The organism is Streptomyces sp. NPDC002276, assembly GCF_053891435.1.
On sequence record NZ_JBSFCQ010000012.1, the window covers coordinates 115,344 to 171,909 of the forward strand.

The 56,566-nt window shown below is 71.0% G+C and carries 49 protein-coding genes and 1 pseudogene (1 of these 50 running past the window's edge); 18 read left to right on the top strand and 32 right to left on the bottom strand.

From position 1 onward, the window contains the following. Together ACWIHT_RS28480 and ACWIHT_RS28485 are read left to right on the top strand one after the other, a co-directional pair. On the top strand, positions 1-363 hold the 3' portion of the coding sequence (locus ACWIHT_RS28480) for a nuclear transport factor 2 family protein (protein WP_456171140.1). Its footprint begins 36 nt before the window's first position; 363 of the gene's 399 nt are visible here — the last part of the coding sequence; the start codon falls outside the window, past its left edge; it ends in the stop codon at positions 361-363. Between the two features lie 15 nt (positions 364-378). Beyond that, entirely contained in the window at positions 379-1,803 is a 1,425-nt protein-coding gene (locus ACWIHT_RS28485) for a gamma-aminobutyraldehyde dehydrogenase (RefSeq protein WP_456171141.1), read from the top strand. Here ACWIHT_RS28485 and ACWIHT_RS28490 read toward each other — a convergent pair. The 3 genes from ACWIHT_RS28490 to ACWIHT_RS28500 form a co-directional block, all read right to left on the bottom strand. Beyond that, positions 1,795-2,790, bottom strand: a complete 996-nt coding sequence (locus tag ACWIHT_RS28490) for an SMI1/KNR4 family protein (protein ID WP_456171142.1) — start codon at positions 2,788-2,790, stop codon at positions 1,795-1,797. The genes ACWIHT_RS28485 and ACWIHT_RS28490 overlap by 9 nt on opposite strands. Before the next feature lie 50 nt (positions 2,791-2,840). After that, positions 2,841-4,103 (bottom strand): cation:proton antiporter, encoded by a 1,263-nt coding sequence (locus tag ACWIHT_RS28495; protein WP_456171143.1) that lies wholly within the window; start codon positions 4,101-4,103, stop codon positions 2,841-2,843. A gap of 312 nt (positions 4,104-4,415) precedes the next feature. Then, positions 4,416-5,723: an MFS transporter gene (locus tag ACWIHT_RS28500; protein ID WP_456171144.1), complete on the bottom strand. Its 1,308-nt coding sequence runs from the start codon at positions 5,721-5,723 to the stop codon at positions 4,416-4,418. A 445-nt stretch (positions 5,724-6,168) separates the two neighbouring features. On the opposite strand from ACWIHT_RS28500, the gene ACWIHT_RS28505 reads away from it, so the two are divergent. After that, positions 6,169-6,453, top strand: a complete 285-nt coding sequence (locus ACWIHT_RS28505) for a hypothetical protein (RefSeq protein ID WP_456171145.1) — start codon at positions 6,169-6,171, stop codon at positions 6,451-6,453. On the opposite strand, the gene ACWIHT_RS28510 is transcribed toward ACWIHT_RS28505, so the two are convergent. Together ACWIHT_RS28510 and ACWIHT_RS28515 are read right to left on the bottom strand one after the other, a co-directional pair. Further along, the gene (locus ACWIHT_RS28510; RefSeq protein ID WP_456171146.1) at positions 6,450-8,051 is read right to left on the bottom strand and encodes a purple acid phosphatase family protein; all 1,602 of its coding nucleotides are present in this window, start codon (positions 8,049-8,051) and stop codon (positions 6,450-6,452) included. The genes ACWIHT_RS28505 and ACWIHT_RS28510 overlap by 4 nt on opposite strands. An 87-nt stretch (positions 8,052-8,138) precedes the next feature. Further along, positions 8,139-9,329, bottom strand: coding sequence for an MFS transporter (locus tag ACWIHT_RS28515; RefSeq protein WP_456171147.1), 1,191 nt, complete (start codon positions 9,327-9,329; stop codon positions 8,139-8,141). 132 nt (positions 9,330-9,461) lie between these two features. Between ACWIHT_RS28515 and ACWIHT_RS28520 the strand changes: the two genes are divergently transcribed. After that, positions 9,462-10,541, top strand: coding sequence for an AraC family transcriptional regulator (locus ACWIHT_RS28520; protein ID WP_456171148.1), 1,080 nt, complete (start codon positions 9,462-9,464; stop codon positions 10,539-10,541). 4 nt (positions 10,542-10,545) lie between these two features. Here ACWIHT_RS28520 and ACWIHT_RS28525 read toward each other — a convergent pair whose 3' ends face one another. From ACWIHT_RS28525 to ACWIHT_RS28535, 3 genes are read right to left on the bottom strand one after another with little or no spacing between them, the layout of a single operon-like run. Further along, the gene (locus ACWIHT_RS28525) at positions 10,546-11,958 is read right to left on the bottom strand and encodes an aldehyde dehydrogenase family protein (RefSeq protein WP_456171149.1); all 1,413 of its coding nucleotides are present in this window, start codon (positions 11,956-11,958) and stop codon (positions 10,546-10,548) included. Next, positions 11,955-12,833, bottom strand: a complete 879-nt coding sequence (locus tag ACWIHT_RS28530; protein WP_456171150.1) for an SDR family NAD(P)-dependent oxidoreductase — start codon at positions 12,831-12,833, stop codon at positions 11,955-11,957. The genes ACWIHT_RS28525 and ACWIHT_RS28530 overlap by 4 nt, the downstream gene beginning before the upstream one ends. Next, entirely contained in the window at positions 12,830-14,176 is a 1,347-nt protein-coding gene (locus ACWIHT_RS28535; protein WP_456171151.1) for a flavin-containing monooxygenase, read from the bottom strand. The genes ACWIHT_RS28530 and ACWIHT_RS28535 overlap by 4 nt, the downstream gene beginning before the upstream one ends. A gap of 291 nt (positions 14,177-14,467) precedes the next feature. On the opposite strand from ACWIHT_RS28535, the gene ACWIHT_RS28540 reads away from it, so the two are divergent. Continuing rightward, positions 14,468-15,427, top strand: coding sequence for an SMP-30/gluconolactonase/LRE family protein (locus tag ACWIHT_RS28540; protein WP_456171152.1), 960 nt, complete (start codon positions 14,468-14,470; stop codon positions 15,425-15,427). Between the two features lie 70 nt (positions 15,428-15,497). Here ACWIHT_RS28540 and ACWIHT_RS28545 read toward each other — a convergent pair whose 3' ends face one another. Then, positions 15,498-17,120: an MFS transporter gene (locus ACWIHT_RS28545; protein WP_456171153.1), complete on the bottom strand. Its 1,623-nt coding sequence runs from the start codon at positions 17,118-17,120 to the stop codon at positions 15,498-15,500. Between the two features lie 141 nt (positions 17,121-17,261). Between ACWIHT_RS28545 and ACWIHT_RS28550 the strand changes: the two genes are divergently transcribed. Then, positions 17,262-18,257 (top strand): Lrp/AsnC family transcriptional regulator, encoded by a 996-nt coding sequence (locus tag ACWIHT_RS28550; RefSeq protein ID WP_456171154.1) that lies wholly within the window; start codon positions 17,262-17,264, stop codon positions 18,255-18,257. 77 nt (positions 18,258-18,334) lie between these two features. Here the strand turns inward: ACWIHT_RS28550 and ACWIHT_RS28555 are convergent, their stop codons facing one another. The 3 genes from ACWIHT_RS28555 to ACWIHT_RS28565 form a co-directional block, all read right to left on the bottom strand. Further along, positions 18,335-19,675 carry a jacalin-like lectin gene (locus ACWIHT_RS28555; protein WP_399115838.1) on the bottom strand — a complete coding sequence of 447 codons (1,341 nt, stop codon included), beginning with the start codon at positions 19,673-19,675 and terminating at the stop codon, positions 18,335-18,337. Positions 19,676-19,901: 226 nt separating this feature from the next. Next, a complete protein-coding gene (locus ACWIHT_RS28560) occupies positions 19,902-20,999 on the bottom strand; it encodes a helix-turn-helix domain-containing protein (protein ID WP_456171155.1) in 1,098 nt (365 codons plus the stop codon). Positions 21,000-21,102: 103 nt separating this feature from the next. After that, on the bottom strand, positions 21,103-22,083 hold the full coding sequence (locus ACWIHT_RS28565; RefSeq protein ID WP_456171156.1) for an alpha/beta hydrolase: 981 nt from the start codon (positions 22,081-22,083) through the stop codon (positions 21,103-21,105). A 214-nt stretch (positions 22,084-22,297) separates the two neighbouring features. Between ACWIHT_RS28565 and ACWIHT_RS28570 the strand changes: the two genes are divergently transcribed. Together ACWIHT_RS28570 and ACWIHT_RS28575 are read left to right on the top strand one after the other, a co-directional pair. After that, entirely contained in the window at positions 22,298-23,245 is a 948-nt protein-coding gene (locus tag ACWIHT_RS28570) for a TerC family protein (RefSeq protein WP_456171157.1), read from the top strand. A 74-nt stretch (positions 23,246-23,319) separates the two neighbouring features. Beyond that, on the top strand, positions 23,320-24,201 hold the full coding sequence (locus ACWIHT_RS28575) for an LLM class F420-dependent oxidoreductase (RefSeq protein ID WP_456171158.1): 882 nt from the start codon (positions 23,320-23,322) through the stop codon (positions 24,199-24,201). Positions 24,202-24,274: 73 nt separating this feature from the next. On the opposite strand, the gene ACWIHT_RS28580 is transcribed toward ACWIHT_RS28575, so the two are convergent. Beyond that, positions 24,275-24,838 (bottom strand): NAD(P)H-dependent oxidoreductase, encoded by a 564-nt coding sequence (locus ACWIHT_RS28580; protein WP_456171159.1) that lies wholly within the window; start codon positions 24,836-24,838, stop codon positions 24,275-24,277. A 102-nt stretch (positions 24,839-24,940) separates the two neighbouring features. Here ACWIHT_RS28580 and ACWIHT_RS28585 point away from each other — a divergent pair, with 102 nt between their 5' ends. Further along, positions 24,941-25,621, top strand: a complete 681-nt coding sequence (locus tag ACWIHT_RS28585; RefSeq protein ID WP_456171160.1) for a TetR/AcrR family transcriptional regulator — start codon at positions 24,941-24,943, stop codon at positions 25,619-25,621. A 7-nt stretch (positions 25,622-25,628) separates the two neighbouring features. On the opposite strand, the gene ACWIHT_RS28590 is transcribed toward ACWIHT_RS28585, so the two are convergent. Together ACWIHT_RS28590 and ACWIHT_RS28595 are read right to left on the bottom strand one after the other, a co-directional pair. Further along, the gene (locus ACWIHT_RS28590) at positions 25,629-26,765 is read right to left on the bottom strand and encodes an FAD-dependent oxidoreductase (RefSeq protein ID WP_456171161.1); all 1,137 of its coding nucleotides are present in this window, start codon (positions 26,763-26,765) and stop codon (positions 25,629-25,631) included. 33 nt (positions 26,766-26,798) lie between these two features. Next, entirely contained in the window at positions 26,799-27,473 is a 675-nt protein-coding gene (locus ACWIHT_RS28595; RefSeq protein WP_456171162.1) for a TetR/AcrR family transcriptional regulator, read from the bottom strand. A 140-nt stretch (positions 27,474-27,613) separates the two neighbouring features. Between ACWIHT_RS28595 and ACWIHT_RS28600 the strand changes: the two genes are divergently transcribed. Both ACWIHT_RS28600 and ACWIHT_RS28605 read left to right on the top strand, forming a co-directional pair. Next, positions 27,614-28,648, top strand: a complete 1,035-nt coding sequence (locus ACWIHT_RS28600; protein ID WP_456171163.1) for a LacI family DNA-binding transcriptional regulator — start codon at positions 27,614-27,616, stop codon at positions 28,646-28,648. A 198-nt stretch (positions 28,649-28,846) separates the two neighbouring features. Next, positions 28,847-30,283 (top strand): aldehyde dehydrogenase family protein, encoded by a 1,437-nt coding sequence (locus ACWIHT_RS28605; protein ID WP_456171164.1) that lies wholly within the window; start codon positions 28,847-28,849, stop codon positions 30,281-30,283. Positions 30,284-30,292: 9 nt separating this feature from the next. Here the strand turns inward: ACWIHT_RS28605 and trxA are convergent, their stop codons facing one another. Continuing rightward, entirely contained in the window at positions 30,293-30,679 is a 387-nt protein-coding gene (trxA, locus tag ACWIHT_RS28610; protein WP_456171165.1) for a thioredoxin, read from the bottom strand. A 121-nt stretch (positions 30,680-30,800) separates the two neighbouring features. Between trxA and ACWIHT_RS28615 the strand changes: the two genes are divergently transcribed. Beyond that, entirely contained in the window at positions 30,801-32,231 is a 1,431-nt protein-coding gene (locus ACWIHT_RS28615) for a dihydrolipoyl dehydrogenase family protein (protein ID WP_456171166.1), read from the top strand. 14 nt (positions 32,232-32,245) lie between these two features. Here the strand turns inward: ACWIHT_RS28615 and ACWIHT_RS28620 are convergent, their stop codons facing one another. After that, positions 32,246-32,890: a peptide deformylase gene (locus ACWIHT_RS28620; RefSeq protein ID WP_456171167.1), complete on the bottom strand. Its 645-nt coding sequence runs from the start codon at positions 32,888-32,890 to the stop codon at positions 32,246-32,248. A gap of 398 nt (positions 32,891-33,288) precedes the next feature. On the opposite strand from ACWIHT_RS28620, the gene ACWIHT_RS28625 reads away from it, so the two are divergent. Further along, entirely contained in the window at positions 33,289-34,683 is a 1,395-nt protein-coding gene (locus ACWIHT_RS28625) for a PepSY-associated TM helix domain-containing protein (protein WP_456171168.1), read from the top strand. 61 nt (positions 34,684-34,744) lie between these two features. On the opposite strand, the gene ACWIHT_RS28630 is transcribed toward ACWIHT_RS28625, so the two are convergent. The 3 genes from ACWIHT_RS28630 to ACWIHT_RS28640 are packed head-to-tail and all read right to left on the bottom strand — an operon-like array spanning position 34,745 to position 36,066. Beyond that, positions 34,745-35,092, bottom strand: coding sequence for a tetratricopeptide repeat protein (locus ACWIHT_RS28630; RefSeq protein WP_456171169.1), 348 nt, complete (start codon positions 35,090-35,092; stop codon positions 34,745-34,747). A gap of 48 nt (positions 35,093-35,140) precedes the next feature. Beyond that, a complete protein-coding gene (locus tag ACWIHT_RS28635) occupies positions 35,141-35,587 on the bottom strand; it encodes a helix-turn-helix domain-containing protein (RefSeq protein ID WP_456171170.1) in 447 nt (148 codons plus the stop codon). After that, positions 35,584-36,066, bottom strand: coding sequence for a MarR family winged helix-turn-helix transcriptional regulator (locus tag ACWIHT_RS28640; protein ID WP_456171171.1), 483 nt, complete (start codon positions 36,064-36,066; stop codon positions 35,584-35,586). The genes ACWIHT_RS28635 and ACWIHT_RS28640 overlap by 4 nt, the downstream gene beginning before the upstream one ends. A 138-nt stretch (positions 36,067-36,204) precedes the next feature. On the opposite strand from ACWIHT_RS28640, the gene ACWIHT_RS28645 reads away from it, so the two are divergent. After that, positions 36,205-37,170, top strand: a complete 966-nt coding sequence (locus tag ACWIHT_RS28645) for a pirin family protein (RefSeq protein WP_456171172.1) — start codon at positions 36,205-36,207, stop codon at positions 37,168-37,170. Positions 37,171-37,175: 5 nt separating this feature from the next. Here the strand turns inward: ACWIHT_RS28645 and ACWIHT_RS28650 are convergent, their stop codons facing one another. From ACWIHT_RS28650 to ACWIHT_RS28695, 10 genes and pseudogenes are all read right to left on the bottom strand, one after another. After that, positions 37,176-38,396, bottom strand: a complete 1,221-nt coding sequence (locus ACWIHT_RS28650) for a metallophosphoesterase (protein ID WP_456171173.1) — start codon at positions 38,394-38,396, stop codon at positions 37,176-37,178. A 19-nt stretch (positions 38,397-38,415) separates the two neighbouring features. Continuing rightward, positions 38,416-38,925, bottom strand: a pseudogene (locus ACWIHT_RS28655) (carbohydrate binding domain-containing protein); the annotation flags it as partial. A gap of 407 nt (positions 38,926-39,332) precedes the next feature. Continuing rightward, positions 39,333-40,244, bottom strand: a complete 912-nt coding sequence (locus ACWIHT_RS28660; RefSeq protein ID WP_456171174.1) for an ROK family protein — start codon at positions 40,242-40,244, stop codon at positions 39,333-39,335. Beyond that, on the bottom strand, positions 40,241-41,935 hold the full coding sequence (locus ACWIHT_RS28665; protein WP_456171329.1) for a class I mannose-6-phosphate isomerase: 1,695 nt from the start codon (positions 41,933-41,935) through the stop codon (positions 40,241-40,243). The genes ACWIHT_RS28660 and ACWIHT_RS28665 overlap by 4 nt, the downstream gene beginning before the upstream one ends. Positions 41,936-41,964: 29 nt before the next feature. Then, on the bottom strand, positions 41,965-42,879 hold the full coding sequence (locus ACWIHT_RS28670; RefSeq protein ID WP_456171175.1) for a carbohydrate ABC transporter permease: 915 nt from the start codon (positions 42,877-42,879) through the stop codon (positions 41,965-41,967). After that, positions 42,876-43,808 carry a carbohydrate ABC transporter permease gene (locus ACWIHT_RS28675; protein WP_456171176.1) on the bottom strand — a complete coding sequence of 311 codons (933 nt, stop codon included), beginning with the start codon at positions 43,806-43,808 and terminating at the stop codon, positions 42,876-42,878. The genes ACWIHT_RS28670 and ACWIHT_RS28675 overlap by 4 nt, the downstream gene beginning before the upstream one ends. After that, positions 43,805-45,190: an ABC transporter substrate-binding protein gene (locus ACWIHT_RS28680; RefSeq protein ID WP_456171177.1), complete on the bottom strand. Its 1,386-nt coding sequence runs from the start codon at positions 45,188-45,190 to the stop codon at positions 43,805-43,807. The genes ACWIHT_RS28675 and ACWIHT_RS28680 overlap by 4 nt, the downstream gene beginning before the upstream one ends. 32 nt (positions 45,191-45,222) lie before the next feature. After that, a complete protein-coding gene (locus ACWIHT_RS28685) occupies positions 45,223-46,320 on the bottom strand; it encodes an enolase C-terminal domain-like protein (protein ID WP_456171178.1) in 1,098 nt (365 codons plus the stop codon). Positions 46,321-46,388: 68 nt separating this feature from the next. Then, complete coding sequence (locus ACWIHT_RS28690) at positions 46,389-49,598, bottom strand: discoidin domain-containing protein (RefSeq protein WP_456171179.1); 3,210 nt, start codon at positions 49,596-49,598, stop codon at positions 46,389-46,391. A 192-nt stretch (positions 49,599-49,790) separates the two neighbouring features. After that, entirely contained in the window at positions 49,791-50,552 is a 762-nt protein-coding gene (locus ACWIHT_RS28695; RefSeq protein ID WP_456171180.1) for a FadR/GntR family transcriptional regulator, read from the bottom strand. Positions 50,553-50,800: 248 nt separating this feature from the next. Here ACWIHT_RS28695 and ACWIHT_RS28700 point away from each other — a divergent pair, with 248 nt between their 5' ends. Then, the gene (locus tag ACWIHT_RS28700) at positions 50,801-51,784 is read left to right on the top strand and encodes an aldo/keto reductase (protein WP_456171181.1); all 984 of its coding nucleotides are present in this window, start codon (positions 50,801-50,803) and stop codon (positions 51,782-51,784) included. A 349-nt stretch (positions 51,785-52,133) separates the two neighbouring features. Here the strand turns inward: ACWIHT_RS28700 and ACWIHT_RS28705 are convergent, their stop codons facing one another. Further along, the gene (locus tag ACWIHT_RS28705) at positions 52,134-53,135 is read right to left on the bottom strand and encodes a MerR family transcriptional regulator (protein WP_456171182.1); all 1,002 of its coding nucleotides are present in this window, start codon (positions 53,133-53,135) and stop codon (positions 52,134-52,136) included. A gap of 92 nt (positions 53,136-53,227) precedes the next feature. On the opposite strand from ACWIHT_RS28705, the gene ACWIHT_RS28710 reads away from it, so the two are divergent. From ACWIHT_RS28710 to ACWIHT_RS28720, 3 genes are all read left to right on the top strand, one after another. Beyond that, positions 53,228-53,998, top strand: a complete 771-nt coding sequence (locus ACWIHT_RS28710; RefSeq protein WP_456171183.1) for a helix-turn-helix transcriptional regulator — start codon at positions 53,228-53,230, stop codon at positions 53,996-53,998. After that, positions 53,995-54,975 carry a pyridoxal-phosphate dependent enzyme gene (locus ACWIHT_RS28715; protein WP_456171184.1) on the top strand — a complete coding sequence of 327 codons (981 nt, stop codon included), beginning with the start codon at positions 53,995-53,997 and terminating at the stop codon, positions 54,973-54,975. Before ACWIHT_RS28710 ends, ACWIHT_RS28715 begins: the two co-directional genes overlap by 4 nt. A 165-nt stretch (positions 54,976-55,140) precedes the next feature. Further along, entirely contained in the window at positions 55,141-55,500 is a 360-nt protein-coding gene (locus ACWIHT_RS28720) for a cupin domain-containing protein (RefSeq protein ID WP_456171330.1), read from the top strand. A gap of 93 nt (positions 55,501-55,593) precedes the next feature. Here the strand turns inward: ACWIHT_RS28720 and ACWIHT_RS28725 are convergent, their stop codons facing one another. Beyond that, a complete protein-coding gene (locus tag ACWIHT_RS28725) occupies positions 55,594-56,553 on the bottom strand; it encodes a D-cysteine desulfhydrase family protein (protein WP_456171185.1) in 960 nt (319 codons plus the stop codon). Positions 56,554-56,566 lie beyond the last annotated feature (13 nt).

Genomic DNA, 56,566 nt, shown 5'->3' on the forward strand with positions numbered 1-56,566 from the left:
GACGCGCTCGTCGCCGCCTTCGCCGAAGGCCGCCTCGACGACTACTTCGGCTCCTTCGCCCCGAACGCGAGCTTCGTCTTCCACACCACCCCGCAGCGGCTCGGCTCCACCGCCGAGTACCGCGCGCTGTGGCAGCGGTGGGTGGACGAGGACGGCTTCCGCATCCTCGGCTGCGTCTCGTCCGCGCAACTCGTCCAGCCCTTCGGCGACACCGCCGTCTTCAGCCACGACGTGGAGACCCGGATCGCCACCCACTCCGGCGAGGAGACCGCCCAGGAACGGGAGACCATCGTCTTCGCCAAGGCGGACGACGGCGCCTGGGTCGCCGTACACGAGCACCTGTCCGCCCGCAGCGCCGCCTGACCAGGAGAGACGTCCATGAGCACCACCTTCCGCAACTACATCGACGGTGCGTTCGCGGACGCCTCGGACGGCCGCACCCTTGATGTCGTGGACCCCACCACCGGTGACGTCTACGCGACCTCCCCGCTCTCCGGCGCGGCCGACGTCGACGCGGCGATGGCCGCCGCCGCTGCCGCGTTCCCCGCCTGGCGCGACACCACACCGTCCGTACGGCAGCGCGCGCTGCTGAAGATCGCCGACGCGATGGAGGCACGGGCCGACGAACTGGTCGCCGTCGAGAGCCGCGACACCGGCAAGCCGCTGCACCTCACCCGCAGCGAGGAACTCGCCCCCGCCATCGACCAGATCCGCTTCTTCGCGGGCGCGGCGCGGATGCTCGAAGGCCGTTCGGCGGGCGAGTACATGGAGGGCATGACCTCGATCGTCCGGCGCGAGCCGGTCGGTGTGTGCGCACAGGTCGCGCCCTGGAACTACCCGCTGCTGATGGCTGTCTGGAAGTTCGCGCCCGCGCTCGCGGCCGGCAACGCGGTGGTCCTCAAGCCCTCGGACACGACCCCCGCCTCCACCGTCCTGCTCGCGGAGATCATCGGTTCGATCGTGCCGAAGGGCGTCTTCAACGTCGTGTGCGGCGACCGCGACACCGGCCGGCTGATGGTCGAGCACCCCACCCCCGCGATGGCCTCCATCACCGGCTCCGTGCGCGCCGGCATCCAGGTCGCCGAGTCCGCCGCGAAGGACGTCAAGCGGGTCCACCTGGAACTCGGCGGCAAGGCCCCCGCGGTGGTCTTCGAGGACGCCGACCTGACGAAGGCGGTCGAGGACCTGGTCGTCGGCGGCTTCTTCAACGCGGGCCAGGACTGCACGGCCGCGACCCGCGTCCTGGTCCACGAGTCGGTCCACGACGAGTTCGTGGCCGCGCTCGCGAAGGCGGCGGCCGGGACGAAGACCGGGCAGCCCGACGACGAGGACGTGCTCTACGGCCCCCTCAACAACGCGGCCCAACTCGCCCAGGTCAGCGGCTTCGTCGAGCGCCTCCCCGAACACGCCAGGATCGAGACGGGCGGCCACCGGGTCGGCGACCAGGGCTACTTCTACGCCCCGACCGTCGTCTCCGGCCTCCGCCAGGACGACGAGATCGTCCAGAACGAGGTCTTCGGCCCGGTCATGACCGTCCAGTCCTTCACCGACGAGGCCGAGGCCGTGCGCCACGCCAACGGCGTCGACTACGCGCTGGCCTCCTCCGTGTGGACCGGGGACCACGCGCGGGCGATGCGGATGTCGAAGGCGCTCGACTTCGGCTGCGTCTGGATCAACACCCACATGGCGCTCGTCGCCGAGATGCCCCACGGCGGCTTCAAGAAGTCCGGCTACGGCAAGGACCTTTCGGCCTACGGCTTCGAGGACTACACCCGGATCAAGCACGTCATGACGTCACTCTGACCTGAGGGCGGTCGGTTCCTTCAGGGGCCGCCAACGGCCTTCCCGCGCGGGGTCGATGGAGCTGCGCCACACCAACGTCCCGCCGATCAGACCGGGTTCGTCCCGGGGCGACAGGGCCGGGGCTTCGAGCGCGTCGGCGGTCTCCTCCAGGTAGGTCACCAGCGTGTCGCGCTCGTCGTCCGGGATGTCGTGGTAGCGCGACCACCGGCCGAGGAACCCGGTCTCCGTGTCCAAGTAGAGCCCCGCGACACGGTCGTTGGGGCCGTCCGCGACGACCGGGATCCAGCCCGGCCGCCACACGGTGATCCGCTCCTCCTCGGGACGGCCCGCGTCGGCCGTGTCCATGCTGGCCTGGGCATCCGTCTTCCGCCGGTACACGGCGGCCACCGCGTCCAGGGGCAACAGCGCCCGGTTGCCCGGCAGACACCCCCGCCCGTCGGACCCGTCGTCGCCCCCGGTCAGCAGCCACAGGACGGTCAGCTCGACCGGTATCCGCACCCCGAGCTCGCTCTCCAGGGCGGCGACGGCGGCCAGTTCGGCGCCTGTGCGGAGCGCCGCGTAGGAGTCGGGCGCGTTGTCCCGGAGCCAGTGCGTGATCCGGCGCCAGGCGTCCGCGACCTCCCGGACGGTGAGCGCGGTGACATCGGGGTCGGTTGGATCGGCGGGGTTGGTGGGGTCGCCGGGGGTGGCGGCCAACTCCCGTTCCTGCTCCGCCACTTGTACGTCGTCGGATTCGGCGGACGGGGCCAGGGTGACGTACCGGATCTCGATGCGGTCGGGCTCGTGCAGGTAGCCGACGGCCAACGCGGGACAGTCCTCGAACAGCTCACCGTCGACCAACACGGTACGGATACCGGGCAGTTGTGACGGCACCCCCATGTCCGGGTCGTCGGCGAGCTGCCCGGCCACGGCCTTCAACGCGTACGGAGCACCGGCCCCGAACCGGGCGGCGGCGTCCCGCACGAGCGCGGGGATTTCGACGTCCACGGCTTGGTGCTCCTTGCGGTCGGAGGAGGAAGAGCGACGCGCCCCACACCCTACGGCGCCGCCGGCTCCCGGCGTCTGCGGGTCATGTCCTGCGGGGTCGCCCGCAGGGCGAGGGCGCGGGGGTAGATCGCCTGGAGGAGGGGGCCCGTCATGGCGGTGGTCAGTACCGCCATGACCACCATCAGGGAGTACAACCGCCCGTCCAGGACGCCGAGTTGGCGGCCGACGCTCAGGATGATCAGTTCGGTGAGGCCGCGCGTGTTCATCAGGACGGCGAGGGCGGAGGCGATGCGCCGGTCGAGCCCGTTGGCGTAGGCGCCCGTGTACGCGCCGACGAGCTTGCCGCCCACCGCCACCAGGAGGATCAGCGCCAACTCGCCGAGGTCGGACCAGCCGAGTTGGGACAGGTCCACCTGGAGACCGGCGACCAGGAAGAACACGGGGAGCAGCAGCACGTTGTTCACGAGCCCGACCCGTTCGCTCAGATCGGCCCGGAGCCGCTCCGATCCCGAGCGCGGGACGACCGCCCCGAACAGGAACGCCCCGAAGATGAAGTGCAGCCCCATCCACTCGGTCGCGGCCCCCGACAGCAGCAGCCCGGCGAACGCGGTGGCCAGCAGGACCGCCGTCGGTTGCGCGACCGCCCCCGGCCTCTTCAACAGCCGCCCCAGCAGCAGCCGTACGGGGTAGAGCATCAGCAGCAGATACGGCGGGAACAGCAGCGCCCGCTCGGGGTTCCCGCCCGGCGCGACGATGGCCACCACCACGGCCAGCAGCGACCAGGCCAGCACGTCGGCGAGGGCGGCGCAGCACAGCGCCAGCGCGCCGAGCGGGGTGCGGTCCAGGTTCCGGTCGGCGAGGATCCGGGCCAGCACCGGGAACGCGGTGATGGACATCGCGGCGCCCATGAAGAGGACGAAGCCCAGATGGTCGGGGCTGGGATGGCCGCCCAGGAGATGGACACCGAGCGCCATGCCCAGGCCGCACGGCAGCAGCAGCGAGGCCAGTGACACGGAGACGGCGATGCGGCCGGTGCCGCGCACCATCCCGCGGTCGAACTCCAGGCCCACCAGGAACATGAAGACGGCGACTCCGACATCGGCCAGCGCGCTCAGGAACGGCCGGATGTCGGTCGGCAGCAGCGCGCGCGGGACCGCGCCGTCGAACAGGGTCGGGCCGAGCAGGATGCCGGCCAGGATCTCACCGACGACCGGAGGCTGCCCGAGCCTGCGCGCGAGCGCCCCGAACAGCGCCGCGGCGACGATGACGACGGCCAGCCCGGCCAGTAACGCGGATGCTTGCGAGGAGGTCATGGCGCGGTGGACTCCTTGTGCCGGGGGCGCCGCGACGGGAGTTGGGGGTACCGCGACGCCGGGGCCCTCGTTCGGCCCGGACGAAATCGTGCCACCTCGGGCCGAAGCGACGGTGCCGGTTCTCCGACGGCATCGGTACTGCGTTAACGGGATGGCGACGAGGGCTGAATCCGAGACCGAGGATTTCGTGAGCGGCACCTCGCTCTTCCTCTTCGAAAGCCCTGTGCAATTCACCGACCGACTAGGAGAAGTGGTCGGGGATTGGGCCAGTGGGATTGTTCTCGGGCGGCGCGGGCCGTCGCGCGCGGGCCGTCAACGCCCCGTCGTCGACGGCTCGTTGGGGAGGGCGGTTCTCGGTGGTCGGTCGGTGGTCGCGCGGAGCGTGGGCTCGTTGCGCAGGCGTACGAAGGTGATGGCCAGGGCGACCGCCTGGACGGCGGCGCAGCCCAGGACGGCTGTGCCGAGGTGGGCCGGCGGGGTGAGGGCGACGAGGATGCCGGCCAATGGGAACGGCAGCAGCAGGAGCAGCATGGTCAGGGAGAGCGTGGTGCCGAAGGCCGTGGCCGGGATGACCAGGGAGCGCAGGGTGCGCAGCACGACGGTGAGGCCGCCGTCGCCCGCCATGAACAGCGCGACGAGGACCGTGTAGGCGGCGTAGGACGGGGCCTGCGGGAGAGCCAGGCAGGCCGCCGAGGCGAAGGTCGCGCACACGACCCCGACGCCCCACAGGTCGAGTCGGCTCAGTGCGAGGCGGCAGCAGGTGACCGCCAGCAGGGTCGTCGCCGCGGCGGCGGACCACAGGGTGCCGACGTCGGCGGAGGAGCGGCCGAAGTTCTCCACCACGATCACGGGGCTGGCCGACTGGAGCAGACCGAGGGCGAGATTGGAACAGGCCAGGCCCGCCACCAGCCAGCGCAGCGCGGGCAGTTTGCGCAGCATGCGCAGCCCGGTCCGCAGCCCGCTCGGTGTCCGTTCGCCGTCCGGCCGCGCGGAGCGCAGCGGGGTGGGCGGGGTCTGTAGACCGAGCACGGCGGCCAGCAGGGACAGCGCGGTCAGACACCCGAGCATCCAGCCCGGTCCCACCAGCAGCAGGAAGCCCGCGAGCAGGGGGCCGACCAGCATGGCGGTCTGGTCGATGCCGATGAGGACCGACTGCACTCCGTGCGGCCGGTGTTGGGCCCGCCGGGTGACGATCGCGCCCACCGCCTCGTTGGCCACGAAACTGAACTGGGTGAGCGTGCCGGTCACCGCGGCCAGCACCAGCACGGTCACCGTCTCCGCGGTGCCGCGCGGCAGTACGGCGAGTGTGACCGCCGCCCCGGCCAGCACCAGGGCCCGCAGCAGCGAGGCCAGGAAGCAGACGATGGCCGCGCCGCGCCGGTCGACCACATTGCCGGCCAGCACGAACGCGGCGATCCGGGGCGTCCACTCCAGCGCGAACGCCAGGCCCGTGAGCGACGGGGACCGGGTGATGGTCAGGACGAGGAGCGGCATGGCGTACGTCGACATGGAGAACGCCAGGGCGTCACTGGTGCGGGGTGCGTAGATCCGTCGAAAGAGACTGCCGGACGGAACGGCTGCATGGCGACCGGCGGGCGGCCGGTCCTCGTGCAGGGTCATGGCCACGGAGGGGAGGGCTTTCGGTGAGGCGTATCACGGAGAGGGAAACGGGCGGCCCCCGCCCACGGCGAAAGGAATTCGCGGGAGGCGGGGGGCAGGGTAAAACGCCTACGGGCAACGGCAGTTGAGGCGTGAAATATATCGTAGCCAAGGGGTTCGGCATATCCCGAGCGCACATCTCCGCACATCTCCGCACGGTCTCCGCAAGGGATTCGTGACATTTCCGCTGCCGAAATCGGAAGTGTCCGCAGATTCATGGCCCCGGGGCCGCGAGGTTCAAACACGTCGACGGCGTCACCACCCCGCTCACCCCGCTCACCGCGCTGGTGCTCTGCCTGGTGTACGCGGCCGTCGTCCTCGTCCCCGCGTTCATCCTCACCGACCGACGCGACCCCTGAGATCGCCCCAACTCGCTTCCCCACCACAGCACTTCACGGAGGCCACCATGTCCCACACCACCTACAACCCGCAGCGGTCCGCGGTGGGCGTCGTCCTCGACAACCGTCCGTCGTACGTCAGTTTCGGCCTCGCCTGGCTCGTCGTGGGGCTTCTCTACCTCGCCGGAGGCGCCGTCTGCCGCGACCGCCTCCCGTACGTCCTCGGCACCTGGCTCGCCCTCACCTCCTCCGCCGCGCTCTTCCTCCACGGCGCGACCCTGTACTGGGTGCTCGCCCTCGCGGGCGGCGGCCACCGGCACCACGCCGGTGGCCGCCGCTCCACGTCCCGCTAGTAGCCGTGCCCAGCCTTCTTCACCTTGCGGGAGACCGTGAACCGGTCGACCTCCGCGCCGGTCGCGGCCAGCGCCCGCACCGTGAGCGTCGTCGTACGGCCGGGCGTCGCGGGGGCGACGTCGACGCGGATGAACGAGTAACCGGTGTAGCGGACCCGGGACCAGTCGACGTTCTCGGTGACCTTGCCGTCCTTGCCCGTCCAGTACGTCGGCACCGAGTCGATCGCGTCCTCGTGCCCCTCGTAGCTGTCGGCCACCGGGAAGCTGTACACGCTCTCGCCGCCCGCGCCCGCCGTCACGTACACCACACCGCCATTGGCCGGTTCGTGGGTGCCGCCGATCGGCAGGGTCCGTACGGCCTTGTCCTGGACGACCGGGTCGGTGCGCTCGTAGACGTGGTTGTGGCCGTTGACCACCAGGTCCACCTGGTGCTTCTCGTACAGCGGCACCCACTGCTCGCGCACCCCGCCCTCCGAGGCGTGCGAGCTGGTGGTGGAGAAGGCGCAGTGGTGGTGGAAGACGACGATGAAGTCGACGTCCGTACGGGCGCGCAGTTCACCGAGCCGCTTGTCGAGCCAGGCGGTCTGCTTGCCCGCGGTGTAGTTGATGTTCGCGGGGATCTCGTACGACACGTCGTTCGCGTCGACCGAGACCACACCCACGTTGCCGTGGACGAAGGAGTAGACCCCGGGAGCTGACGTGGCGTCAAACCCGTTGCCGGGCAGGGTGAATCGGGCCTCGTTGCCGCCGTACCCGTTGGGGGAGTACCAGGACTCCATGTCGTGGTTGCCGAACGCCACCATCCACGGCACCCGGCTGGAGAGCGGTTCGATCTGCGCCAGGAACGAATCCCATTGGCGGGCGTCGTAGTTGCTCGCGTCGCCGGGCAGCCCGTGGCCGGTCTCCTCGGCGTAGCAGATGTCGCCCGCGTGCAGGTGGAAGGCCGGACTCTGCGCCTGGACAAGGGCGTTGAGGCCGATCGAGGTGTAACTCGGGTTCTGGTCACCGAAGGCGGTGAACGTGAACGGCCGGGTGCTGTGCGTGCGGGGCGCGGTGGTGAAGGAGTAGATCGTGTGCGCGGCGCCCGGGTCGGCGGGGTCGAAGCCGTCGTGGCCGACGCCGTAGTAGTACGTCGTGTCGGGGCTCAGGTTGTCCAGCGCCGCGTGCACGTAGTACTGGTCGATGTCGGCGCTCTTGCCGATGCCGGCCGGTGTGAACAGGTCGCGCACCTCCGCCGGTATGCGGTGGCTCAGGTCGAGGGGACTTCTGCCGATCCGCAGGAACGGCTTGCTCACCGGCAGCGGCACCTGCCACGACACCCGCATCTGGGTCCGGGGATCGGCGCCGTAGGCCAGGTGCCGGCCGAACGGCGCGACCAGCGAACCGTGCACGGTGGACGTGGCCGAGGCCGGCACCAGCGTGGGCGTGGCCGCCGCGGCGACACCCCCGCCGCCCGCGAGGGCGACACCGGTGGCGGCGACCGCGCCACCGCGCAGCAGACCGCGGCGGGAGAAGGCGCGGCGGAGGTACTCGTGTTGCTCGGGCATGCTCAGGGTGTCGGCGAGCCGGTCGGGGAGGCCCATGCGAGGAGTGTTCATGGGCGCGACGCTGGCAGCGCCGGTTGAACGACCGATTGCCGCCTGCCCATGGACTGGCCATATCCCGCCCATCGCCTGGCTTGTCTCCTACGCCTCGGATGTCCCGAGCGGCCGGGTGAAGTGCCGGGCCCCGGCCAGCACGAACAGCGCCAGGGCGGCCGGTGTCGCGTACGCGAGCCGGAACTCGCCGGTGGAACCGAGCAGTCCGCTCACCGCGCCACCGGTGAGGACGCCCGCGTAGTTGAAGAGGTTCAGCCGGGCCAGGACCGTCTCCGAGGCGGCCGGGCGCAATCGCGCGGCGGAGGCCAGACACAGCGGGGCCAGCACCGACGCCCCCAGGCCCACCACCCCGGCCGCGAGCACGGCGAACGGCCAGCTCGGCGCCACGGCCATGCCCGCCAGCGCAACCGCCACCACCAGGGCCGCCGTGCGCACGACGGCGACGGTCCCGACCCGCTGCACCAGCCGGTCCACGCTCGCGCGGCCGACGACCGTGCCGGCCTGGTACGCCGCGTACGCCATCGGCGCGACCGTGAGCGACGCGGCGAGGGTCCCCCGCAGATAGACCGCCGACCAGGCGGAGACCGTCGAGTCCACGACGTAGACGACGAGCAGGACCAGCCCGAAGGGGAGCAGCCGCAGCCACAGCCGACGCCCCAACGGCGGTTGCGCGGACGGCTCTTGGACGGAGGGAAGGACGTGCGTGCGCAGACAGCAGGCGACGAGCAGCAGGATGCCCGCCTGCACGGCCAGGCCGTCGCCCACGGGCCGGTCGAGCCGGGCCGCGCCGGCGGTGAGCAGGGCCGCGAGCACACCGCCCACGCTCCACGCCGTGTAGAACGAGCCGAAGACGCTGCGGCCGTAGGCGTGCTCGATCGTGGCGGCCCGGGAGTTGATCCCGACGTCGAGGCCGCCCACCGCGAGCCCGAAGAGGACGTACGCGCAGACCGTGGTCTGCGGGCCGGGCGCCTGTCCGATCAGCGTGAGCGCGACGGCGGCCGTGAGCAGGGCGCCGCGCATCGTGGCGACCGGACCGGCGACGCGGACCGCGGCCAGCCCGAGAAAGCTGCCGAACCCGGCCGCCAGGGCGACCGCGACCAGCGTGGCGGTCGTCAGGAGCGGAGACAGCCCCTGGTGCTCGGTGACCGCGGGGACGGTCGTGTACACGGCGGCGACGGACACACCCTGAGCGGCGAACGCGAGCGTCGCCACCCTCCGGGCGCCCGCCCTGGCGGCGCGACGCCCGCTCTCTGCCCGGTCTGGAGCGCTGACTGACATGCAGGGACCGTAGGCGGGCGGTGCGGGTCGGACGCAGGACGCCGGGGGCCGTTGAGGGGACTCCGGCGGCCAGGGCCTCCGACCGGTGCGGTCCGGGTGCTTACGGTGGTCGCCCACGAGGAGGTGAGTGCGATGTTCCCCGATCCCGCCCCGGCGGACCCGCACGGGACCAGCCGCAGCACATCGGCGACGATCCAGCCGAACATCCTGCGCTATCTCGTCACCGTCACCGACGAACGCGGCATCGATCTGCGGCCCCTGCTGAGCCAGGTCGGCCTGGACGAGACGCTGATGCGGTCCGCTGCGCTACGGGTGTCGTATCGGCAGGGCAGCGCGGTGATCCGGCGCGCGGTGGAACTCACCGGGGACGAGCGGCTGGGCCTGAAGGTCGGCGCGGCACAGCACCTCACCGCGTGGGGCCTGCTCGGCTTCGCGCTGCTGGCCGCCGACACCCTGCGCCACGCCATCGAGACCGGCGTGAGCTACCAGAACATCTCCGGCGCGATGACCGTGTGGTCGACCGGCGTGGACGAGGACGGCGCCTTCGTCCTGCGCGCCGACCTCCCCGATCCCGCCGTCGACCCGAGCGTGGCCTCCTTCCTCATCGAGGAGGGGCTCGCCTCCGTGGTCACCGTGTCCCGACTGGCCGTCGGACCGGACTTCGCGCCGCGCGTGGTGGAGTTCTCCGCCCCGCCACCCCGTCAACACGCCCTGTACGACGCCGTGTTCGGCTGCCCGGTCCGCTTCCGCGCCCCCGCCGACCGCATCGTCATCGACCCCGCGTGGGCCCGCGCCCCGATGCCCGGCCGCGACCCGGTGACGTACGCCTCGACCCTGGAGACACTCGACGCCCAACTCGCCTCCCGCACCGGGCAACAGGACCTCCTCGAAGTGCTGGAGGTGTCCGTCGCGCAGAGCCTCCCGGTGATCCCGTCCTTCGGCGAACAGGCACGACGGCACGCGACCAGCGAGCGCACGCTGCGCCGCCGACTGGCCGACTGCGGCACCACCTACGAGGCACTGGCCGAGGGCGTACGCCGGGAACGCGTCGAACAGCTGCTGCTGCGCCCGGAGTTGACCCTGCGTGACATCGCCCACCGGGCGGGCTTCTCCGACGAACGCGCCCTGCGCCGCGCGGTACGCCGCTGGCACGGTACCTCGCCGGTCCAGTTGCGGGAGCGGCTGCTCCGGGCGGCGGCGCACCGCGAATGACGGGTCAACGGGTGCGGATCCAGACCGTCTTCTCCCGCGTCCACTGGTCGAAGGCGTTCGTCGACTTCTCCGTGCCGCCGAACCCGGACTGCTTCCAGCCGCCGAACGGGGTGGTGATGTCCCCCTCGCTGTAGGAGTTGACGGAGACCACCCCCGCTTCGATGCCACGGGCCAGCCGCAGCGCGGTGTCGAGATCGCGGGTCCACACGGAGGCGGCGAGCCCGTACTCGCCGGCGTTCGCCATCCGTACCGCCTCCTCCTCGGCGGCGAAGGTCTCGACGGTGACCACGGGACCGAACAACTCCCTTGTGAGTACGGCGCTTTCGGCGGGGGCGCGAGTGATCACGGTGGGCGGGTAGTAGGCGCCGTGCGCGGGGAGCCCGTGGGGGAGTCCCGCCGTGTGGATCTGGGCCCCGGCCGCGCGGGCGGCGTCGACGGCGCCCGCCACCCGGTCGAAGGCGGCGCGGTCGATGAGCGGCCCCTGCTGGGTCCGCGGGTCGGCAGGATCGCCGACGACGAGGTTCCGTGCCGCCGCCGTGAACCGTTCCACGACCTCCTCGGCGATGCTCCGGTGCACCAACACCCTTGATCCGGCAGTGCAGTTCTGCCCCATGGTCAGGAACGCGGCCTCGATCATGTCGTCGATCAGCTCGTCGCCGTAGGAGAGCGCGTCGGCCATCAGGACCTGGGGGCTCTTGCCGCCCATCTCCAGGGAGACGCGTTTGAAGTTGCTGTCGGCGGCTGCCCTGAGGATGAGGCGGCCGGTGGCGGTGGAGCCGGTGAAGGAGAGGGCCCGGACGAGGGGGTCATGGGCGAGGGCGGCGCCGGTTTCCGCGCCGTGGCCCGGCAGTACCGTGAGCACGCCGTCGGGCAGACCGGCCTCGGTGGCGAGGGCGGCGAGGTGGAGGGCCGAGCGCGGGGTGGCCTCGGCGGGCTTCACCAGGAGACAGTTACCGGCTGCCAGCGCGGGGCCGACCTTCCAACTGGCCATCGCCAGCGGGTAGTTCCACGGCAGGATCGCCGCGCCGACACCGACCGGCTCGCGGCCGACGAGACCGAGCGCGTCGGACCCGCCCGGCGCGATCCGGCCGAAGACCTTGTCGGCCGCCTCGGCGAACCAGCGGACCGCCTCGACCGCCCCCGGCACATCTCCCGTACGGCACTCCGTGATCGGCTTGCCCGCGTCCTCGCTGTCGAGCCGGGCGAGGAGTTCGGCGTCCCGTTCCATCAGGTCGGCCAGCCGGAGCAGTACGGCACTGCGGGCGCGGATCGGCAGCCGCGACCACACCCCTGATTCGTAGGTGAGTCGGGCCCGCTGGGCGGCCTTGGTGACGTCGTCGGCGCTCGCGGCGGGCAGGGTGGTGAGCGGCTCGCCGGTGGCCGGGTTGACGACGGTCAGCGTCTCATTCCTGGTCATGCCTCCTCCACCAACTCCCAGCGCCCGTCGGTCTGTCGGGCCAGTCCGCGACTGCGGAGTTCCTCCAGATAGCGGGCCATGCCGCGGTCGCCGCGCCTGCGGAACAGGGGGAAGATCCTGGGCAGCAGGTTCGGGACGAGCATCGCGCACCGGACCAGACGGGACTCGCCGGACCGGGGATAGGCCTCAAGACGTGGCCTGTCCAGCAGGCTCACCACGGCCGCGACGACGTTCGCCGGCTGCTGCGGCCGGTCCTGGAACTGCATCGAGTTGCCGCCGTCCACGGCCTCCTGGCGCAGCATCCGGGTGTCCGTCGCCGAGGGCAGCACCGACCCCGCCAGAATGCCCCTGCCGCGCAGATCAAGACCGATGGCGAGCATCGCGCCGCGCAACCCGAACTTGGACGCCGTGTAGATCGGGGTCTCGCCCAGCGGAAAGATCCCGCCCAGCGACACCGTGGTGACCACCCGGGCGTCCCGCGAGGCCTTCAGCAGCGGGATCGCGATCCGGGTGGCGACCAGCGGTGAGGTCAGATTGAGGGTGATCTCCTGCTCGATGCTCTCGACACTGCGCGCGTCGAAGCGCTCCGAACTGGTCATGCCCACGTTGTTCACCAGCACGTCGAGTCGGCCGTGCGCCTCGCCTACCCGCTCGAACAGCCCCTCCAGCTGGGCGCGTTGGGTCAGATCGCAGCCGATGCCCGAGTGTCCGGCGCCGGGCAGCGCGGCGGCCACCTTTTCGGCACGGGCCCCGTCGATGTCGACGACGACACAGAGCGCGCCGCCCGCCGCGAAACGTCGGCACAGCGCACTGCCGATACCGCCCGCGCCACCGGTCACCAGCACGACCTTGTCGGTGAAGTCGAACCGCCTCATGCCGCCGTCCCCACCCGTCGCGGGGAGCGCACCGGCGGCGCCTGGCCCTCGGTGCGCCAGCCCAGCTGCCGGGCCACCTTGCCGAGGTGCTTCACGAACGCCCCGCTGTCGACGTAACCGGTGTGCCGGGGCGAGGCGACGAACTTCAGCCCGCCGGACAGATCCGGCCGGTCGGCGCGGATCATCCGCGTGAACCGTTCCGCGTTTGCCAGCCCGTGCCGCGCGTCGTGCAGATACCCGGCGATCAACTGCGCCTGCATGTCGAAGAGTTGGTACGCCCCGGCGTTGGTCTCGACGAACCCGATCCCGAACAGGCCCCGGTGCTCGCGCGAGAACGACGACAGATACAGATCGGGATGCTGCTCGTCGCCGAAGTACCGCTGCGCGACCGGGACTTTGTGGACGAAGCCCGTGGCCAACAGGATGAGGTCGAAGTCGTCGCTCGTGCCGTCCGTGAAGTGCACGGTGCTGCCCTCGGCGCGGGCGATGCCGGGCCGGGCGGTGATGTCGCCGTGCTGGAGGTGGTGGATCAGCATCGAGTTGATGGCCGGATGCGTCTCGAACAGCCTGTGGTCCGGCTTCTGTAGCCCCAGCCGCGTCGGATCGCCGTTGACGATCCGCAGCAGACCGCCGAAGACGCGCTGCGCCAGCCACATCGGCAGGTGCGGACCGCTGTTGGCGATGGTGTCCACCGGTTGCCCGAACAGATGCTTGGGGATGAACCAGTAGCCGCGCCGCATGCTGATCACCGCACGGTCGGCCGCTCGGGCCGCGTCGCACGCGATGTCACAGCCGGAGTTCCCCGCACCCACGACCAGCACCCGCTTGCCGCGCAGCTCCTCCGCGCTGCGGTACCCGACCGTGTGCCGTATCTCCCCACTGAACTTCCCAGGAATGTCAGGGATGTTGGGGTGCCACTGCGAGCCCGTGCACACCACGACCTGCCCGTGCAGACTCTCCCGCCCGTCGGTCCGGACGACCGTCCAGGTGCCGTCCGCGTTCTTCTCGACGCTCGCGACCCCGACGCCGAACTCGATCCGGTCCGTCAGCCCGTAGGCGTCGGCGAAGGACCGCAGATACGACAGGATCTGCCGGTGCGGCGGATAGTCCGCGAAGTGATCGGGCATGGGGAAGCCGCTGAAGCCCGACAGGGTCCGGCTGGAGATGAAGTGCGCCGACTCGTACATCGGCCCGCCCGGATTCTCGATGTCCCAGATCCCGCCGACCCCGGTGTGCCGCTCCAGCTGCGTGTACGGCAGCTTCCGCTCCATCAGCGCCCTGGCGACCGCCAGCCCGGCGGGCCCCGCCCCGATCACACACGTGTCCAACTGGCTTTCCGTCACGAGCCTGCCTCCTCGGTCGTCCCGTTTCACGGGTGGTGGAGGAAACGTATGCACCCGCTGTCCTGCGGGAACTGACCCGCGCGGCCAGGGACCGGACCCCGGCGGCCGGGACAACTGACCGTGCTGGATACGGATGGGACGGGTGGGAACTCCGGGCCGTGACGGGCCGTTGCCCAAATACCGGGCCTTGGCGTGGAGTTGAAGAAGATTTCACCTCAGTCCCAGGGCTCGCCCGAGTCGCCGAGTTCGCCCGACCGCACCCGACCTCACTCGTCCCCGGAGGCCCGAACGATGACCCGGAACCACCCCCAGCCCAGCCGACGCGCCGCCTTACTCGGCGGCGCCGCCCTGACCGCCCTCGCCATCACGACCGGCACCGGCACCGGCACGGCACACGCCAACTCGTCCTCCCCGGCGGCCAGTTGGCCGACGGAGTTCCCGCTGCCCAACGGCTGGCTCCCCGAGGGCATCGCCATCGGTAGCAGGCCGTACGCCTACCTGGGCTCCCGCGCCAACGGCGCCATCTACCGCACCGACCTGCGCACCGGCGCGGGCAAGGTCCTCTCCGAGGGCGCCACCGGCCTGGTCTCCGTCGGGCTGAAGCTCGACCACGACGGCCTGTTGTACGTCGCCGGCAGCACCGGAGCCGCGCGAGTCGTCGACTCCCGCACCGGCGAGATCCTGACGACCTATCAACTCACCCCCACCACCGGCCACTTCATCAACGACATCACCCTGCTCGGCGACCGCGCCTGGTTCACCGACTCCCTCGACGCCGTGCTCTACGGCGTCCCCCGCGGCCGTACGGGCGAGGTCACCGCCCTGCCGCTCACCGGCGACTGGGTGCAGACGCCCGGGGTGAACAACGCGAACGGCATCGTCGGCACTCCGGACGGCCACGGCCTCATCGTCGTCAGCAGCAGCCCCGGCAAGCTCTACCGGGTGTCCCTCAGGACCGGCGCAGCCACCGAGATCGTCCTCAGCGGAGCCTCGGACGTGGTCAACGGCGACGGTCTGTTCCGGATCGGCCGGACGCTGTACGTCGTCCAGAACCGCCTGAACCGGATCAGCGTGTTCGACCTCGACGCCCAGGTCACCACCGCGACCCTGCGCAGCACGATCACCGACCCGCGCTTCGACGTGCCCACGACCGCCGCCCGCTTCGGCAACCGGCTCTATCTGGTCAACGCCCGCTTCACCACCCCGCAGACGCCCGACACGACGTTCACCGCCGTCGCCGTGTCGATCTGACGCGACAGCGGGCGGGGCTCCCTTCGCAGCTCTTCGCGAAGGGAGCCCCGCCCATAGGTGAATCAGCGCGTCAGCGGTGCGGCGTCGGCTCAACTGCCGTCCCGACAGCCGCCGTTGCCGCGCCCGCGGTGTTCGCGCCGGCGACCGGAGTCGTCGTAGAAGCAGCGCTCTGCCGTGGGCGGAGCAGCAGCACGCAGACCAGTGCCGCGAGGAGTGTCAGCGCCCCGGCCACCACCAGGCACAGCCGCATGCCGTCCAGGAACGAGTCGCCGAGTGCGCCCAGCGCCCGGCCGGTGTTCACGCCGAGGTTCATATGGGCGACGGCGCCCAGGCCGCCGGCGTCGGCGGTCGCCACGATGCTGTGCTGCGTCGCGCCCGTCACTCCGGCGTCGGTGAGGTGGCCGGGCAGGGTGTCCAGCGCCTTGGTGGTGAGCAGGGCGCCCAGGACGGCCGGGCCGAGCGCGCCGCCGACCTGCCGGAACGCGTTGTTGCCGGCCGCGGCCATGCCCGCCTGCTGATACGGCACGGAGGCCACGGCGGTCGCGGTCATGGGCGTCAGGACGGTCCCGATGCCCAGGCCCAGCAGCGCCAGCCGCCAGGCGATGGACCCGAACGAGGTGTCGGCGTCGACGCCGGTCAGCGAGAACAGCGCGCCGGAGATGACGAGCAGACCCCCGGTGATCAGGACGCGCGGGGCGACCCGGTGCATGAGCCGCCCGACCGGCTGGCCGACCACGATCGCCGCCGCGGTGACCATGAGCAGCCGCCAGGCCGCCCCCAGCGTGTCGAGCTGCTGGACGAGGCCGAAGTACAGGCTGAGCAGGAAGAAGAAGCCGATCAGCGCCAGGAAGGTGATCATCGCGACCAGGGTGGTGGCGGTGAACGCCGGGCTGCGGAACAGCGTCAGATCCAGCATCGGGCTCTCGCTGCGCCGCTCCGCGAACACGAAGGCGACACCGGCGGCCACCGCCGTGAACAGGGCGACCATGACCTTGACGTCCGTGAAGGAACCGGCGCCGCCCTCGATCACGCCGTAGACGAGCGCGGTGATGGAGAGGGTCGCGGTCAACTGGCCGGGCCAGTCCAGCTTCCGGCCGTGCGGGGCCCGTGAGTCCGGGAGAAGGAGGGTCGCCACGCCCAGCGCGATCAGCGGGACGGGGACGGACAGCAGGTAGATCCAGCGCCACGAGGTGTGGTCGAGGATGACGCCCGCGATCAGTGGGCCGACGGCCAGCGCGGCCATGAGGGCCGTCGCCCACAGGCCGATGAACTTGCCGCGCTCCCGGTGGTCGGGCACCGCGTGGCTGATCAGCGCGAGGGTGGTGGGCAGCAGGGTCGCCGCGCCGAGACCGGCCAGGGCCTGGCCGATCCACAGCACCTGGACCGACTGCGCGCACAGCGCGACGGCGGCTCCGGCGGCGGCGAACAGCAGGCCCGCCTGGAACACCTTCTTGCGCCCGTGCACATCGCCGAAGACACCGGCGGTGAGGATGAACGCGGCCATGGGCAGCACGAACGCGTCCTGGACCCAGGACAGTTGGGCGGTCGACGCGTTGAGCGCCGCCTGGATGGCGGGCAGGCTCACGGCGACCGTGGTCACCGGCAAGTAGGCGACGAAGACGCCGAGGCAGGCCATGACGAGGGTGGCCGCCCGCCGGTCGGCCGTCCCGCTCGCCGGGGTCGTGACGTTCACGGAGAACTCTCCTTCTTGACTGCGGTGCCCTCGAACGGGCACGCGTCCCAGGATCGGCCCCGGCATCGACAATCACCAACGTGCGACCGGGAAGCGACCGGAAACCTCCAAGCAGGCTCGCGCAGGTGTCAGACTTTCCCCATGACAGACGCAGTCGACGGGAAAATCCTCCGCGCCCTCCAGTGCGCGCCACGCGCCTCGTTCCGGCTGGTCGGCGAGGTGGCCGGGGTCTCGGAGCAGACCGCGGCCCGACGCTTCCACGCGCTGCGCCGCGCCGGGGTGATGCGGGTGGTCGGCCTCGTCGACCCGGCCGTCCACGGCGACGCGCGCTGGGTAGCCCGGATCCGCTGCCGCCCCGACCGGGTCGGCCCGCTGGCCGACGTACTCACCCGACGGCCCGACATCGCCTACGCGGGGCTCGCGTCCGGCGGTTCGGAGATCATCTGTGTCATCACCGCGCCGGTCCATGTGCCGCGCGACGACGTCCTGCTCCGCCAACTGCCCAAGTCGGCATCGGTGTTGGACGTCAGCATCGACCTGCTCATCCATCCCTTCGGCACGACGGGCCGAAGCGACTGGACGGGCTACGGCGGTCACCTCACGCCCGAGCAGATCCAACTCCTCGTCGGAGACCGGCCGTTGACCCCCACCGGACCGCCTGTACGCCTCACCGACGAGGACACCCCGCTCCTCGACGCGCTCGCGGAGGACGGCCGCGCCACCCATACCCAGCTCGCCGATGTCACCGGTTGGTCCACGGCCCGTGTGGCTCGCCGCCTGGAGGCGCTGGAGCACTCGGGCGCCCTCACCTTCGACGTCGAACTGCTCTCCGCGCAACTGGGGTTCGCCCTCAACGCCACCCTGTGGCTGCGCGTCGCCCCCGCCCGCCTCGCACACGTCGGCGAGGAACTCGCGGACCACGCCGAGGTCGCCTTCGCCGCCGCCATCAGCGGTGAGTCCAATGTGATGGTCGTCGTGATCTGCCGTGACACGGAGGACCTGTACCGCTATCTGACCACCAAGGTCGCCGCGGTCCCGGGCGTCGACGGCTACGCCGTGAGCATCCACGTGCACCGCCTGAAGCAGGCCACCTCGCTGATCTCGCGCGGTCGGCTGGTGCCGCCGGCGTTCGCGTAGGGCGGCCGGGAAGCACCGGGCCGGACCACCCGCGGCGGCGGGTGATCCGGCGGACGGGCATGGTGCCGTGGTGCGGGTCAGCGCTTCGTGTAGATGAAGCCGACCTTGTCCAGCTCGTCGCCGGAGCGTCCGTGGAAGCCGGCGATCTGCCAGCCGGACGGGGCGGTGCGGGTCACGCAGTCCGAGGTGGTGGTGCCACCGGCCAGGGTGTTGCCCAGGTTGGTGGTGAACTTGGCGTAGAAGATCCGCGTGGTGTCGTTGTACTTGCTCTCGCACAGGTACGCCGACGTCACGTACTCGCCGCTGCCCAGCGTCAGCGAGGACGCGGTGCCGCCGGTCCCGCCGTGGGTGAGCGTGGTGCCGTTGGCGAGGGTGATGCCGACCTGGTCGACGCGGGAGCCGGAGCGCAGCGAGATCTTGGTGGCGCGGGCGGCGGCCGGGACGCTGTCGATGTCCTGGTAGTAGTCGCCGTGCGGGCCGCCGAACTGGTCGCTGAGCTGGAAGTCCGCGTTCTGCGACCAGGTGAAGCCGACCGTGATCGGGTCGTGGTCGGAGAGCATCAGCCCGTCGGAGGTGAGGAACTTGGCGTGCTCGTTGTTGTACGAGGTCGCGTTGAGCGTCACCAGCTTGCTGCTGCGGTAGAGGACCTTGTCCACGACCTCGCAGGTGTTGGGCACGGTGGCCCCGGTCTGGTCGCACACCAGCGCGTCGCTGCCCTTGACCGGTGCGACGCCGCCGCGGATCAGCTTGACCCAGGCGTCGGTGAGTCCGTTGGCCGCGCCGAACTCCGCGATGGTGTCGGCGGCGCGGGTGTAGCGGGTGTTCGTGTCACCCATCACCACGACGGCGTTGCCCGCCGAGTGGGTGCTGATGAACGAGGTCAGCTGGCTGAGGTTGTCGGCGCGGGAGGCCTCGTCGCCGTCGTTGGTGCCGGCGTTGGTGTGCAGGTTGTAGAAGTCGACGTACACACCCTCGGAGAGGCGCTCGCGCATGAACGTGAAGCCCTTGGGGGTGAGGCAGTCGCCCGAGTCGATCTGGCAGGAGTTCCAGTGGACGCGCTCGAAGTCGTCGCCGTCCCAGGCGTAGTTGGAGACGGTGTTGAGCCCGCTGCCGATGCCCGCGCCGCCGCTGGTCGCGGTGCGGTAGGGGTGGGTGTCGGTGGAGTACAGGTAGGCGTGGTAGTTGAAGTCCTCCTGCACGTTCACGATGTCGTACGGGGCGATGCGCGTGCCGATCGCGGTGGTGCTCGTGTCGCGCGGCGTCGAGGCGCTGGACAGCGACTCGGGCAGCCCGGCGACGTTGTAGCTGAGCACGCTGAAGCTGCCCGAGGTCGCGGCGGCGGCCGGTGTGGCGGCAGCCACCGTGAGCCCGCCCAGGGCCGCGGCAGCGGTCGCCAGACAGGCGAGAAGTCTGCGCATGGGGAAGTGCCTCCTGCGGAGTGACAGAGGGGGAGGGTGGTGCGGCGGTCATGTCAAAATGTAGCGACAAGCGCTTGCTGTGACTCCCCTCCGGCTGCACCGAATTGGGAATTCCGCGTGACACGGAGGTGGCCAAGTGCCCTTGCGTGCCCGTTTGTTGTCAGTGCGGGCGGATACCGTCCCGGGCACGGGCGCTCCGGGAAGCGCTTCACGCTCGGCCTCGCCGCTAGGACCTCGCCAAATGCCGCATCGTCAGCGCCAGTTGGAGCCTCAGTCGCCCCTGCGGAGTGCGCACCGGCCAGCCGAGCAGGGACTCCGCGTGGGTCAACCGGTCCTGGAGCGTGGAGTGGTGGACGTTGATCTCGGTGGCCGCCGCGCGCAGGCTCGTGGTGGCGGCGACGGCGTGCAGAGTGGCCAGCAGCCAGGGCGCGTTCGCCGCCGCCGCTTCCAAGTCGTGGACGTCGGGCGGCGGTTCGGCACCCGGTGCGACCAGTTCGGCGAGGAGGGTGATGCCGCCGAGCGCGTCGGCGTGCACGATCCGCTCGCCGGGGTCCTGAGCGGTCCCGTCGGCGGTGAAGCGGAGGGCGGTGCGGGCCGCGGCCCACGAGCGGGGCAGGTCCAGTACGGGGACGGCCGGGCCGATGCCCAGTCGTCCGGCAGGCAGCTCGGCGTCCATCGGGACCCGGAGCGCGTGCGCCGGAGGCGGCTGCGGATCGCCGTCCTGGTGCGGGGCGAGCGACACCGGCCGCGCGCTGATCGTACCGGTGGCCCGCGGCGCGGTGACGACTCGGGGCCGCCCGTCGAGCGGGGCGACGACACGGGCCCGGGTCGCGGTGTCGGCCACGTCCAGACCCAGACGGCGGGCCGCGTGCAGCCGGGCCGACTCGGGGGCGGTGGCGTCGAGCAGCGTCTCCACCAGCTCCGGGTCGTCGGCGGAGACCCGGCCCCGGGTGCGGTCCAGCACGAGTCGTACCGCACCGGCCGCCCGCTCCAGGATCACCGCGTCGACGACGCTGGGCGCCGCGTCCGCCGTACGCTCCAGCCACAGCGCCGAAGCACCGCCCGGTGTCAGCGCGGCGGACGGCCAGGCGGGGTCCGGCGGCTCCGCGGTGTCCCTGCGGGTGCCGTCCGCCTCGACCCGCACCCGCACCCGCCGTTCGGCGTCGATCAGCCTCGCGGCGCACCCGGCCAGTACCGCCGCCCCACGCACCAGCGCCTCAAGACCGGCCCGCGACTCGGCGAGCCGGTCGAAGTAGCCGATGACCCGCACGGCGGCACCGGCGTCCGGATCCAGCGCGGTCAGGCGCCCGGCCAGCTCTTTCATATCCCCATGGTGCGTCATGGAACCGGAGTAAAGGAGTCCGCGGACCAGGTTCCGTCGAGGGCGTGGCACGCGGGGGGAGTGCGGAGGCGGTCTCCCGTGCCGCTTACGTCCCCAACAGCCGCCGCAGCCAGCCGACATGCGCGGCCCGTGCCGCCTGAGACAGCGCCGCCTGCGGGGCGAAGCCGTCGAAGCCGTGGAAGCCGCCGGGCCAGACGTGGAGTTCGGCGACTCCGCCCGCCTGCCAGAGGCGGGACGCGTAGGTGACGACCTCGTCGCGGAAGGTCTCCGCCGAGCCGACGTCGAGGAAGGCCGGGGGCAGGTCGGCGAGGTCCTCCGCGCGGGCCGGTGCGGCGTACGGGGACACGTCGGGGCCGCCGCGGCGGTCGCCGAGGAGCGCGGTCCAGCCGGTCTCGTTGGCCGTGCGGTCCCAGACGCCGACGCCGACCATCTGATGCGCGGAGGGGGTGTCGTTGCGGTCGTCGAGCATGGGGCACAGCAGCAACTGGCCGATCGGGCGCGGGCCGCCGCGATCCCGGGAGAGCAGGGCGAGCGCGGCACACAGACCGCCGCCCGCGCTCGCGCCCATGATGACGATCCGCTCCGGGTCGCCGCCGATCTCCTTCGCGTGCTCCGCCGTCCACAGCAGACCGGCGTACACGTCCTCGATCGGCGCGGGATGCGGATGTTCGGGTGCCAGCCGGTACTCCACCGACACCACCACCGCGTCGAACTCCCGCGCGTACTCCAGTGCCCCGGTCACCCCGACCCGTCTGTCGCCGAGCACCATGCCGCCGCCGTGCACGTGATAGATGACGGGCAGCGGTCCGGCGGTCGCGGGCGCGGCCGGGCGGCCGATCAGCAGCGTGACGGCGGGCTCGCCCACCGGACCCGCCACCTCCCGGTCCTCGATGTCGAAGGCCCCGTCCAGGGTCAGGTCCATCTCCATCGACTGGGTGATCGCCGGGCCCCGGCGGATCTCTTCGATGTCCTCCAGCGACATCCCGGGCGAGATGAACTCCTTGATCAGCTCCAGGGCCGCGGTGAGTTCGGGGTCGAACGGGGGCGGGGGCGGGACGGACGTCATGCGCTTCTCCTCACGCTGGGCGCGGCGGCTCGTACGGCCATGCTCCGCGCTGTTGCCCCCGATCCGCCCGCCGCCGTCCGGCGGAACCTCTCCGCCGGACGGCGGGTGCCCGGTCAGGACGTGACCTGTTGTTCACCCGCGGGACGTGGAAAGGATCCTCTACGCCGACAACGATGTCCAAACCCCCACGGACCGTCCCGTACCAGGAGCACCAGTGAACGTCTCCCTCACCGTCTGGCTGCTGACGATCGCCGCCCTGTGCGCACTCGTCGGAGTCGACTTCCTCATCGGCCGCAAACCCCATGACGTGTCGATCCGGGAAGCGGGCACCTGGACCGTGGTCTGGGTCGTCCTGGCCTGCCTGTTCGGGCTCGGGCTGCTGATCTTCGGCGGGAGCGGGCCCACGGGCGAGTTCTTCGCCGGGTACATCACCGAGAAGTCGCTCAGCGTCGACAACCTCTTCGTCTTCGTGCTGATCATGGGCAAGTTCGCGGTGCCCTCGCAGTACCAGCAGCGCGTCCTGATGGTCGGCGTGCTCGTCGCCCTGGTGCTGCGCGCCGGCTTCATCGCGGCCGGCGCCGCCATCATCTCCACGTTCTCCTGGGTGTTCTACCTCTTCGGCGCGTTCCTGATCTGGACCGCCTGGAAACTCGTCCAGGACGCCCGCAAGGGCGGACACGAGGAGGACTACGAGGAGAACAAGCTCCTCAAGATCGCCGAACGCCGCTTCGGAGTGGCCGACCGCTACCACGGCACCAAGCTGTTCATCACGGAGAACGGCAAGCGGATCATGACCCCGATGCTGGTCGTGATGCTCGCCATCGGCTCGACCGACGTCCTCTTCGCGCTCGACTCGATCCCCGCGATCTACGGCCTCACCCAGGACCCGTACATCGTCTTCACCGCCAACGCCTTCGCCCTGATGGGCCTGCGCCAGCTCTACTTCCTCATCGGCGGCCTGCTGAAGAAGCTGGTCCACCTCAGCTACGGCCTGTCGATCATCCTCGGCTTCATCGGCGTCAAGCTGGTGCTGCACGCCCTGCACGAGTCCGGGGTGCACGTCCCGCAGATCTCCATCCCCTTCTCGCTGGGCTTCATCGTGCTGGTGCTCGCGGTGACGACGTTCACCAGCCTGCGCGCCACGAGGACGCAAAGCGCTTGACTTCGAGAACGCTCGAAGACCTACCGTCACGAAGGACGGTGAAGGTCCGGACGAACTGCGAAACGGAGTCGGACATGCGGGTCGGTGTGCACATCAACCGGTTCAACCATCCCGGAGGGCCCGCGGCGATCGGGCCCGAGCTGGCCGCCGCGGGCGTCGCGGCCGAGGCGGCGGGCGTCAGCTGGCTCTCGGTGATGGACCACTACTTCCAGATGGAGTTCAACGGCGGCGCCGAGGACGCCATGCTGGAGGCCTACACGACCCTCGGCTTCCTGGCCGGCCACACCTCCACGGTCCGCCTCGGCGCACTGGTGACCGGTGTGACGTACCGGAACCCGGGGCTGCTCGCGAAGATCGCCACCACCCTCGACGTGCTCTCCGGCGGCCGGGCGACGCTCGGCATCGGGGCCGCCTGGTACGACCGTGAGCACCACGGTCTCGGCGTGCACTACCCGCCGGTCGCGGAGCGTTTCGAGCGGCTGGAGGAGACCCTGCGGATCTGCCTCCAGATGTGGGACCCGGACAACAACGGGCCCTTCGAGGGCGAGCACTACCGGCTCGCCGAGACCCTGTGCGTGCCCGCGCCGGTCAGCAGCCCGCACCCCGAGATCATGATCGGCGGCAGTGGCGAGAAGAAGACCCTGCGGCTGGTCGCCCAGTACGCCGACGCCTGCAACCTGATCGTGTCGACACCGGACGAGCTGCGGCACAAGCTCGACGTGCTGCGCGGTCACTGCGACCGGCTGGGGCGCGACTACGACCGTATCCGCAAGACGATCGTCCACATGGGGGAGTCGGTCACCACGGGCGACCTCGACGCGTTCCTGGCGGAGATCGACGGCTTCACCAAGCTCGGTGTCGACACGGTGATCCTGGGCCCGCGCACCGGCGAACCGGCCGAGTGGATCGAACGGTTCGTGGCACCCGCGGTACCGCGCCTGGCCCAGCTGGACTGACGTCAACCGACGGGAAAGGGGCCGGAGTTCATGGGAACTCCGGCCCCTTCCACGGTGAATCAAGGAGCCTCGGTCAGGCGGCGACGGCCTCGCCCGCGTGACCCTTCAGCTGCGAGAGGACCTCGGTCAGCTGGGCGACGACCTCGGCGTCCTCGGACGGGTGGGTCTCGGCGAAGCGGACCACGGAGCTGGGGATCGAGAGCTTCAGCTCCTCGATCACCTTGCCGCCGGCGATGCCCACGGCCTTGCGGGCCTCGTCCTGCGCCCACACGCCGCCGAACTGGCCGTAAGCGGTGCCGACCACGACGACCGGCTTGCCGCCGAAGCCGCTGGCGCCGTAGGGGCGGGACAGCCAGTCGATGGCGTTCTTCAGGACGGCCGGGATGGTGCCGTTGTACTCGGGGGAGAAGAAGAGGAACCCGTCCGCGTCGGCGGCGGCGGCACGCAGCTTGGCGGCGGCGGCCGGGACATCGCCCTCGACGTCGATGTCCTCGTTGTAGAACGGGATGTCGGCGAGACCCTCGAAGATCTCGATGTCGGAGCCCTCGGGCGCGAACTTCACGGCGGCCTCGGCGAGCTGGCGGTTGTGCGAGCCGGCACGCAGGCTGCCGACGAGCGCGAGGATACGAACAGACATGGAAACTCCAAGGGGGGCTGAAACACTGCTGTAACGATCCGGACCGAGGTCCGTTTAAAAGTTGTACCAGCCTAAGCGGACCGCGGTCCAGTTCTGTTCCCGGTGCTTTACGCTGTCTTCATGTCCAGCGCCCTGCCCCCCTTCCCGAAGCCCGAGGAGTCCATAAGCGAACCCCAGCTGCTGGAGGTCCGCTCCTTCGGCGACGAGCCGTGCCTGCGCGCCGACGCGGCCCGCAACCGGGCCAAGCTGCTGGAGGCCGCCGCCCGCCTGATCGCGGAACACGGGGTGGCCGGCGTCACCATGGAGGCGGTGGCAGCGGCGGCCCAGGTCGGCAAAGGGACCGTCTTCCGCCGCTTCGGCGACCGCACCGGCCTGCTGATGGCCCTGCTCGACCACTCCGCGCAGACGCTCCAGGCCGACTTCATCGGCGGCCCGCCGCCCCTGGGCCCCGGAGCCCCGCCCGTCGAGCGGCTGCGGGCCTTCGGTGTGGCCGTGCTGTACCGCAACGCCGAGCACCTGGACCTGCAACTGGCCGCTCAGCCGGAGCCCACCCGCCGGTTCGCCCACTCCGCGCTGTGGGCACTGCGCACCCACGTCATGATGCTGCTGCGGCAGATCCTGCCCGACGCCGACTGCGAGCTGCTCACCCAGACGCTCCTGGCGTATCTGGACCCCGCCCTGATCAACCATCTGACCCGGCAGTGCGGAATGCCCATGGAACGTCTTGAGGCCGGCTGGATCGACCTCGTCGCCCGCGTGACCGCGACACCGCCGCCCTGCTGAGTCCGCCTCAGGCGTGGCCCGCGAACATGTCGAGGATGCCCTGCGGGGCGTCGGCCCGGAACATCAGCTCGCCGTTGGCCGCCGAGTCCGCCGCCGACTCCTCGCTGCGCGGGAACAGCTTCTCCTCGTAGGCGGCGAGCGCGGCCTCGGTGTCGCCCGGGTGCGCGGCCAGCGCGAGGCCCAGTTCGGCCCCGTCGAACATCGCCAGGTTGGCGCCGACGCCCGCGAACGGGGACATCACATGGGCCGCGTCGCCCAGCAGCGTGACCCCGGGCACCCGGTGCCAGCGGTGCCCGATCGGCAGCGCGTGGATCCGCCGCGGGGTCAGCGGCCCGTCCGCGTCGCCGAGCAGCGCCCGCAGGCTCTTGTCCCAGTCGGCGAAGTGCCCGAGCGTGTACGCCTTCGCCGCCTCGGTGTCCGTGAAGTCGACCTCGTCGAACGCGTTCTCGGGGACGGCGAGCGCCACATAGATGTGCAGGCTCCCGTCGGTCTCGCGGTGGGCCAGGAAGCCCTTGCCCGCGCCGAGGGCCATCAGCATGCCGTCGCCGACCACCTCGGCGCTCACCGGATGCCGTAGGGCGGCGTCCGGCAGGTCCGCCTCGACGAACGAGATGCCGGTGTACGCGGGCAGCGCGTCCGAGAGCAGCGGCCGCACCCTGGACCAGGCGCCGTCCGCGCCGATCAGCAGGTCGGTGGTGAAGGAGGTGCCGTCGGAGAGGGTCACCTCGTGCCGGCCGCCGTCCAGCGGGTGGGCGTCGGTGACTTTCGCGCCCCAGCGGACGGTGCCCTCGGGCAGGGAGTTCAGCAGCAGGTCGCGCAGCTGGCCGCGGTCGATCTCGGGGCGCCCACTGGTGCCGTCGTCGGGATCGTCCAGCAGGACCGTGGCGGCCTTGTCGAGGACGCGGGTGGCCTCGCCGCCCGGGTTGACCAGGGCGCGGAACTCGTCGTACAGGCCGGCCGCGCGCAGCGCCGGTTGCCCCGAGTCGTCGTGGATGTCGAGCATGCCGCCCTGGGTGCGTGCGGCGGGGGAGGCGTCGAGGTCGAAGACGGCGGCCTCGACGCCGTTGACGTGCAGGACCCGGGCGAGCGTGAGCCCGCCGAGTCCGCCGCCGATGATCGCGAGGGGGTGGTGGGGTGTGGTCATGATGGGCCTCCTTGAAGTAAGCGTGAAACAAGGTCAGTTGGGGACTGCGGTCCGTTCGATCCCGGCGATCAGTGCCTGGAATCTCCAGGACAGACGGGCCTCGCCCGCCCCGGACAGCAGCTCCGCGGAGCGGGCCGCGATGTGCGGGTGGGTCCGGTCGGAGACGTTGCGCAGGGCGTCGGTCAGGGCGTCCCAGTCGTCCCGGGGGGTGTCTTCGGCCGAGTGCTCGGCGGCCGTCGCGGTGGCCTGCTGGAGCAGCAGATCAACCCCCCACGCGGCCTGGGCGGGCGGAACGCCTCCCTCGTCGAGCAGGGCGAGCAGGCTCTCGATCAGGTTCAGGTAGTGCGGGCCGCTGGGCCAGGCCGTCAGCGCCGAACGGGCGAGGCTCGGGTGCTGGAAGAGCATCGCGGTGTACGCGGTGAGGACCTGCTCCAGGCGCTCGCGCCAGGTGCCCTCGGCCGGGACGGGCCCGATCGTGCCGAGCAGTTCGTCGAGAACTGCCGCGTGCAGCTCCGCGGTGTTGCGGACGTACACGTACAGCGAGGCCGGACCGGTGTCGAGTTCCTGGGCCAGGCGCCGCATGGTGACCTTGTGCAGGCCTTCGGCGCGCAGCACCGCCACCGCGGCGGCGACGATGCCTTCCCTGTTCAGGGCGGGTTTCGCCGGGCGTTCGCGGCGGCTGCGCGGGGTGTCGGGGCGAGCTGTCATGCCTTCACAGTAACGAACATGTTCGCTCCGAACAAGTTCGTGACGAACATGTTCGTGAAATCCCGGACCATGTTGCGGTTGTGACGACCGTTCCCCCGCCGCGCTGCCCGCCCCCGGCTTCTGCCAAGATGCCGTACGTCATGGTGCAGATACCGAATACGCCCGCAACCCCGTCGCCCGCACCGCGCTCCGTGCCCACGAGCGCCGATGTGGCCCGCCTGGCCGGGGTCTCACGCGCGACCGTCTCCTACGTCCTCAACAACACCAGCGCCGTACGGATCAGCGAGCCCACCCGTCGCCGCGTCCACGAGGCCGCCAAGGAACTGGGGTACGTCCCGCACGCGGCGGCCCGCAGCCTGCGCGCCGGACACAGCCGCATGGTGCTGATGCCGGCGCCGCCCATGCAAGTGGGGCTCCTCTACAGCAGGTTCATCAACGAACTCCAGTGGGCGCTCAGCCGCCTCGACTACACGGTCGTCCAGCACGGTTCCGTGGGTCTGCGCGGCGACGAGGCCGCCCGCGCCTGGGCCGAACTGCGCCCGGTCGCCGTCCTGGTGCCCGGCGCCGGACTCGGTCCGCAGGGCGTCGCGGTCCTCAAGCGCTCCGGGGCGCGGGCCGTCATCACGCTCGGCCCCGAGCCGATCGAGGGCGCCCACGTCCTGCTCCTGGACCACGAGGGCGTCGGCCACTCCGCCGGCACGCACCTCTACGGCCGCGGCCGGCGCCGGATCGGTGTGGTCGTGCCCGAGGAGCCGGGGATGGGGATCTTCTCCCGGCCCCGCCTCGCTGGCGTGCGCCGCGCGCTGGTCGGCACGGACGCCACGGTGACCGAACTCCCGCTCGCCTACAGCGAGGAGAGCGCCGCCAAGACCGCCGCCCAGTGGGACGCGCTCGGCCTCGACGCGGTGTTCGCGTACAACGACGAGTACGCGATGCTGCTGATGCGCGCCCTCCAGGACGAAGGCGTCCGCATCCCCGAGGACACCGCCGTGATCGGCGCCGACGACCTGATGATCGGCCGGCTGCTGCGACCGCGTCTGAGCACCGTCCACATCCAGCTCCCGTCCGGCGGCGACCTCGCCGAACTCGTCGACAACGCCGTCCGCGACCCCGGCTCGGTGCCGGGCGTGCACGAACTGCTCGGCGCCTCGGTGGTGCACCGCGACTCCAGCTGAACCGGATCCGACGACCGCGGTCCGGGGGCGAACGCGCCGTACGCGACTAGAATGTTGCGTGCTCAACCAGACAGGGGGTGCGTTCGATCACGGATGCGGTCCTGACGTCTGCGCCGGATCACCGCATCCCGTCACGCGCACGACCCGGGACTCCAACTACCCGCGCGGGTCCCGCCGTTGACGGATCGGAGAGCCGCCATGCCCCTGCTCGACCCCAAGATCTGGCAGTCCCGCCCGCTGTCGGGCCCCGAGTACCCGGTCACCGAGCCCGCCACCGGCGACCAGCTCGCCACCGTCACGCTCGCCGCCGCCGAGGACATACGCCCCGCCGTGCGGGCGGCCGGAGCCGCGCAGGCCGAGTGGGCGCGCGTCCCGCACTTCGTCCGCGCCGGAGTGCTGCGCAGGGCCGGCGATCTGTTCGCCGCGCACGCCGAGGAGTTGCGCGAGTGGCTCGTCCGGGAGTCCGGGTCGATCCCCGGCAAGGCGGACTTCGAACTGCACGTCGCCGCCCAGGAGTGCTACGAGGCCGCCGCGCTCGCCTCCCGCCCCACCGGCCAGGTCCTCCCCTCGGAGGCGTCCCGGCTGTCGTACACCCGGCGTGTCCCGGTCGGAGTCGTCGGCGTGATCGCGCCGTTCAACGCCCCGCTGATCCTCTCCATCCGCTCGGTCGCCCCCGCCCTCGCGCTCGGCAACGCGGTCGTCCTCAAACCCGACCCGCGCACGGCGGTCTGCGGGGGACTGGCCCTCGCGGCGGTCTTCGCGGAGGCCGGCCTGCCCGACGAACTCCTCCAAGTCCTGCCCGGCGGCGCGGAAGTGGGGTCCGCACTGGTCGCCGACCCGCAGGTGCCGGTCATCTCCTTCACCGGCTCAACCACGGCCGGGCGCGCGGTCGGTGAGGCGGCGGGGCGCCATCTCAAGCGCGCACACCTGGAGTTGGGCGGGAACTCGGCCCTGATCGTGCTGGCGGACGCCGACCTGGACGCGGTGATCTCCACGGCGGCCTGGGGTTCGTTCTTCCACCAGGGCCAGATCTGCATGACGACCGGCCGCCACCTCGTCCACGAGTCGCTCTACGAGGAGTACGTCGAACGCCTCGCCGCCAAGGCCGACTTGCTCGCCGTGGGCGACCCGCACCGCGCACAGGTGCACCTCGGCCCGATCATCGACGCGGCCCAACTCGCCAAGATTCACGGCCTTGTTGAGGCCAGTACCGCGAGCGGCGCCAGGCTCGCGGCGGGCGGCACACACGAGGACCTCTTCTACCGGCCGACCGTCCTCGCGGGTGTCGTCGACGACACCCCCGCCTACGCGGAGGAGGTCTTCGGCCCGGTGGCGCCGGTACGGCCCTTCGCCACCGCGGACGAAGCCGCGTCGCTGGCCGCCGCGTCGCCGTACGGCCTCTCGCTCGGCATCGTCACGCGCGACGCGGCCCGCGGCCTGGACCTGGCGGAACGCATCCCGACCGGGATCGTCCACATCAACGACCAGACCGTCAACGACGAGGCCGTGGCGCCCTTCGGCGGGGTCGCCGCCTCCGGCACCGGCGCCCGCTTCGGCGGCGAGGCCAACATCGAGGCCTTCACCGACGTGCGCTGGACGACGGTGCGCGGAGACGTGGCGTCGTACCCGTTCTGAGCGGTCCGCTCACTTGCCGTTCTGTTCGGCCTGCTCCTGCTGCTCGGCGACCGACTTACGGACCTCGTCCATGTCGAGCTTGCGGGCCTGGCCGATGACGTCCGTCAGGGCCGCCTCCGGCAGCGCGCCGGGCTGGGCGAACACGGCGACACGGTCACGCACGATCATCAGCGTGGGGATCGACTGGATGCCGAAGGCCTGCGCCAGCTCGGGCTGGGCCTCGGTGTCGATCTTGCCGAAGACCAGGTCCGGGTTGTCCTCGGCGGCCTTCTCGTAGACCGGGGCGAACTGACGGCACGGCCCGCACCAGGACGCCCAGAAGTCGATCAGGACGAAGTCGTTGTCCGTGACCGTCTGGTCGAAGTTCTCCTTGGTGAGCTCCACGGTGCTGCTCATGACGTGATTCCCTCTTCCTCGATGTGGGGCGAAGCCGCCTCGGACAACACGGTCGTCCGGGCCCGTATTCCGGGCCCCTACCCGTGTGGCCTCCGCGCACACCACCCAGCAGACTGGCCCCATGACGGAAACGGAATCCATCGAGTACGACGTCGTGGTGGTCGGGGCCGGGCCCGTGGGGGAGAACGTCGCCGACCGCACCCGTGCGGCCGGTCTCTCCACCGCGATCGTGGAGAGCGAACTCATCGGCGGCGAGTGCTCGTACTGGGCCTGCATGCCCAGCAAGGCCCTGCTGCGCCCGGTGATAGCCCGCGCCGACGCCCGCCGCGTGCCCGGCCTCGGCCATCTCGTCCAGGGCCCCCTCGACACCGCCGCGGTCCTCGCCCACCGCGACTACGAGGCCTCGGGCTGGAAGGACGACGGCCAGGTCCGCTGGCTCGACGGCATCGGCGCCGACCTGTACCGAGGCCAGGGCCGCCTCGACGGCCCCCGCAAGGTGACGGTGACGGGCCCCGACGGCGTACGGCACGTCCTCACCGCCCGGCACGCGGTCGCCGTGTGCACCGGCACCCGCGCCCTCCTCCCCGACCTGCCCGGACTCGCCGATGTCAAGCCGTGGACCAGCCGCGAGGCCACCAGCGCCAAGGCCGCGCCCGGCCGCCTGATCGTGGTCGGCGGCGGGGTCGTCGCCGTCGAGATGGCCACCGCCTGGCAGGCCCTCGGTTCCCGGGTCACCCTCCTCGTCCGCGGCAAGGGCCTGCTGCCCCGCATGGAGCCCTTCGCGGGCGAACTGGTCGCCGACGCGCTCACCGAGGCGGGCGTGGACCTGCGCACGGGGACGTCCGTCACGGCGGTGACCCGCGAGAACGGCACCGTCGTCGCCGTCACCGACAGCGGCGACCGCATCGAGGCCGACGAGATCCTCTTCGCCACCGGACGCGCCCCGCAGACGGACGACATCGGCCTCGACACCATCGGCCTGGAACCCGGCTCCTGGCTGACGGTGGACGACTCCCTCCGCGTCGAGGACAGCGACTGGCTGTACGCGGTCGGCGACGTGAACCACCGTGCCCTCCTCACCCACCAGGGCAAGTACCAGGCACGCATCGCGGGCGCCGCGATCGCCGCCCGCGCCGAGGGCGTCCCGCTGCTGGAGACGGACCCCTGGGGCGCCCACGCGGCGACCGCCGACCACGACGCCGTACCCCAGGTCGTCTTCACCGACCCCGAGGCGGCGGCCGTCGGCCTCTCCCTCGCCGAGGCGGAGCAGGCCGGTCACCGCGTCCGCGCGGTCGACGTCGAGTTCTCCTCGGTGGCGGGTGCCGGCCTCTACGCCGACGGCTACCGGGGCCGCGCCCGCATGATCGTCGACCTGGACGACGAGACCCTGCGCGGCGTCACTTTCGTCGGCCCCGGCGTCGGCGAACTGATCCACTCCGCGACCATCGCCGTCGCCGGTCAGGTCCCGATCAACCGCCTGTGGCACGCGGTCCCGTCCTACCCGACGATCAGCGAGATCTGGCTCCGCCTGCTGGAGGCCCACCGGGGCTGAACACCCCTGATGTCCTACGGCAGTTGAAAGCCGAGCGCAGCCGACGCCTCGTCCGGTGTCGGCTGCGCCCAGCGCTCCGCCATCGCCTCGTTGGACGACAGCGAGCGCAGTTCCGCGCGGTCCAGGTAGAGCAGGCCGTCGAGGTGGTCCGTCTCGTGCTGCACGATCCGCGCGGGCCACCCGGTGAACACCTCGTCCACCGCCCGCCCGTACTCGTCCTGCCCGGTCAGCCGCACCTCGGCGTGCCGCGCCACCACGGCCTGCCAGCCCGGCACGCTCAGGCACCCCTCGAAGAACGCGGCGCGACCGTCACCGACCGGCTCGTACGACGGATTGACCAGCACCCGGAACGGCTGCGGCACCCGCCCGCGCACCACCCGCACCTCGTCCGGCACCGGCGCCGGGTCCTCGATCACCGCGATCCGCAGCTCCACCCCGACCTGCGGGGCCGCGACGCCCACACCCGGCGCCGCGTGCATGGTCACGCGCAGCGCCTCGATGAACCGGGCCAGCAACGCCGGCTCCAACTGGCCGTCGAACGGCTCGGTTTCACGCCTGAGCACCGGGTCACCGGCCGAGACGATGGGCAACGGACCGTCGGCGGCGAGGAGTTCCTCGACCCGTTCGGCAAGGGGCGCGCGATCACTGGGAAGTGCCATCGCGCCAGGATGCCATGGCCTCCGGCGCCACCTGATGTGACCCACGCCACGCGAAGTCACGGGAACTCGGGGCCTCGACGCGCCGACTACTGGATCACTACGGCTTCGACACGTCCGGGAGTCGTGCCCGACCGTCCGTCGCCTTCGTAGCCACCCGCCCAGCTTGCCGCCCGCCTGTCGTCCCCCGACCACCGCCGTCCTCGTCCTCCGCCCGCCGGTTCATCCGCCCGCTCCCGGTTCACCCGCATCGCCCTTCGGCCCACCTGCCTCGCCCCTCGGTCCACTTACTTCTGCCCCTCGGTCCACCCGTCTCTGCCCCCGTACCTGGCCGACCTGCCTCTGTCGCCCTCCCCGGTCCGCCCGCCCCCTCGTCCCCTGCCACCCGGAGAAGCCCGCCCATGTCCACCGCTCCCTCGACCGCCCCGGCCGAGGTCCCGCAAGAGCCCGCCCCGGCACCGTCCCCCAGCCGCTGGGCCCCGCTCCGCCCCCTGGTCCTGCGCCTGCACTTCTACGCCGGAGTGCTCGTCGCCCCGTTCCTGCTCGTCGCCGCGACCACAGGGTTCCTGTACGCCGGTGCCTTCCAGGCCGAACGGATCGTGTACGCCCATGAGTTGACCGTCCCCGTCGGCGACCGCGAGCTGCCGATCTCGCAGCAGGTGACCGCCGCCCGCAAGGCACACCCCGAGGGCACGGTCTCGGCGGTCCGGCCCTCCCCGAAGGCGGGCGCCACCACCCGCGTCATGCTCTCCGGCGTCGCGGGCGTCCGCTCCGACCACACCCTCGCGGTGTTCGTCGACCCGTACACCGGGAAGGTGCGCGGCGCGCTGGAGCAGTACGGCTCGACCGGCGCGCTCCCGCTGCGCACCTGGATCGACGACCTCCACCGCAATCTCAACCTCGGCGAAACCGGCCGCCTGTACAGCGAGTTCGCCGCGAGCTGGCTGTGGGTCATCTCGGCCGGCGGCCTGGTGCTGTGGTTCTCCCGCCGCCGCGCCCTGCGCAAACTGCGCGGCACCAGCGGACGCCGTCGCACCCTCGGCCTGCACGGCACGGTGGGTGTCTGGGCCGCCGCCGGGTTCATCTTCCTCTCGGCGACCGGACTGACCTGGTCGACGTACGCGGGCGCCAACATCGACGAACTCCGCACCTCCCTGGGCCAGTCCACGCCCTCGGTGTCCGCCGCGGCGAGCGGTGAGCACGCGGGGCACGGCGGCTCCACCGCGACCGGCGACGCCGAACACGGAGTGGGCCTCGACAAGATCCTCGCCGCCGCGCGGGCCGAGGGGCTGGGCAACCCCGTCGAGATCGTCCCGCCCGCCGACGCGAACTCGACGTACGTCGTCAAACAGGTCCAGCGCAGCTGGCCCGAGAAACAGGACGCGGTCGCCGTCGACCCCACCACCGGCAAGGTGACCGACGAACTCCGCTTCGCCGACTACCCGTTGCTAGCCAAGCTGACCCGCTGGGGCATCGACCTGCACACCGGCGTCCTCTTCGGACTCGTGAATCAGATAGTCCTGATGCTGCTCGCCCTCTCGCTGATCCTGCTGATCGTGTGGGGCTACCGCATGTGGTGGCAGCGCGGCCGGGGTTCCTCCTTCGGCCGCCCGATCCCGCGCGGCGCCTGGGCCCAGCTGTCCCCGCTGGTCCTCGTCCCGTGCCTGGCGGTGATCGCCGTACTCGGCTATTTCGTCCCGCTGTTGGGCATTCCGCTGGCCGCGTTCATCGTCGTGGACGTGGTGCTCGGCGAGATGGCCCACCGGCAGGGCCGCCGGACGTACGCGAAGCAGTGACACGGACGAAGGGGCCCGGTTCCGTCAAGGAATCGGGCCCCTTCACTTACGTCACCGCGTCTCAGACCTGGGCGAAGTCACCCGCGAGCGCCGAGGCGATCCGCAGATGCGGTCCCGCCTCCTCGTGCCGGCCCTGCCGCTCCAGCGTGCGGCCCAGCATCAGCCGCGCGTAGTGCTCGACCGGGTCGCGCTCCACGATGACCCGCAACTCGGTCTCGGCGCGCCGCAGTTGGGCCGAGTGGTAGTAGGCGCGCGCCAGCAGCAGGCGCGGTCCGGTCTGCTCCGGCACCTCTTCGACCAGCCCGCCCAGCACCCGGGCCGCGGCGGCGTAGTCCTTGGCGTCGAAGAACATCTGCGCGCGCTCCCAGCGCTCCGCCGGTGTTCCGTGGTCGTAGTACGTCATGTCCACTTGACCTCCTTCGACGCCCTCAACGGACCATGTTGGTTGAATATTCCACTACTCCGCTATGGCGGCCAGCTCGGCGTTGGCCCGCTCGGTGACCAGGGTGAGAACGCGACCGGCGGCCAGCAGGTCCTCCTCGGGGAGGTCGCCCCAGACCCTGGCGCTCGCCGCGCTCGTCTCCTTCGTGATCCGCTCGAACAGCTCCCGGCCCGCGTCCGTGATCCGCACGTCGGACGCGTCCGTCCCGAGCAGCCCGGCCGTGATCAGTTCGTCGATGGTGGCCTGCACGGAGTCCTCGTCGACCTTCAGCGCCGACGAGGTGTCCGCGGCGAGCTGCCCGCGGTCGACGGGCCCGGCGGCGAGGGCGACCGGCCGCAGGGTGATCTGCTGCTGGAAGCCGACGCCGTGGCGGACGAGGACGCTCTCCAGGACGGCGCGGGCGGCGTAGTGCGCCAGACCGAGCATGCGTGCGTTGGCGGGGGTCGTGGTGGCGGTGGTCATGACTGCTCCTTCTCGTGCTCACTCGCGGGGTTGAGGGGTGTGTCGAGCAGAATCGCCAGGTCCCGGCCGAACTCCCGGGTCCGTTCGCTGTCGAGGCCGCCGAGCGGTTCCAGCAGTTGCTCCAGAAGGCCGTGGACGACCTTGATCGCCCGCCGGGTCACCTCGCGGCCCTCGTCGGTGAGGGCCAGTTGGACGGCGCGTGGATCGCGGGGGTCCCGGGTGCGCTCGACGAGGCCCGCGGACTCCAGGGCGCGGGCCAGCTTCGACACGTAGAGGGCTTCGAGTCCGGTGTGGTCGGCGAGGTGCCGCTGGCTGGGGCGCAGCCCGGAGCGGTGCATGCCGTACAGCGACGCCACCAGGGAGTACTGCGCATGGGTCAGTCCCAGGGGTGCCACCGCGCGGTCGACCGCCACACGCCATTTCATCGACAGTCGCCAGACCAGGAAACCGGGCGTCGCGCCCTCGGATGCCGTACTCATGACCGATACAGTACATGGATACTATATCCATGGCTACTATTTTTCGGACGGAGCGGCGACGGCGGGGGAGCGGCCCCGGGGGATCGACCGGCGCTTGACGGACTGACGTAAGGGCCTCGACGGGACTAGGTTGTCGCCATGAGCAATCTTGATCGCGAAGCGGTTCCGGCCCTGTGCGGCGGCCGCGGTTTCGTGGTGGCGGAGCCCGTCCGTGAACTCCTCAGCCCTCGCAAGGTCCAGCTCGGCGAGTCCACCGAAGTCCGCCGGCTGCTGCCCAACCTGGGCCGTCGGATGGTCGGCGCCTGGTGCTTCGTCGATCACTACGGCCCCGACGACATCGCCGACGAGCCCGGCATGCAGGTGCCGCCACATCCTCACATGGGTCTACAGACCGTCAGCTGGCTGCACGAGGGCGAGGTGCTGCACCGCGACTCGACCGGCAGCGTCGCGACGATCCGCCCGCGCGAACTGGGCCTGATGACCTCCGGCCGGGCGATCAGCCACGCCGAGCAGAGCCCCAAGACGCATGCCCGGTTCCTGCACGGCGCACAGCTGTGGGTCGCCCTCCCCGACAGCGACCGCCACGTCGAGCCGCACTTCGAGCACCACGCGGAGCTGCCGGTCGTCACGGCGCCGGGCCTGCGCGCCACGATCGTCCTCGGCGACATCGACGGCGCGGCCTCGCCCGGCACGACGTACACCCCGATCGTCGGCGCGGACCTGGCCCTCACGGCCGGCGCGGACGTACGCCTGCCCCTGGAACCGGACTTCGAGTACGCCGTCCTCGCCATGTCCGGCGAGGCCCACGTCGACGGCGTCCCGGTCCTCCCCGGCTCGATGCTCTACCTCGGCTGCGGCCGCACCGAACTCCCGCTGCGCGCCGCGTCGGACGCGGGCCTGATGCTGCTGGGGGGCGAGCCGTTCGAGGAGGAGCTGATCATGTTCTGGAACTGGATCGGACGGTCCCAGGAAGAGATCGAGCAGGCGCGTGCGGACTGGATGACGGGATCGCGGTTCGGCGAGGTGAAGGGGTACGACGGCGCGCCGCTGCCGGCCCCCGAGCTGCCCCCGCTGGCGTTGAAGCCGCGGGGGAGAGTGCGCTGACGGGGCTACGGCGCGGCGGTCGCTTGCGGTGAGCGGAGTACCAGCAGGGTGATCTCGCTGGGGGCGAAGACGCGGAACGGTGGGCCCCAGAAGCCGGTGCCGCGGCTGGTGTAGAGCAGTGTGCGGGAGCCGTGGCGGCTGAGACCGGCCAGGGCGGGCTGGTCGAGGCGGACCAGGTGGTGGAAGGGCCAGATCTGGCCGCCGTGGGTGTGGCCGGACAGCTGGAGGTCGATGCCCGCGGCTGCCGCCCGGTCGACGAACTTGGGCTGGTGCGCCAGGAGCAGGACGGGCAGGTCGGGGTCGGCGCCGTCCAGGGCTCCGGCGAGGTGGGCGCGGTGGCCCGCCAGACCGGAGGACTCGGCGGTGACGTCGTCCACGCCGGCGACCACGAGGGTGTCGCCGCCGCGTTCGAGCAGCAGATGCCGGTTGCGCAGCGGCTCCCAGCCCAGCTCGCCCATCAGGTCGACCCAGCCCTGGGCCTCGCTGTAGTACTCGTGGTTGCCGGTGACGTAGACCCGGGCCTTGGTGGCTCGCACGGTGCCGAGCGGAACGGCCTGGGCGCGACGGCGTTCGGCCGTGCCGTCCGCGATGTCGCCCGTGTGGCAGACCAGGTCGGCCTCCAGGGTGTTCACGGTCTCGCACACCCGCTCCGACCAGCGGGCGCGGTCGAGCGGGCCGTAGTGGGTGTCGGTGATGAGGGCGACGCGGGTGCCGTCCAACCCGGCGCCCAGTCGCGGGAGTTGGACGTCGAGGCGGCGCACGCGGGGCACGCGGCGGGCCTCGGCGTAGCCCCAGGCGAGCAGTACGGCGGTGGTGCCGAGGACGGCCCAGCTGACGATGCGGGCCCGGTCCTGGCTGTCGCCGACGCCGGCCACGGTCAGGGCGAGCCGCAGCAGGACGCCGAGCAGCACGGACCAGGTGAACAGGATCCAGCTGCCGCCGAGGAGCGTGTCACCGAGGATCGCCATCCGGTCCTGCTGGCGTCGGCCGTGGCCGCGCATCATCGCGAGCGGCATACCGACGAGACCGAGGACGAACAGGGCGGTGCCGGTGAGCGTGACGGCCAGCGGCCAGTGCTGGCCCGTGTACAGGAGCACCCCGCAGGGCACGGCCCACAGCAGGACCGGGGCGATCAGGGGGAGGTAGCGCATCAGGCGGTGCAGCAGGCTCCGCCGTGGAACGTGCGCTTCGGTGTCGGCGGGGCGGGTGTCGCTGGTGTCGGTCACGCCTCCCACTCTAGGTAGGGCCACCACCGCCGGACACGCCCAGGGTGATGTCGTCGGCGTAGTAGTCGCCCTGTGCGTACCAGCCGTGGACGTAGATCGTCGCGCTGGTCTGGGACGGGCCCGTCGTGAAGGAGACGGTCAAGCGGCTGTAGCCGGACGGGGACGTGGTCCAGGTGGAGGTGCCGCCGCTCACACCCAGGTAGACGTAGGAGCCGCGGACCCAGCCGCTGAGCGAGTAGGTGGTGTTCGGCTGTACGGCGACGGTCTGGTCGCACTGCGCGGTGTCGCTCGAACTCACCGTCCCCTTGAGGGCTTTGGAGCCCGAGTGGACGGGGGAGGAGACGATCGAGCCCGGGTTCCCGGCGCAGTTCCACGGCGAGCTGCCGCCCGACTCGAAGCCGGGGTTGGTCAGGGCGTCGGGAGTCCCGACCGCGCTGGGGGCGGCCGAGGTCGGTGCGGCGGACGTCGGGGCGGTCGACGCGCTCGCCGAGGGCGCGGCCGGGGCGGCCTCCGTATGGCTCGGGATCAGGAGAGAGCAGCCGAAGCCGACGACGGCCGCCGCGGCGACCGCGATCAGCACGGCCGCCCGGCGCTGACCGGGTCCCAAACGGGGGCGGACCGCGGGGAGTTGCTCCGCCGTCCCGCGGCCGGGGACGGGCGGGAGTTCCTCCGTCTCGCCCTCGGGCGAAGTGCGCGGGACGGGTGCGGGCTCGGTCGCGTGGCCGCGGTAGTGCTCGTCCTGGCGTATGTCGTCGAGGAGTTGGGCCAACGCGGCGGTGCTGCGCGGGCGCAGCACACGAATGGGCTCCAGCGCGGTGCGGTCGTCCGCCGACTCGGACCCGGGCGGTATGGGCACGGCGCTCTCCTTACGTCACATCCCGTGGCAGAGACCGGAGTTGTCCCTGCGGATGGATACGCAACGTCCGCCACGGAGGTTCAGCCGGGAACTCCCACCACCGCCGCGCGGGCCGCGCCCACCAGCGCGGCGTCCCCCGCAGGGCCGGCGGGTGTCATCGCGCGAGGGGGTCGGACCCCGGCCGCACTCGCGGCACGCGAGTCGTCCGGTGTCCAGCCCCCGACCCCGAGACCGGCGGTCAGCGCCGGGGCGACGAGGTCCCAGGAACGGGCCATCGAGCCTCCGACTACCAGCGCGGTCGCGCCGAAGGCCAGCAGGCGCGGGCCCAGCACGGCGCCCAGTCCGGTGAAGACGCCGTCCAGCACCCGCCGGGCCCGCTCCTCTCCCGCCCTGGCCCGTTCGGCGATGTCGTGCACATCGGCGGCGGGGTCGCCGTAGCGGGCGAGGATCGCACGGCGGGAGACGGTGTCCTCCAGCGGTCGGCCGTCGATCTCGGTGAGGTCCATCCGGCCCTCGGGCGGTACGCCGGGACCCGCCTCGCAGATGCGGCCGTCGGCCAGGAACGCCGAGCCGACACCCGTGCCGAGCGTGATGCCCACGGCCCGGCGATGCCCCCGGACGGTGCCCGTGGACCACTCGCCGGTCAGGAAGGCGTGGGCGTCGTTGAGGAACACGACGTCGCCGGGGCGCTGTCGCAGTCCGTGCAGGAGTGCCGCCCGGACGTCCGTCCCGTACAGGGCGTCGAACTTTCCCACGCCCCGGAAGAGGGCGACCCCCCTCGCGTAGTCGAACGGCCCGGGCACCGCGACGCCCCACCGTGCGCCGGGCGGCGCCGACAGCCCGTCGGCGCAGCACCGTACGACGTCGAGGATGTCCTCGGCGGCGCCGTCCGCGTCGAGCGGCTCGCGCGCACGGCCGGTGACCCGCCCGTCGCGCAGGTCGACGAGCGCGGCGGTGACATGGGTGCCGCCGATCTCCAGGACAGGGATCAACGGACCAGCGCCTTCACGACCCGCACCGGGCCGTCACCGGTCGCCCGCAGGGTGTACGGGCCGACCGCGGCGGGCACGGTCAGGGTCTCCGCGTAGGCCAGTTCGTGCCGGTCTCCGGCCGCCGTGCGCACGGTGACGCCATCGCCCTCCACCACGTTCAGGATGTGGAACCGCCCCTGTGTGTCGTCGACGGCCTCGGCGTCGGCGTCCAGCACGAAGCGCCTGACCTCGTAGAACATCTCGGCCAGCCCACCGATGACCTCCTCCCGCCAGCCCGTGCCCTCGCGCAGAGTGCGCGGCTGCTGCACCAGGTCGCGGGCGACGGCCGCACCACGCCGTCCGGTCTCCAGGTTGGCGAACCCGTGCTCGTAGGGCAGCGGGCGCGGGTTGCCGTCGGCGCCGGGCCGCAGCCAGTCGTAGAACCGCAGGCTGTAGAGGTACGGGGTGGCGCTGATCTCCAGCACGAGGTTGCCCGCGCCGCTGGCGTGCGGGGTGCCCGCCGGGATCATGAACAACTGGCCCTGCTCGGCGGGAAAGGCGAGGACGTGGTCCTCGGGGTCCATGGGGACTCCGTCGCTGATGGCCCGCTCCACCTCCTTGCGGAAGACGTCGACGTCGGCGTCCTCGCGCAGCCCGAGATACACCTTCGTGTCGGTGCTGCCAAGGGTCAGGTAGTACGTCTCGTGCTGGGTGTAGTCCCAGCCGAAACGCTCGCGCATGTACGACTCCTTGGGGTGGCAGTGCACGGAGAGGCTGCCGCCGCCGACGGTGTCCAGGTAGTCGAAGCGGATCGGGAACGACGTACCGAAGCGGGCGTGCACCTCCGCCCCCAGCACGCTCAACGGCTCAAGTACGCACATGAGTTGGAACGGCACCTCGGCCTGGGCCTCCGGCCCGGTGCCGATGAGGACGCCCGCCTCGGGCGCGATCAGCTCGTAACCGAGCGCGGTGTTGCGGGAGTCGGGGTTGAAGCCGAGTTCGCGCTGTGCCCAATGGCCGCCCCAGGGCGTGGAGTTGAAGTACGGGCGGGTGCGGTGGGGACGGCGGGCCAGGGTGGCGCAGGTGGCGCGCAGCCCTGCTCCGTCGAGCCACGCCGGCTGGCCGGGGTGCTGCATGTCGAGCCAGCCGTCGAGGCGGCGGGCGAGCGCGTCGCGGTGCCGGTCGAGCATCGGCCAGTCGATGTAGAAGAGACGTCTGAAGTCGGGCTTCTCGTCCGGCAGACCGAGGTTGGCGCCCGTCTCACCCGCGCCGACGGCGGCCTCCGCATAGCGCTTGGGCACATCGGCGTACCAGAGCACGTCGTGCTCCACGAGGGCCGCGCCGGGCCCGTAGACGAGGAGTAGTCCTTCAGAAGGCAGTGCGGACGGCGGCAGGTTCTCGAAGAGGTCGTCGAGGGAGTTGTCGGCGAGCTTGCGGAAGTAGGGGTCGTCGGCGTCCTCCGGTCGCTCGGTACGGCTGCTGACGAGTGCCGGCGGTGCGTAGTGGCTGCGGAGGTCCAGCAGGGTGACGGGGGTGCCGCGCCCGGTCAGTTCGTGTGCGAGGCGGTCGGCGAGGAGCGACCAGTCGACGGACGGGGGGCCGTCGACGGCCACCACCGCGCGGCCGTAGGGGAGTTGGGCGGCCACCGCCTGCCAGCCCGTGCGGAGGACGGCCTGCGGGGCGGGGGCGTAGCGCGGATCGAGCCGGTACACGGAGTCTCCTTCGGGGGCCGGAGCGGCGGTCATTCCTTGCTCGATCCGGCGAGCATCCCGGACACCAGCGTGCGCTGGGAGAAGAGGAAGAGCACCAGCACGGGCAGGATGGCGATGACGATGGCCAGGGCGAGTTCGGGGATGGTGATGTTCAGTCCCGCACCGGCGACGGGGTTGAACGACGGTGTGGAGGTGAGCAGTTGGTTCAGGCCCACCTGGACCGGGAACTGCTCGCTGTTCGGCAGCACGAGATACGGCAGGAAGAAGTTGTTCCAGTTGCCCACGAAGCTGAAGAACGCGACCAGTCCGATCACCGGCTTGGCGAGCGGGAGCGCGATGCGGGAGAAGAGCTGCCACTCCGTGCAGCCGTCGATGCGCGCGGCGGACAGCAGGTCCCTGGGAAGGCTGCTCCCGAAGTAGATGTAGACCAGGTACACGCCGAACGGATAGAAGGAGAAGGGGAGGATCAACGACCAGACGGTGCCGATGAGATGGAAGCGGTTCAGCTCCAGGAAGATCGGCAGCACCAGGGTGGCCTGCGGCATGATCATGGTGACCAGGGTGATCACCAGGAGCGTCTGGCGGCCCCGGAACTTCGTCAGCGCCAGCGCGTAGCCTGCCGGAACACTGACGAGCAGCGTCAGGACGAGTGAACCGCCCGAGTAGATGGCCGAGTTGAGCAGCCACCTCGACATGGCGCCGTCCTGGAAGGCGAACAAGTGCCGCCAGGCCGCGCCGATTTGATGGAACGAACCGAAGGAGAGCGGGTTGTCCCGCACCACTTCGCCCGCGGTCTTCGACGGGGCCAGCAGCAGCCAGATCACCGGCAGCACGAAGAAGACGAGGAGAAGGGCCAGGAGGAGGCCAACCACCAGGAACGGAAGGCTCCTTGACGGGTGGGCGCGTCGCCTCACGGCCGCCAGGAAGGGCGTCGTCTGTGTCATTTCTCGTCCAACTTGAACAGGTTCGAGCGGGCGACCAGGAGACCGGCGGCGAGGAGACCCACGGCGAGGAGGACGACGGAGATCGCGGCGGCGCCGTTGAAGTCGCCCTGCTGGAAGGCGTAGACGTACGCGAGTTGGTTCGGCGACCAGGTGGGGCTCACCCTGCCGAGGCTCGCGGTCTGGAGGAGCTGGGGCTCCACGAACAGCTGGGTGCCGGTCGCGAAGGCCATGATCGTCATGTAGACGATCCACTGCCGGATCATCGGGATCTGGATGTGCCAGGCGGTGCGCCACGGGCCCGCACCGTCCATACGGGCCGCTTCCAGCACCTCGTCGGGGATGTTGTTCAACGCCCCGTACATCACGACCATCCAGCCGCCGGCGCCGGTCCAGAACGCGATCAGCATGAGGATCAGCGGCAGGTTGCCGGGTGCCAGGACGGCGGCGAACGTCTTGAACCCCAGGGCGGTCAACAGCCGTGACACCGGGCTGACATCGGGATCCAGCATGAACAGCCAGACCAGCACGCTCGCCACTCCGGCGAGGGCGCCGGGGATGTAGTAGAGGAAGCGGAAGAGCGCCGAGGTGCCCGGCCGCACCCGGCTGCGCAGGATCACCGCGGTCAGCACGACCACGACCACCAGCGTCACCAGCCACATGACCAGGTAGATCAACATGTGGGTGAAGGCCGGGACGAAGCGGTAGTCCTGGACGACCTTCGTGAACTGGTTGAGCCCGGTGAACTGGCCCCGGTCGTTGGTGAGCGACAGATAGAACGCGTACCCGGTGGGGAAGACGCCGAACGCGAGCAGCAGCACCGCGTACCCGGCGACGAAGAAGTAGCCCGCGCGACCGCGGCCCGTGCGCCGCGGCGTGATGCCGTGGCGCACGGGGGAGACGGCGACGCGCTCGGTCTCCAGCAAGGTCACTGATCGACCACCTTGTAGCCCTGGGTCTTTGCCTCGCCGGCGATCTCCTTCTGCCAGGCGGGCAGCGTCTCGGTCAGGCTCTTTCCGGCGGTCAGCGCCGGGAGGACGACGCTGGACCAGGCGGTGGAGTCCGAGAACTTGGTGTTCGACCAGCCGGTCCACACCTCGTTCGCGGCCTGCTCGAACGGCCCGCTCACATCGTTGGCGAAGTAGTCCTTGTTGGCCGGGTTCGCCAGCCAGGCTTTCGCGGCCTGGGTGTACGCCGGATAGGTGGGCGCGGTGGCCTGGTTCTCGTCGGAGGTCGTCAGCCAAGTCACCAGATCCGTGGACGACTTGAGGTTGGCGCTGTGCGAGGACACCATCCACACACCGCCGCCGACGTTGCCCGTGGCGGTCGTGCTCTCCCCTTCCCAGGCGAGCGGGGGAGCCGCGGCGATCTGCTTGGCCGGGGTCTTGAAACCGGCCTTGAACAGGTACTGCCCATACCACGAAGGGCCGTACGCCATAAGGACTTTGGAGCCGCTGTTCTTCGCGAAGCCCTGGCTGAAGAAGCCCTGGGTGGCGACGGCCTTGGCGCTGATCAGGGTGTCCAACAGCGTCGCCATCCGCGTGCACTTCGGATCGGCCAGGTCGGTGCGCAGGGTGTCGGGCTTCACCAGGTCGAACGCGGGGCACTGGCCCGACCAGAAGTACGACTCATGGGAGTTGGTGTCCCCGACCGAGCCCACCAGATAGCCCGGGTGCTCCTTGGCGACCTTCTTGCCGAGGGCCTCGTACGCCTGCCATGTCGTGGGGACCTGGTAACCCCACTTGTCCATGAGGGACTTGTTGTACCAGAGGAGAACCTGCGCGATGTCGTTGCGCATGCAGTAGGTGTGGCCGTTGAACTGACAGGGCGTCAGAGATCCCTTGGCGAAGCCGTCCAGAGTGGTCTGCGGTACGAGCTTCTCGTCCAGGGGCGCGGCGAAGGGCTGTGCGCCGGGCTTCGTGGCCTCCGAGGCCCAGGTCACGTCGGTCGGATTGCCGAACACCACGTCCGGCCAGCCGCTGCCCGTCCGGTCGAACAACTGCACCTTCGACTGGAGATACGTCGATCCGTCGGCGCCGCCGTCGTACGTGACGATCTTCATCTTCACGTCGGGATGCGACTTCTGGTAGGCCTGCACGGACGGCAGCCGGGTCGAGTCGGCCCACACCGTGATCTGTGAACCCGCCTTCTGCGCGGCCGGCTTGAACGCCGACTCCTTGGAGGCGGAAGGGGTGGTGGTGTCGGCGCTGGCGCAACCGGCCAGGGCGGCCGCGGTGGCCAGGGACAGCGTGATGGCCGCCGCGCGGAGCAGCGAGTGACGCCGACCGGTTCTCGGAGATCGGGAAGACTCCATCGTCTTGCCTTGCCTTTCTGTTCTCGCGCCGCTCAGCGCGGTTGCTCGACGAACGGCAGGAGTTCGCCGCCGTAGCCGAAATCGAGGGGGAGGGCGATGCCGGGCCCCGTGGGGGCGTGCACCAGGCCCTGGTCGTCCACATGGCGCTCTCGGACGACGTTCACCGAGGTCACCAGGGACTCGTAGTAGGTGGTGTTGGAGATGGCCATGCACAGGTGGTGGTTGGGGATGTCCGAACCGTGCACCTCGGCCCGCAGCCGGAAGGCGTCGGCGAGATGCGCGGTGCGCATCGCGCCGGTGATGCCGCCCCGCAGGGTGGTCCCGGCCCGGACGCCGAAGGTGGCGGCACCGGACCGGATGAAGTCCGCCGCGTTCATGTGCGCGCCGTCGGAGGTCTCCGCCACCAGCAGCGGTACGTCCACGGTCTCGGCGAGCCGCTGATAGGCCGAGATGCTGAACTCCCGGATCGGCTCCTCGTACCAGAGGTAGTCGGCCTCGGAGAGCGCCCGCCCCAGCCGGATCGCGTCGGGCAGGTCGAAGCCCGCCGAACCGTCGTACATCAGCGGGACGTCGGGACCGACGTGCTCGCGCAGGGCCAGGCACAGTTCGGCGTCACGGCGGGCGTCGCCCCAGGCGTGCAGTTTGATGCCGCGATATCCGAGGGCCAGGCACTGGTCCGCCACGTCGAGGAACTCCGCGACGCTCGCGAACGTCGAGGTGGAGGCGTAGGCGGGGATGGCGTCCCGGAAGCCGCCGAGCAGACGCCAGACCGGTTCGCCGTGGTAACGGCCAGCCAGGTCCCACAGGGCGATGTCGATCAACCCCAGGGTGGGGAGCGGGAGTTCGTGGATACGGTCCAGCTCCCACACCCGGTGCCACAGCCACTCCCGCTGGAACGGGTCGGCGCCGACCAGTTCCTCGCGGAAGACCCGGTCCACCAGGTCCCGCAGGACGACGTGGGCGCCGGGGCGGGCGAACAGCGCGACGCCCTCGGCCCCCTCGTCCGTCCCGATGTGCAGGACCGCGCCGTCGCCCACCGGAGCGCTGCCGCTCAGCCCGTCGCGCCAGCGGAAGGGCGGACTGGCTGCCGGAACATCGATCCGGTGTACTTCGACATGGGTGATCTTCATCCTGGCTTTCGTCTTCTGTAGGGAAACGTTTTGGCTGGGAGGCGTTCTGGCTGGGAAGCGGGCGGGGCTCAGAAGCCGCCGTACGCCTGGAGCGTGTAGACGCTGCCGCCGTTGCCGCTAGAACCGGTGACGGTCAGGCGCAGATAGCGCGCGGTGATCGGGGTGCCGACGAAGGCGTAGTTGGTCTGCGCCGTGGTGCTCGCGGCGGTGTGGTCCTCGAACGTCGACCAGTTCTGGCCGTCGGTGGAGTACTCCAGGCGGTACTTGTAGCCGCTCGGCAACTCAAAGGTGGTGACCACGGTGGAGACGGTGGTGTCCTTGCCGAGGTCGATCTGGAGCCAGGACGGGTCGGGCAGTCCCAGGCCCTGCGCCCAGCGGGTGGAGAGGTTGCCGTCGACCGCCTTCGCCGGGGCGTAGCCGTCCGACTCGGAGGACGAGGTCGCCGTCTTGTTCAGGGCCAGGTCGTTGTCCGCCGGAGTGGTGACGACGGCCGCCTTGCTCGGGTCGGAGGTGTTCAGCGCCTCGTCGCGGGCCACGACGGTGAACGAGTACTGCGTGCCGGCGGTCAGGCCGGAGACCCGCAGGGTCGTGGCGTCGGTGACACCGATCCGCTTGCCGTCCTGGTAGACGACATAGCTGGTCACGCCGGTGTCGTCCGTGGCCGCGGGCCAGCTGACATCGACCAGGCTGGGCAGCAGCGGCTTGACCGTCGGCTGTCCGGGAGCGGTCGGGGCCGTGTGGTCCGTGACGGTCCTGGGGGTGCCGTAGACCTGGAAGTCGTAGATGCTGCCGCCGTTCCAGTTGGAGCCGGTGACGGTCAGTCGGACGAAGCGGCCCGCGACCGGGGTGCCCGTGTGGACGTAGTCGGTCGCCGCCGTGGTGTCCGCGGTGGTGCGGTCCGCGAGGGTCTTCCAGTGGACCTCGTCGGGGGAGACCTCGATGCGGTACTTGTAACCGCTCGCCTTCTCGAAGGTCGTGATCGCGCCGTTCACGTCGTACGACGCTCCGAGGTCGACCTGGATCCAGGACGGGTCGGGCAGGCCGAGGCCCTGTGCCCAGCGGGTGGAGAGGTCGCCGTCGACCGCCTTGGCCGGGGTGTTGTCCTCGGAGTACGACGAAGCGGTGATCGGCTTCTTGAGGGCGAGGTCGGAGCCGGACGGCATGGTGACCTTGAGCGCCTGGCTGGGCTGGGACTCGTTGCCTGCGGCGTCACGGGCGGTGATCTTGAAGGTGTACGTCTTTCCGGCGGTCAGGCCCGGAAGGCGTACCGAGGTGGCGCCCGTGGCGCTGATCAGCTTGCCGTCGCGGTAGACGGAGTAGCCGGTGACGGCCGTGTCGTCGGTGGACGCGGCCCAGTTGAGGTCGGCGATCGTCGGGAAGTCGGTGACCGCGCTCGGAGTGCCGGGCCTGCTGGGCGACTTGTGGTCGGTGACGGCCGGGCCCGGGTCGAGGTGACGGTAACTCGCTTGCAGGCCCGCGTTGTTGACGATGGAGGCCGGGAGCTGGGCGCAGGAACCCACGGTGGTGTTGGCGGTGATGGTGCTGCTCGTGCTGTTGGCCTGGGCGGAGTAGGCGGGCTGGGTGGTGAAGTTGTTCGTGGCCCTGATGTCCATGCCGTGGTTGAGGAACAGCCACTGGTAGGCCACGTCGCACAGCGCGTTGCCGGTGTTCGTCCAGTACCGGCTGCCCTCGTCGTGGTAGATCGCGCCGTAGGCGGGCGGCGGTGTGCCGTGGATGTAGTTGCCGGACACCACACCGCCGGGGTTGGTGCTGAGCGTGTAGATGGCACCGCCGTCGGCCTGCGACTTCATGATGTCGTAGATCTCGTTGTCCGTGACCTTGGTGTCGCGGCTGGTCGTGGGGGTGTCCCAGATCGGAACGCCCAGGTTTCCCGGGTAGTTGGTGTCACCGCCCTGGTCGGTGAGGCCCCAGCCCCAGCCGACGGAGATGCCGGTGTAGGGGAGGTCGTAGACCTTGTTGTGGGTGATCGTGGTGTGGTCGGTGTAGCCGGCCAGGATGCCGATGGAGCCGTTGTACTGGTCGGCGACCTTGGTGACCACGTTGTTGGCGACCTGGGTGTCCTTGGTGATGTCCCGGGGGTCGTCGGGGTGGGCGTCGATCACTTCGACTCCGCCGATCTGGATGCCGGTCGCGGCGATCTGGCGGAAGACGTTGCCCGTGATGTCGGTGCCCTGCGTGCCGGTGTTCAAGTTCAGCCCGACCGCGCCGAGATGGGTGAAGGTGTTGCCCTCGAAGCCGATGCCGTGGCCGTAGTTGAGGTTGACCGCGCCCGGAGTCTTCTGCCACTTCAGACGGGTCGCGTCGAAGTCGGGGTCGTTGCCGACCATCCGGAAACCGGCCTGGCCCTCGATGAGGCCCTCGGACGAACTGGGCGCGAGCCAGGTGGAGTAGGAGAAGGTGATGCCCTGGAACGACACGTCGCTGACGGGGGCGGCCCGGGTGCCGTTCAGGTCCACCAGGTCCTGCACGAGCGGCACGGTGACGGTCGAAGTGGACAGGTTCTGGCCGGACTTGGGCATGTAGTAGATCTCGCCCGCGCCCTTGTCCAGGTACCACTCACCGGGTGTGTCCAGCAGCTCGCGGGCGTTCTCCAGCCAGGTCGGGTTCTGGATCTCCTGGCCCTGCTGGAGATGCGCGTTGTGCCAACAGGGCTGCTGCATCGTCATCTTGAAGTCGGCGATCGACTGCACGGGGCAGCGCATCAGCTTCCAGCCCCAGGAGCTGACGACCTCCAGGTCCGAGGGACGCTTGTAGGAGTTGAGGGAGGAGTCCGTGAAGGCGTAGCCGGTCGGCGTCTGGCTGAAGCCGGCCGGGTTCTTGCCGCTGCGCGCCCGGGTCTCCAACTCGCCGTCCACATAGAGCTGTCGGGTGTCGATGTCGCCGACCTTGGCCTTGTAGACCTGTCCTGTCGCGTCGGCCGGAACCCAGCCGGATATCTGCTTGCCTCCGCTGATCACCGGGTGCGCGCCGGGCGCGGCCTCGTAGTAGATCCGGTGCCCGTTGGTGCCGGAGTCCCGGGCGGTCAGGGCGAAGGTGCGGCTGAGCTGGTAGGTGCCGGACAGGAGCCGGACGTGGATGTCGCCCTTGGCCTTCTGCTTGACATCGCGTACGTAATCCCGTGCGTGGTCAAGGGTCTTGAAGGGGTGTGCGGCGGTACCCGAACCCGCGTCGCGGCCGGTCGGGGAGACATAGACGTTCAGGTCCTGCGGCGGGGGAGCCGCCTGGGCCGGTACGGCGTTCAGCAGGGCGGCTGCCATCGCGGCCACGGTGAAGGCGGCGGGGAAACTTCTTCGCAGCGGCGTGAAAGCGCCCCTGCGCGCAGACGGATGAGACACACCTATCCAATCGCCTGAGGGAGGGTGATACCTGCAAGTCCCGGTTGTCCACCGGGACTTGAGGGCGTCGGGCGACCCGATCGCTGTGCTGCGGCACATGCGGGGTCGGCCGGGTTACGAGGCCGGTGCCTCCGGAGGGGTCGGCCGGGCCTCGGGGCTGAACAGCCGGTCGCGAATCTTGCTCTCGAACTGGCTCTGGGTGGTGGCGATGTGCTCCACCATCAGCCGCTCGGCGAGATCGGCCGCCCCCGCGGCGACCGCCTCCGCTATGGCCACATGCTGATGTGCGGCGACTTCTAGCGATCCGGGCACGTCACCGTGGAAGAGCAGTACGTCGGACTGGGACGCCAGGCGCCGCACACCGGCGACGCTCGCCCGCAGGAACACGTTGTGCGAGGCGGCGCCCACCGCGTCGTGGAACGCCGCGTCCGCCTTGGCGAAGGTGTCCACGTCGTTCATCGTGGCCGCCGTCAGGGAACTCTCCGCACTCTCCCGGATGGCCCTGACCTCGATCGGGGTCGCGTGGGAGGCGGCACGGCGCGCCGTCTCCGACTCGATCACCTTGCGGTAGTCCAGGAGCATCCGGACGTCTTCCATACCGGTCGGCCGGAAGTGCGAGAGCTCGTCGTCCAGCAGCCCGCCGACCGAGGCGGCGACGAAGATGCCCGCGCCGCGCCGCACTTGGAGCCGGCCGATCGCGGCCAGCACTTTCACGGCCTCCCGGGTGACGTTGCGGGAGGCACCGAGGATCTGGGCCAGGCCCTGTTCGGTGGGGAGGCGGTCGCCGGGCCGCAGGTTCTGCTGGGCGATGTACTCCAGCAGTTGCTCCGCGACCAGCTCATATCCCGGACGGTAGGCCGGTGTTGAGTCGCCCAAGGCGAGCCCCCTCTTGCGCCATGAATGAATCAGGTTCATTTTCCGTGGCCAATATGGCACCGCCGCTGAGAGTTGGGAAGAGATCGGACAGATCTCGATCCGAAGCCCTGTGGATACCCTGCTAAAATGCCAGAAACTGCCCATATCCATCAGGGTGTTGCGTGAAATGGATCCCATCCTTAAGGTCCTGCCTGCCAGATGAAGCAGATCCTTCTCTATGCGGCGAGTGCCGTGGAAGCGGGAACCTCGTGAGGGCACACCCACTCGGCCGTACGGGCGTCCGGGTCAGCACACTGGGATTCGGTGCCGCCCCCATCGGCAACCTCCACGGTCCGATCGACGACGACCAGGCGCGGGCCACCCTCGATGCCGCCTGGGACGTGGGGGTGCGCTACTACGACACCGCCCCGCACTACGGCCTCGGGCTGTCCGAACGGCGGCTCGGCGAGGCCCTCGCGCACCGTCCGCGCACGGAGTTCACCGTCTCCACCAAGGTCGGCCGACTGCTGGAGCCCCACCCGGCACCCACCGGATCCGACCTGACGGCAGGCGGCTTCGCCGTACCCGACACGCTGACGCGCCGCCCCGACTACTCACGGGACGGCGTACTGCGAAGTCTGGAAGCCAGCCTCGACCGCCTGCGACTCGACCATGTCGACATCGTCTACGTCCATGATCCCGACGATCACTTGGACGCCGCCCTCGACCACGCCCTGCCCGCGCTGGCGGCCCTGCGCGACCAAGGCGTCATCGGTGCCGTCGGCGTCGGCATGAACACGGTCGCCCCGCTGTTGCGCATCGTCGAGGAGGGGGAGGTCGACGCCGTGATGGTGGCCGGGCGGTGGACCCTCCTCGACCGCACCGCCCGCCCCTTGCTGGACGCGTGCGCCGGACGCGGGGTCGCGGTGGTGGCCGCCGCACCGTTCAACTCCGGCCTGCTCAGCCGCACTTGCCCCGGGAGCGACGCCACTTTCGACTACGGCCCCGCCCCGGAACCGGTACTGCGCCGCGCCCGCCTCCTCGCCGAGGTGTCCGCCCGACACGGCACCCCACTCCCGCACGCCGCCCTGCGCTTTCCGCTGCGCGACCCCGCTGTCGCCTGCGTGGTCGCGGGCTTCCGCACCCCGGAGGAGGTCGTGTCCGCAGCCCAATGGACCGCCGCCGATCTGACCGCGGAAGCGTGGCGGGACCTCGATGCGGCAGCGGAGGGCGGGGCAGCGGGGTGGGACTGAACAGGCCGGTGTTCCGCCGCAGTTGACCTGTCGTGGCTGGCCACGCGTACGAGGCGGTGAGTTCGGAGCAACGGTGCGGTGATGAGCAACGACTCCCTTCCCGGCCGTGCCGTCCGGCTCATCCAGCTGTCCGTCGATCGAAGGAACGCCGCGCAGTCACATGGTGCGCCAGGACGGCACGCGCCGCGATTCGCTGTACTACAGCGTGCTCGCGGACGAAAGGCCGCCGGTGCGCGGGAAGTTGCTCATCCGCGTCGCGGCCAAGGCCACGGCCTAAAAAACGGGTGCCCCAGTAACTCCCGGACCAGTCAGTGCGGCTGACGGATCGTGAACGGGGACTTCGGCCGCGTCATCCGCCGGACGGGTCCTGACGCAGCGCGGCGGCCATCCACTCGCGGACTGCCGCCGCCCGCTCCGGATCCGGCTTGGGGGTGCCGTTGATGGTCGCCACCAGGGAGTGGTACTTGGTCAGCAGCTTCAGGCCGGTCGCCTTGGCCAACGCCTGCGCGCCCCTGCCGTTCCGGTCGAAGTCGACGATGCCGCGCCGGGCCTTCTCGACGTCGTGTCCCTGGTCCCCGGTCATCGCCGTGACCAGCCTCGCCGAGTCGGCGGCCACGCGCTCGGCGATGTCCCGGGCCAGCGGTGACTCCGCGGGCACGCCCGCCTGTTGGGAAGCCTGCGCCTCCAGGAGGAGCTTCCGATGCCTCTCGACGCGGGCCATCATCTCCGGCGACGCCATCAGCCTGCCCTGCTCGGTGCCGAAGGTGCGGTGGAGGAAGTCCCGCAGCGCTGTGCGGAACTCCAAGTCCCGCACGATCTCGGCGAGTTCGATCCAGGCCTCCAACTGCTCGGTGGACGGCTCCTCGGGCAAGTGGGGCCGTTTGCTGTGCAGTTGCTCGACGTAGTCGGGATGCACGTCCAGGCCGTCGGTCACGAAGTCCCAGAACTCGCCGATGAGCCGGTCGCGGTCGTCGTCGGACATCGACACCAACTTGTGCATCAGGCTCACCTGTTCCGTCGTGGTGTGCTGCCGCACGATGGTCCGCAGTACGGCGGAGCGCGCCCGGAACTGCCGTAACTGGTCCTCGACCAGGCGCAGATGAGTGACCGCCAGATCGTGCAGGGAGGTCTCCGCGCCCAGTACCCGGCGGATGTCGTCGAGGTCGGCACCCAGGTCGCGCAGGGTCCGCACGACTTCGAGCCGCGCGATGGCGTGCACGTCGTACTGCCGGAAGCCGCCCCCGGTGAGGCCGGTGGGTGTGACGACGCCCTCGTCGGCGTAGAACCGGATCGCGCTCACACTCAGGCCGGTGCGGCGGGCGACGTCTCCGATGGAGTAGAGCTCGTTCATGCCGATCACTATGGGATCTCAAGCGACTTGAGAGTCAAGGGGATCGGCGGGGAGTAGGCATTTAGTATAGTAATTGGACTGACTGTCCAAGAATGAGAGAGGGGAAGGTGGACGGCAACCCTGCCCTGGACGCCGAACGGGACGCGATCGTCGGTGCGTTGGGGCCTGTCGTTGAGGGGATCGCGGCGACCTTCGGGCCGGTCTGCGAGGTGGTGTTGCACGACTACCGGTCCCCGGAGAAGTCCGTGGTCGCCGTCTCCGGAGCTGTCACCGGGCGCTCGGTGGGCGGCGCGATGAGTGAGATCGGGCTGCGGGTGCTGGCGCGCGGGGACGAGGCCGACGACGAGTTGAACTACCTCACCCGGACCAAGGGCGGCCAACGGCTCAAGTCGTCCACGATGGTGCTGCGCGACTCGACGGGCGCGGTGTTCGGCGCGCTGTGCGTCAACGTCGACGTCACCGCCGTACAGCAGGCGCAGGCCGTGCTCACCGGGATCGGCGGGGGAGTCGGGACCGGGGCGGGTGATGCGCCGGGAACGACCACTTTCGGCAACGACATCGACTCCGTGGTCGAGGCCATCGTGGACGACCACCAACTGCGCCGACAGAGCAGGACGTGGGTCCAACTCGGCCGCGCCGAGCGGCTGGAGCTGTTCCGCAGCCTTGACGAGCACGGGGTGTTCGCCGTGCGGCGGGCCGTCGAGCAGGTCGCCGCCCGACTGGGCATCTCCCGCGCCTCCGCCTACAACTACCTCTCCCAGGCCCGCGCCGCGACCGGCACCTCCGCCGCACCCGGCACCCCCGCCACTCCGGCAGATTCCGTCCCTCCCGCCGACTCCGCTTCCGATGGAGGACCCGCGTGACGACCACCACCCCGCCCATCACCCTTGACGACGTCCGTGACGCCGCCGCGCAGATCAAGGGCGTCGCCCACCGCACACCGGTACTGCGCTCACGCACTCTCGACGGACTCGTCGGCGCCGAGGTGTTCCTGAAGTGCGAGAACTTCCAGCGGATCGGCGCCTTCAAGTTCCGCGGCGCCTACAACGCGGCCTCCCGGCTGACCCCGGAGCAACTGGCCCGGGGCATCGCCGCCTACTCCTCCGGCAACCACGCCCAGGCCGTCGCTCTCGCCGCCCGCGAACTCGGCACCACCGCGGTGATCGTCATGCCCGAGGACACCCCGGCCTCGAAGCTGGCCGCCACCGCGGGGTACGGCGCCGAGATCGTGACGTACGACCGCTACACCGGCGACCGGGTGGCCATCGGGGAGGCCCTGGCGGCCGAGCGCGGACTCTCCCTCATCCCGCCCTACGAGCATCCGCACGTCATGGCGGGACAGGGCACGGCCGTACTCGAACTCGTCGAGGAAGTCGGGGAGTTGGACACCGTACTGGTGCCCGTGGGCGGCGGCGGGCTGATCGCCGGGACGGCCACCGCCGTCAAGGGGCTGCACCCGCGCACCCGCGTGACCGGCGTCGAACCCGCGGCCGGGGACGACACCAAGCGGTCCCTGGAGGCGGGGCGGCGCGTGACCATCCCGGTGCCGCGCACCATCGCCGACGGACAGGCGGCCGAGACGCCCGGCGAACTGACCTTCTCCGTGAACCGGCGGCTCGTCGACGAGATCGCGTTGGTGAGTGACGAGGAGATCAAGGACGCGATGCGGTTCGCCTTCGAGCGGCTGAAGATCGTCGTCGAGCCGAGCGGTGCCACCCCGCTGGCCGCGCTCCTCGCCGGGCGCGCGGGCCGGGTCACCGGCCGGGTGGGGATGATCGTCTCGGGCGGCAACATCGGCGCCGAGCGGTTCGCGCAGCTGTGCGCGAGCGTTTCGTCATGACCGTGCCCCGGTCGCCGTTCCCCCGAATGGCGCTCCCGGGTGGACAGGAAGACGATGGAGTGGTGGGGCGCGGCCCCCGCCGGAGCGCCGGTGCCGTCCATGGCAGCCGGGAGACGGAGACCGGCCCCGGCCGTGCTGCGCGCGGCCGGAACGGAGGCAGCCGTCATGCTGGAAGTGAAGACGGTCGACAAGCCGGACGAGCGGCGTGACTTCCCCCGCGGCCACCTCGAAGCGGTCCACCTCACCGGACTCGACTTCGCGGTGGGGACGTTCGAGCCGGGCTGGCGCTGGTCCGAGTCCGTGGGCCCGATCGCGGGCACCAAGAGCTGCGAGATCCATCACAACGGTTACGTCGTCCAGGGGCGGCTGCATCTCCTCATGGACGACGGCGGCGAGGGCGAAGTCGGCCCCGGCGACGTCTTCGTGTGCCCGCCGGGACACGACGCCTGGGTCGTCGGCGACGAGCAGGTGATCGTGTACGACTTCGCCGGCGCCATGGCCACGGACTACGCGAAGGCTCCGTAGCCCCTCCGGACGTACGCGCCCCGCGGCACCGCACCCGCAGGGCGCGTATGTCATGCGCGGTACGCGACCGTCATGCCCGGTAGGCGATCACTGTCATGCCCGGTACGCGACGACCTGCCCCTCCGCGTACCCGACGGCCTCCGCGTGTCCGAACAGGCCGGGCAGCCCGCCCGTGTGCACGAACACGGTCCGCTCGCCCGGCCTGATGTCACCGTCCCGGACGGCCGCGATCAGACCGGCCATCGCCCGTCCCGTGTACGTCGGGTCGAGGACGAGCCCGGCGGTGCGGGCGGCCAGCGTGAGCGCCTCGGCGGTCGGCGCGGTGAGCGTGGCGTAGCCCGCGCCGATCTGGTCGCGCCGGACCCGGAGTCCCTCCGTCGTGGTCAGACCCGCGAACTCGCTTACGGCGGCGGCCGGTTCGGGGAGTGCGCCGACGTCGACGCCGAGTACCGACGCGGCCCCGAGCGCGATCACCAGCCCCGCCATCGTGCCGCCCGAACCGAGCGCGACCACGGCGGTACGGAGACCGGGGAGCTGCCCGCGCAACTCCTCGCCGCAGTGCGCGTAGCCGCGTGCGCCGAGCGCGCTGGAACCGCCGAACGGGATCAGCGCGGGCTGGGCACCTCCCTTGCGCAGCTGCTCGCACACCTCGGCCGCCGCCCGGTCCAGTCCGGCCTGGTCCACCTCGCCCGCCCAGGCGATCCGGGCGCCGAACAGCCCGTCCAGGGCGAGGTTCCCGGAGCGGGACACGCCCGGTGATCCGCGTAGCACCAGCACCACGGCAAGGCCCAGCCGGGCTCCGGCGGCGGCCGTCAGGCGGGCGTGGTTGCTCTGCGGGGCGCCCGTCGTGACCAGGGTGTCCGCGCCCTCGGCCAGTGCAGCGCCCACGGTCCACTCCAGCTTGCGGATCTTGTTGCCGCCGCCTCCGAGGCCGGTCAGGTCGTCGCGCTTGATCCACAGGTCGTCCGGCCCGAGTCCGATCGCGGTGGCCAGCCGGGGCGCCGGTTCGACGGGGGTGGGGAAGGTGGCCAGTTCCACGCGGGGGTCGCTCATGCCGTACATCATC

Coding starts and splice junctions, on each gene's coding strand:
- ACWIHT_RS28485 (WP_456171141.1), top strand. CDS start 379: ATGAGCACCACCTTCCGCAACTACATCGACGGTGCGTTCGCGGACGCC.
- ACWIHT_RS28495 (WP_456171143.1), bottom strand. CDS start 4,103: ATGACCTCCTCGCAAGCATCCGCGTTACTGGCCGGGCTGGCCGTCGTC.
- ACWIHT_RS28500 (WP_456171144.1), bottom strand. CDS start 5,723: ATGACCCTGCACGAGGACCGGCCGCCCGCCGGTCGCCATGCAGCCGTT.
- ACWIHT_RS28505 (WP_456171145.1), top strand. CDS start 6,169: ATGTCCCACACCACCTACAACCCGCAGCGGTCCGCGGTGGGCGTCGTC.
- ACWIHT_RS28510 (WP_456171146.1), bottom strand. CDS start 8,051: ATGAACACTCCTCGCATGGGCCTCCCCGACCGGCTCGCCGACACCCTG.
- ACWIHT_RS28515 (WP_456171147.1), bottom strand. CDS start 9,329: ATGTCAGTCAGCGCTCCAGACCGGGCAGAGAGCGGGCGTCGCGCCGCC.
- ACWIHT_RS28520 (WP_456171148.1), top strand. CDS start 9,462: ATGTTCCCCGATCCCGCCCCGGCGGACCCGCACGGGACCAGCCGCAGC.
- ACWIHT_RS28525 (WP_456171149.1), bottom strand. CDS start 11,958: ATGACCAGGAATGAGACGCTGACCGTCGTCAACCCGGCCACCGGCGAG.
- ACWIHT_RS28530 (WP_456171150.1), bottom strand. CDS start 12,833: ATGAGGCGGTTCGACTTCACCGACAAGGTCGTGCTGGTGACCGGTGGC.
- ACWIHT_RS28540 (WP_456171152.1), top strand. CDS start 14,468: ATGACCCGGAACCACCCCCAGCCCAGCCGACGCGCCGCCTTACTCGGC.
- ACWIHT_RS28550 (WP_456171154.1), top strand. CDS start 17,262: ATGACAGACGCAGTCGACGGGAAAATCCTCCGCGCCCTCCAGTGCGCG.
- ACWIHT_RS28555 (WP_399115838.1), bottom strand. CDS start 19,675: ATGCGCAGACTTCTCGCCTGTCTGGCGACCGCTGCCGCGGCCCTGGGC.
- ACWIHT_RS28560 (WP_456171155.1), bottom strand. CDS start 20,999: ATGAAAGAGCTGGCCGGGCGCCTGACCGCGCTGGATCCGGACGCCGGT.
- ACWIHT_RS28565 (WP_456171156.1), bottom strand. CDS start 22,083: ATGACGTCCGTCCCGCCCCCGCCCCCGTTCGACCCCGAACTCACCGCG.
- ACWIHT_RS28575 (WP_456171158.1), top strand. CDS start 23,320: ATGCGGGTCGGTGTGCACATCAACCGGTTCAACCATCCCGGAGGGCCC.
- ACWIHT_RS28580 (WP_456171159.1), bottom strand. CDS start 24,838: ATGTCTGTTCGTATCCTCGCGCTCGTCGGCAGCCTGCGTGCCGGCTCG.
- ACWIHT_RS28590 (WP_456171161.1), bottom strand. CDS start 26,765: ATGACCACACCCCACCACCCCCTCGCGATCATCGGCGGCGGACTCGGC.
- ACWIHT_RS28595 (WP_456171162.1), bottom strand. CDS start 27,473: ATGACAGCTCGCCCCGACACCCCGCGCAGCCGCCGCGAACGCCCGGCG.
- ACWIHT_RS28600 (WP_456171163.1), top strand. CDS start 27,614: ATGGTGCAGATACCGAATACGCCCGCAACCCCGTCGCCCGCACCGCGC.
- ACWIHT_RS28605 (WP_456171164.1), top strand. CDS start 28,847: ATGCCCCTGCTCGACCCCAAGATCTGGCAGTCCCGCCCGCTGTCGGGC.
- trxA (WP_456171165.1), bottom strand. CDS start 30,679: ATGAGCAGCACCGTGGAGCTCACCAAGGAGAACTTCGACCAGACGGTC.
- ACWIHT_RS28615 (WP_456171166.1), top strand. CDS start 30,801: ATGACGGAAACGGAATCCATCGAGTACGACGTCGTGGTGGTCGGGGCC.
- ACWIHT_RS28620 (WP_456171167.1), bottom strand. CDS start 32,890: ATGGCACTTCCCAGTGATCGCGCGCCCCTTGCCGAACGGGTCGAGGAA.
- ACWIHT_RS28625 (WP_456171168.1), top strand. CDS start 33,289: ATGTCCACCGCTCCCTCGACCGCCCCGGCCGAGGTCCCGCAAGAGCCC.
- ACWIHT_RS28635 (WP_456171170.1), bottom strand. CDS start 35,587: ATGACCACCGCCACCACGACCCCCGCCAACGCACGCATGCTCGGTCTG.
- ACWIHT_RS28640 (WP_456171171.1), bottom strand. CDS start 36,066: ATGAGTACGGCATCCGAGGGCGCGACGCCCGGTTTCCTGGTCTGGCGA.
- ACWIHT_RS28645 (WP_456171172.1), top strand. CDS start 36,205: ATGAGCAATCTTGATCGCGAAGCGGTTCCGGCCCTGTGCGGCGGCCGC.
- ACWIHT_RS28670 (WP_456171175.1), bottom strand. CDS start 42,879: ATGACACAGACGACGCCCTTCCTGGCGGCCGTGAGGCGACGCGCCCAC.
- ACWIHT_RS28680 (WP_456171177.1), bottom strand. CDS start 45,190: ATGGAGTCTTCCCGATCTCCGAGAACCGGTCGGCGTCACTCGCTGCTC.
- ACWIHT_RS28685 (WP_456171178.1), bottom strand. CDS start 46,320: ATGAAGATCACCCATGTCGAAGTACACCGGATCGATGTTCCGGCAGCC.
- ACWIHT_RS28690 (WP_456171179.1), bottom strand. CDS start 49,598: ATGGCAGCCGCCCTGCTGAACGCCGTACCGGCCCAGGCGGCTCCCCCG.
- ACWIHT_RS28705 (WP_456171182.1), bottom strand. CDS start 53,135: ATGAACGAGCTCTACTCCATCGGAGACGTCGCCCGCCGCACCGGCCTG.
- ACWIHT_RS28710 (WP_456171183.1), top strand. CDS start 53,228: ATGAGAGAGGGGAAGGTGGACGGCAACCCTGCCCTGGACGCCGAACGG.
- ACWIHT_RS28720 (WP_456171330.1), top strand. CDS start 55,141: ATGCTGGAAGTGAAGACGGTCGACAAGCCGGACGAGCGGCGTGACTTC.
- ACWIHT_RS28725 (WP_456171185.1), bottom strand. CDS start 56,553: ATGAGCGACCCCCGCGTGGAACTGGCCACCTTCCCCACCCCCGTCGAA.